40 protein-coding genes, 1 tRNA gene, 1 CRISPR repeat array and 1 riboswitch (2 of these 43 running past the window's edge) are annotated in these 42,405 nt (G+C 58.7%); of the genes, 29 read left to right on the top strand and 12 right to left on the bottom strand.

Annotation, left to right across the window (positions count from 1 at the left end; translation table 11 throughout):
- Positions 1–2,917: direct repeats of the CRISPR family, unit length 33 nt; unit sequence ATTTCTATCCACGCACCCCGTGAGGGGTGCGAC; it reaches 1,117 nt to the left of the window's first position.
- A 182-nt stretch (positions 2,918–3,099) separates the two neighbouring features.
- The 10 genes from cas2 to EDD78_RS11750 all read right to left on the bottom strand — a co-directional run bounded on the left by cas2 (position 3,100) and on the right by EDD78_RS11750 (position 13,276).
- Positions 3,100–3,390, bottom strand: coding sequence for a CRISPR-associated endonuclease Cas2 (gene cas2 / locus EDD78_RS11790; protein ID WP_079699055.1), 291 nt, complete (start codon positions 3,388–3,390; stop codon positions 3,100–3,102).
- A gap of 12 nt (positions 3,391–3,402) precedes the next feature.
- Entirely contained in the window at positions 3,403–4,434 is a 1,032-nt protein-coding gene (gene cas1c, locus EDD78_RS11785; RefSeq protein ID WP_079699056.1) for a type I-C CRISPR-associated endonuclease Cas1c, read from the bottom strand.
- On the bottom strand, positions 4,431–5,093 hold the full coding sequence (gene cas4 / locus EDD78_RS11780) for a CRISPR-associated protein Cas4 (RefSeq protein WP_132085061.1): 663 nt from the start codon (positions 5,091–5,093) through the stop codon (positions 4,431–4,433). The genes cas1c and cas4 overlap by 4 nt, the downstream gene beginning before the upstream one ends.
- A complete protein-coding gene (gene cas7c / locus EDD78_RS11775) occupies positions 5,083–5,928 on the bottom strand; it encodes a type I-C CRISPR-associated protein Cas7/Csd2 (RefSeq protein WP_079699058.1) in 846 nt (281 codons plus the stop codon). Before cas7c ends, cas4 begins: the two co-directional genes overlap by 11 nt.
- A complete protein-coding gene (gene cas8c / locus EDD78_RS11770; protein ID WP_132085060.1) occupies positions 5,912–7,735 on the bottom strand; it encodes a type I-C CRISPR-associated protein Cas8c/Csd1 in 1,824 nt (607 codons plus the stop codon). The genes cas7c and cas8c overlap by 17 nt, the downstream gene beginning before the upstream one ends.
- Positions 7,736–8,464 carry a type I-C CRISPR-associated protein Cas5c gene (cas5c, locus tag EDD78_RS11765; RefSeq protein ID WP_079699060.1) on the bottom strand — a complete coding sequence of 243 codons (729 nt, stop codon included), beginning with the start codon at positions 8,462–8,464 and terminating at the stop codon, positions 7,736–7,738. It abuts the gene before it with no gap.
- A 1-nt stretch (position 8,465) separates the two neighbouring features.
- Positions 8,466–10,751 (bottom strand): CRISPR-associated helicase Cas3', encoded by a 2,286-nt coding sequence (gene cas3, locus EDD78_RS11760; RefSeq protein WP_286170876.1) that lies wholly within the window; start codon positions 10,749–10,751, stop codon positions 8,466–8,468.
- A 310-nt stretch (positions 10,752–11,061) separates the two neighbouring features.
- The gene (locus tag EDD78_RS14045) at positions 11,062–11,211 is read right to left on the bottom strand and encodes a hypothetical protein (RefSeq protein WP_165873212.1); all 150 of its coding nucleotides are present in this window, start codon (positions 11,209–11,211) and stop codon (positions 11,062–11,064) included.
- Positions 11,212–11,339: 128 nt separating this feature from the next.
- The gene (locus EDD78_RS11755; protein WP_350308588.1) at positions 11,340–12,005 is read right to left on the bottom strand and encodes a recombinase family protein; all 666 of its coding nucleotides are present in this window, start codon (positions 12,003–12,005) and stop codon (positions 11,340–11,342) included.
- A 296-nt stretch (positions 12,006–12,301) separates the two neighbouring features.
- Positions 12,302–13,276, bottom strand: coding sequence for a LacI family DNA-binding transcriptional regulator (locus EDD78_RS11750; RefSeq protein ID WP_132085057.1), 975 nt, complete (start codon positions 13,274–13,276; stop codon positions 12,302–12,304).
- Positions 13,277–13,545: 269 nt separating this feature from the next.
- On the opposite strand from EDD78_RS11750, the gene alsK reads away from it, so the two are divergent.
- From alsK to EDD78_RS11700, 9 genes are all read left to right on the top strand, one after another.
- Complete coding sequence (alsK, locus tag EDD78_RS11745) at positions 13,546–14,514, top strand: allose kinase (RefSeq protein ID WP_079699064.1); 969 nt, start codon at positions 13,546–13,548, stop codon at positions 14,512–14,514.
- On the top strand, positions 14,511–14,972 hold the full coding sequence (gene rpiB / locus EDD78_RS11740) for a ribose 5-phosphate isomerase B (protein WP_079699065.1): 462 nt from the start codon (positions 14,511–14,513) through the stop codon (positions 14,970–14,972). Before alsK ends, rpiB begins: the two co-directional genes overlap by 4 nt.
- A 43-nt stretch (positions 14,973–15,015) precedes the next feature.
- Entirely contained in the window at positions 15,016–15,840 is an 825-nt protein-coding gene (locus EDD78_RS11735) for a carbohydrate ABC transporter permease (protein WP_286170875.1), read from the top strand.
- 5 nt (positions 15,841–15,845) lie between these two features.
- Positions 15,846–16,709, top strand: a complete 864-nt coding sequence (locus EDD78_RS11730) for a carbohydrate ABC transporter permease (RefSeq protein ID WP_132085055.1) — start codon at positions 15,846–15,848, stop codon at positions 16,707–16,709.
- Between the two features lie 31 nt (positions 16,710–16,740).
- Positions 16,741–18,300 (top strand): ABC transporter substrate-binding protein, encoded by a 1,560-nt coding sequence (locus EDD78_RS11725; RefSeq protein ID WP_132085054.1) that lies wholly within the window; start codon positions 16,741–16,743, stop codon positions 18,298–18,300.
- 3 nt (positions 18,301–18,303) lie between these two features.
- Positions 18,304–19,320 (top strand): nucleoside hydrolase, encoded by a 1,017-nt coding sequence (locus EDD78_RS11720; RefSeq protein WP_132085053.1) that lies wholly within the window; start codon positions 18,304–18,306, stop codon positions 19,318–19,320.
- Positions 19,314–19,979: a ribulose-phosphate 3-epimerase gene (locus tag EDD78_RS11715; protein WP_079699070.1), complete on the top strand. Its 666-nt coding sequence runs from the start codon at positions 19,314–19,316 to the stop codon at positions 19,977–19,979. The genes EDD78_RS11720 and EDD78_RS11715 overlap by 7 nt, the downstream gene beginning before the upstream one ends.
- A 493-nt stretch (positions 19,980–20,472) precedes the next feature.
- Positions 20,473–20,742, top strand: a complete 270-nt coding sequence (locus tag EDD78_RS11705; RefSeq protein WP_165873210.1) for an AbrB/MazE/SpoVT family DNA-binding domain-containing protein — start codon at positions 20,473–20,475, stop codon at positions 20,740–20,742.
- Between the two features lie 588 nt (positions 20,743–21,330).
- Positions 21,331–22,971, top strand: a complete 1,641-nt coding sequence (locus EDD78_RS11700; RefSeq protein WP_132085050.1) for a recombinase family protein — start codon at positions 21,331–21,333, stop codon at positions 22,969–22,971.
- A 301-nt stretch (positions 22,972–23,272) separates the two neighbouring features.
- On the opposite strand, the gene EDD78_RS11695 is transcribed toward EDD78_RS11700, so the two are convergent.
- Positions 23,273–23,348 (bottom strand) — tRNA-Ala (locus EDD78_RS11695).
- 305 nt (positions 23,349–23,653) lie between these two features.
- Positions 23,654–23,835, top strand: a riboswitch (cobalamin riboswitch).
- A 123-nt stretch (positions 23,836–23,958) separates the two neighbouring features.
- On the opposite strand from EDD78_RS11695, the gene cbiD reads away from it, so the two are divergent.
- From cbiD to EDD78_RS11595, 20 genes are read left to right on the top strand one after another with little or no spacing between them, the layout of a single operon-like run.
- The gene (cbiD, locus tag EDD78_RS11690) at positions 23,959–25,077 is read left to right on the top strand and encodes a cobalt-precorrin-5B (C(1))-methyltransferase CbiD (RefSeq protein WP_132085049.1); all 1,119 of its coding nucleotides are present in this window, start codon (positions 23,959–23,961) and stop codon (positions 25,075–25,077) included.
- A complete protein-coding gene (cobI, locus tag EDD78_RS11685; protein ID WP_286170872.1) occupies positions 25,074–25,769 on the top strand; it encodes a precorrin-2 C(20)-methyltransferase in 696 nt (231 codons plus the stop codon). The genes cbiD and cobI overlap by 4 nt, the downstream gene beginning before the upstream one ends.
- Positions 25,766–26,524 (top strand): precorrin-4 C(11)-methyltransferase, encoded by a 759-nt coding sequence (cobM, locus tag EDD78_RS11680; protein ID WP_132085048.1) that lies wholly within the window; start codon positions 25,766–25,768, stop codon positions 26,522–26,524. Before cobI ends, cobM begins: the two co-directional genes overlap by 4 nt.
- A 20-nt stretch (positions 26,525–26,544) precedes the next feature.
- Entirely contained in the window at positions 26,545–27,579 is a 1,035-nt protein-coding gene (locus EDD78_RS11675) for a cobalt-precorrin 5A hydrolase (protein ID WP_132085047.1), read from the top strand.
- 13 nt (positions 27,580–27,592) lie between these two features.
- A complete protein-coding gene (cobJ, locus tag EDD78_RS11670; protein WP_132085046.1) occupies positions 27,593–28,333 on the top strand; it encodes a precorrin-3B C(17)-methyltransferase in 741 nt (246 codons plus the stop codon).
- Positions 28,326–29,096, top strand: coding sequence for a precorrin-6A reductase (gene cobK, locus EDD78_RS11665; RefSeq protein ID WP_132085045.1), 771 nt, complete (start codon positions 28,326–28,328; stop codon positions 29,094–29,096). The genes cobJ and cobK overlap by 8 nt, the downstream gene beginning before the upstream one ends.
- Positions 29,093–30,289, top strand: coding sequence for a precorrin-6y C5,15-methyltransferase (decarboxylating) subunit CbiE (gene cbiE, locus EDD78_RS11660; RefSeq protein ID WP_132085044.1), 1,197 nt, complete (start codon positions 29,093–29,095; stop codon positions 30,287–30,289). The genes cobK and cbiE overlap by 4 nt, the downstream gene beginning before the upstream one ends.
- On the top strand, positions 30,279–31,649 hold the full coding sequence (locus tag EDD78_RS11655; RefSeq protein WP_286170871.1) for a cobyrinic acid a,c-diamide synthase CobB: 1,371 nt from the start codon (positions 30,279–30,281) through the stop codon (positions 31,647–31,649). Before cbiE ends, EDD78_RS11655 begins: the two co-directional genes overlap by 11 nt.
- Positions 31,649–32,707: a nicotinate-nucleotide--dimethylbenzimidazole phosphoribosyltransferase gene (cobT, locus tag EDD78_RS11650; protein ID WP_079699081.1), complete on the top strand. Its 1,059-nt coding sequence runs from the start codon at positions 31,649–31,651 to the stop codon at positions 32,705–32,707. The genes EDD78_RS11655 and cobT overlap by 1 nt, the downstream gene beginning before the upstream one ends.
- Positions 32,708–32,719: 12 nt before the next feature.
- On the top strand, positions 32,720–33,241 hold the full coding sequence (locus EDD78_RS11645; protein WP_132085043.1) for a bifunctional adenosylcobinamide kinase/adenosylcobinamide-phosphate guanylyltransferase: 522 nt from the start codon (positions 32,720–32,722) through the stop codon (positions 33,239–33,241).
- Positions 33,238–34,008, top strand: coding sequence for an adenosylcobinamide-GDP ribazoletransferase (locus tag EDD78_RS11640; RefSeq protein WP_286170870.1), 771 nt, complete (start codon positions 33,238–33,240; stop codon positions 34,006–34,008). The genes EDD78_RS11645 and EDD78_RS11640 overlap by 4 nt, the downstream gene beginning before the upstream one ends.
- A gap of 11 nt (positions 34,009–34,019) precedes the next feature.
- Complete coding sequence (locus EDD78_RS11635; RefSeq protein ID WP_132085042.1) at positions 34,020–34,406, top strand: bifunctional adenosylcobinamide kinase/adenosylcobinamide-phosphate guanylyltransferase; 387 nt, start codon at positions 34,020–34,022, stop codon at positions 34,404–34,406.
- Complete coding sequence (locus tag EDD78_RS11630) at positions 34,406–35,017, top strand: histidine phosphatase family protein (protein ID WP_132085041.1); 612 nt, start codon at positions 34,406–34,408, stop codon at positions 35,015–35,017. Before EDD78_RS11635 ends, EDD78_RS11630 begins: the two co-directional genes overlap by 1 nt.
- The gene (cbiB, locus tag EDD78_RS11625; RefSeq protein WP_207668682.1) at positions 35,014–35,967 is read left to right on the top strand and encodes an adenosylcobinamide-phosphate synthase CbiB; all 954 of its coding nucleotides are present in this window, start codon (positions 35,014–35,016) and stop codon (positions 35,965–35,967) included. The genes EDD78_RS11630 and cbiB overlap by 4 nt, the downstream gene beginning before the upstream one ends.
- A gap of 18 nt (positions 35,968–35,985) precedes the next feature.
- On the top strand, positions 35,986–37,041 hold the full coding sequence (gene cobD, locus EDD78_RS11620) for a threonine-phosphate decarboxylase CobD (protein ID WP_132085040.1): 1,056 nt from the start codon (positions 35,986–35,988) through the stop codon (positions 37,039–37,041).
- The gene (locus tag EDD78_RS11615; RefSeq protein ID WP_132085039.1) at positions 37,038–38,204 is read left to right on the top strand and encodes an alkaline phosphatase family protein; all 1,167 of its coding nucleotides are present in this window, start codon (positions 37,038–37,040) and stop codon (positions 38,202–38,204) included. Before cobD ends, EDD78_RS11615 begins: the two co-directional genes overlap by 4 nt.
- An 8-nt stretch (positions 38,205–38,212) precedes the next feature.
- Positions 38,213–39,715, top strand: coding sequence for a cobyric acid synthase (locus EDD78_RS11610; protein WP_132085038.1), 1,503 nt, complete (start codon positions 38,213–38,215; stop codon positions 39,713–39,715).
- Between the two features lie 52 nt (positions 39,716–39,767).
- Positions 39,768–39,971 carry a YdeI/OmpD-associated family protein gene (locus EDD78_RS11605; protein ID WP_079699087.1) on the top strand — a complete coding sequence of 68 codons (204 nt, stop codon included), beginning with the start codon at positions 39,768–39,770 and terminating at the stop codon, positions 39,969–39,971.
- Positions 39,972–40,028: 57 nt separating this feature from the next.
- Entirely contained in the window at positions 40,029–40,670 is a 642-nt protein-coding gene (locus EDD78_RS11600) for a precorrin-8X methylmutase (protein WP_350308589.1), read from the top strand.
- Entirely contained in the window at positions 40,667–40,876 is a 210-nt protein-coding gene (locus EDD78_RS11595) for a hypothetical protein (protein WP_132085036.1), read from the top strand. The genes EDD78_RS11600 and EDD78_RS11595 overlap by 4 nt, the downstream gene beginning before the upstream one ends.
- A 60-nt stretch (positions 40,877–40,936) precedes the next feature.
- On the opposite strand, the gene glpK is transcribed toward EDD78_RS11595, so the two are convergent.
- On the bottom strand, positions 40,937–42,405 hold the 3' portion of the coding sequence (gene glpK, locus EDD78_RS11590) for a glycerol kinase GlpK (RefSeq protein WP_132085035.1). 19 nt of this gene lie beyond the right edge of the window; only the last 1,469 of its 1,488 coding nucleotides appear in the window; its start codon lies beyond the right edge, outside the window; it ends in the stop codon at positions 40,937–40,939.

Raw genomic sequence — 42,405 nt, 5'->3', positions numbered from 1 at the left:
GCAGATTTCTATCCACGCACCCCGTGAGGGGTGCGACCTTATTATAATGGCCCCGTCCCTGCTAGCGACAGATTTCTATCCACGCACCCCGTGAGGGGTGCGACCTTATTATAATGGCCCCGTCCCTGCTAGCGACAGATTTCTATCCACGCACCCCGTGAGGGGTGCGACAATATACAGTATACGCCCGGAGGTCACATGTATGGAATTTCTATCCACGCACCCCGTGAGGGGTGCGACCGTGACGGTAACAAAACGCACATCGTCCGAATACTATTTCTATCCACGCACCCCGTGAGGGGTGCGACGTTATGCTCCGGTATCCCGCCGCGCCGAAAATATTTCTATCCACGCACCCCGTGAGGGGTGCGACGCTTGTACTGCCATTATACCATCGGCAATGATAATTTCTATCCACGCACCCCGTGAGGGGTGCGACCGTTTAACTTTTGCAGTGTAGCTTCAACGCCGATATTTCTATCCACGCACCCCGTGAGGGGTGCGACCACCTGGGAACTGCAGCAGGGCGACGGCGATATATTTCTATCCACGCACCCCGTGAGGGGTGCGACTACGCCCGAAGCGGCCAGAAACGAATTTATAGAATTTCTATCCACGCACCCCGTGAGGGGTGCGACAGGGCACCAAAATCCCTTATTACAATACACAGGCATTTCTATCCACGCACCCCGTGAGGGGTGCGACCTGTCGAATACAAGCGCGGCAAACCGAACCCGCGATTTCTATCCACGCACCCCGTGAGGGGTGCGACATCGCCCACGTAGTCCCTAACCTCGACGCGCCTATTTCTATCCACGCACCCCGTGAGGGGTGCGACGAGTGCCGCTGAAAAGGTGTCTGCTGCCCGTGCTATTTCTATCCACGCACCCCGTGAGGGGTGCGACGCCTGTTCATGTATGCCATCGCTGACGCGCTCTACATTTCTATCCACGCACCCCGTGAGGGGTGCGACCGGATTTTCGGCGCAATCTCTCCAAACTTGGTGATTTCTATCCACGCACCCCGTGAGGGGTGCGACACACCCATATAAACTGCACCAAATGGCTAACGCAATTTCTATCCACGCACCCCGTGAGGGGTGCGACGTAGCGGCAAGGCAGACGGGGCGGGAGCTTATCGATTTCTATCCACGCACCCCGTGAGGGGTGCGACGTATTCGGCCAGTGCCAAAGATAAGGTAATGACCATTTCTATCCACGCACCCCGTGAGGGGTGCGACGAGCTGGGTCAAGAAGTGGCAACCGACTGCGCCAAATTTCTATCCACGCACCCCGTGAGGGGTGCGACTCAACCTCTATATCCAGATATTCCGTTTTTTCGGGATTTCTATCCACGCACCCCGTGAGGGGTGCGACCCGTCCAATCTTAAAAAGGCACATACCACGGCCACGATTTCTATCCACGCACCCCGTGAGGGGTGCGACCATGCCTTTTGGCCTCTTCGGAGACCCGCGATATATTTCTATCCACGCACCCCGTGAGGGGTGCGACCTTGAAGTCAATGGTCTTGGCTTCACCATTATTATTTCTATCCACGCACCCCGTGAGGGGTGCGACTTACGGTCACTTGGTATAAAACATTACGTGGATATTTCTATCCACGCACCCCGTGAGGGGTGCGACGCGTCTCGGAGCTGCTCCATCTCTTCGGGTGTTAATTTCTATCCACGCACCCCGTGAGGGGTGCGACACCCTGACCTACGCCGGAGATCAACCATCTTTGGAAATTTCTATCCACGCACCCCGTGAGGGGTGCGACAACGCAGGGATTCAACAAGTGGATTCTCGAGGATATTTCTATCCACGCACCCCGTGAGGGGTGCGACACGAGTATGCGCTAAACTCCAACCAGATCACCCTGATTTCTATCCACGCACCCCGTGAGGGGTGCGACTTTACTACACTGTCCGGGGCTGGGGAGCCAATCGATTTCTATCCACGCACCCCGTGAGGGGTGCGACGCGTAGATTGCAGCGCGCATAAATTCACCCAATTATATTTCTATCCACGCACCCCGTGAGGGGTGCGACGTGCTGTAAAGAAATGCACCATAGCTTTTTCATATTTCTATCCACGCACCCCGTGAGGGGTGCGACCGACTTGTAGCAATCAATGCATTTTGTTCAGCATATTTCTATCCACGCACCCCGTGAGGGGTGCGACCTGATTGACCATCTTCCTTTTCCACCCAACCGATTTCTATCCACGCACCCCGTGAGGGGTGCGACTCCTGAAGTCCAGGCTCAGTGATTGAGTATGGCTATTTCTATCCACGCACCCCGTGAGGGGTGCGACGAAAATCTTCAATGCTATGTTTTACCTTGATAAATTTCTATCCACGCACCCCGTGAGGGGTGCGACACTCCTTGGGTATATTTATCATTTTCACTTCAAAATTTCTATCCACGCACCCCGTGAGGGGTGCGACCCGCAGGATTAACTTTTACAGATGGACGTTTCGATTTCTATCCACGCACCCCGTGAGGGGTGCGACCTGACTTCAAGTCTACCACGTACTCTTCATTTGGATTTCTATCCACGCACCCCGTGAGGGGTGCGACATAATCAACGGTGCGTTTTATTTATTGTATAGATATTTCTATCCACGCACCCCGTGAGGGGTGCGACATCTTGATTGAAAAGGGTATCTGTACTGGTGAAGATTTCTATCCACGCACCCCGTGAGGGGTGCGACTTCCCAGACAATAAGGCTTTATTGGTATTTCCAGAATTTCTATCCACGCACCCCGTGAGGGGTGCGACCTGACATGGGTGGGTACGATAATGCCTTAGATGAAATTTCTATCCACGCACCCCGTGAGGGGTGCGACGTGTGTGTGTGTGTGTGTGTGTGTGTGTGTGTATTTCTATCCACGCACCCCGTGAGGGGTGCGACAGCAAAAATGACAGATATAGCTTTAATCTTTTGCCACTTTTGTCAAATATCAATGGGAATATCAAATAAAATAGCCCATCTAAACGATTAAAACAGATAAAATTTTTTAAAATATAGCTTTTTAATAAAAAAGATAAGTGCGAAACATCAGTGAAAAGGTGTTTGCTTATGCTTCGCACAGCTCAGATGATCAGCGGGCCCTCGGGCTGATAGCTTTTGCCGGCGCCAAAATGCTCAATTTTAGTATCATACTTATTTCCGAGATAGTAAAACCTTAAACTGTCTCGTTCTGTATCTATAATAGAACAAAGTTTGGATTGGAGCAAGCGGCATTGCGCAGCATCCAATAGACATTCGAATACCGAATTCTGAACACGTTGGCCATAATTGACACATTGTTTGGCAATCTGACGCAGGCGTTTACGGCCTGCTGCGTCCTCGGTGCTGACATCATAGGTGATGAGAACCAACATCGTTAAACCCCTTTATTTCCATAAAAATGGCGGATACTCGTCCAAATCGCCGCGCAAATACCGAGACAGCAGCAAAGCCTGAATATATGGCACCAATCCCCAGGGGATTTTTTCTCCGAGAAAGGGATGTTTAATTGTTTCCTGCTTTTTCTGTTGCCAGTTTTTAAGCAATGTGCGTCGGGCTTCATCGCTCATCAGCACACAACCGCTCTCCCGCATTTCGAAGTCATTCCCGGAAATCATCCGGTTGTTAATCAGCGTCAACACAAAACGGTCTGCCATACAGGGACGAAGCTCCTCCATCAGATCCAATGCCAACGAGGCGCGCCCTGGCCGGTCCCGATGGAGAAAGCCAGCATAGGAATCCAGTCCCACCGCCTCCAATGCGCTGGCACAATCGTGCGCCAGCAAAGTATAAGTAAACGAGAGCAGGGCGTTCATCCGGTCGAGTGGAGGACGGCGGCTGCGGCCGTGGAAATAAAAATCTTCCTTCCGGCTCAGGATCATATCATCCAATACACTGAAATAAACGGTTGCTCCAGTACCTTCCAACCCCCGCAAGGACTCCATCGAGGTTTCGGCAGAGACTGCTGGCAGAAGACCTTTGAGCCTTTCAGAAGCCGCTTGGAGCTTTTCATCATCTACGCGCAGTTTGTGATCCCGCCGGGTGCGTTCGATACTCCAGCGCGCATTGTAGAGCTTTCCGAAAATGCTCCCACGTGCGGCACGGCAGCTCTGTGTGGGATCATCCGCGACGCGATATTGTGTGCGCCGCAACAGGATGTTCCCATTGCTCTCGCCGCATGCGCGTGCCAAAAATTTGCCGCGCGGGGTGCAGAAAGCGAGTGACACCTCCCGTTCGGCGCAGGCCCCCATCAGCGCGGGAGAAGCGCCTGCATAGGAAAATGAAATGATCCCGCTCAGCGTGTGGAGCGGAAAACGGCCGATAATCTGTTTATCACAGTTGACTACGACGTTTTCTCCGTCCAGCGACAGATAGGCGTTATCCGTCGTCACGAATAGGGTGTTGAGCAGATGCCTCATGGTTCTTCCTCCAAATGCTCGTGCAGGTAGGCACTGACCGGACGGCTGCGCAGCAGCTGCGGCAAGCACAATTCCTTGAGCGAGCAGGCGTTGCAGGACTTGGTGGGCTTTACCTTGGGCGTGTGCCCTCTGCGGTAGAGCTCGTGCATCTCCCGCAAGCAGTCCCGCACGCTTTGACGCAGCTCCTGCGTGAAATCAACCGGCTGTCGGTGACGGAGCTCCCCATAATAGAGAGCTCCCTGTGCAATCTCACAGCAGAGCATTTCCTCCAGGCAGAGCGCCTGTGCGCAGAGCTGGAGCGTGTCGCCGGCTTGCGGGTTCGGTTTGCCGCGCTTGTATTCGACAGGGAAGGGCTGCCAGAGTCCCTGTCGTCCCGGCAGCGGGATGCCACACGGGGCGCGATGGAACTCCAGCACGTCGCATTCGCCCGAAACCCCCAGCGTGCGGGAAAAGACGTTCATCCCGCGCGTGACGATTCGATCGCCCCGGCTCTCGGTGAGTTCCTTGTCATGGGCGCGCTCGTGCATGAGTGCGCCGTCCACCGTGCGAAAGTTTTCAGCCCACTGGTGCTCGATGTGGATCAGTGCCCATTGTCTGCGGCAAAAGTAAAAGTGCTGAAGCCCGGAGAGCTGCAGGAACTGCTCTTCCTCATATTCCATCGATGACCTCACAATGAAGTCCGGGCAGCTCCTTCAGCGTGATCTCATAATCCTCCACACTGGAAGGACTCTTGATTCCTTCCTTTAGATTCACCTTGACCAGGTTATGCACCTTGGAGGAGGAGTATTGCCCGCTGGAGCAGTCATGCTCCCACCAATAGAGCTTATAGACCTCCATCGAGCCCTCGGGCCGCGCGGAGGAGGCGTCGTTTTCAAACAGGGTGCGCAGGCACTCCTTGATGAGGAGGGCGTCGTCTTCGGTAAAGCCGGTCTTCTGCGCCAGCTGCACATTGATGGCGCCCTTAATTTTATAGAGTCCGAAGCGGACCATATGCTTCATGCCCATCGTGTCGGACGAGCGCTTCTCGGAGGGCTCGCCGTTGACACTCTTGGTGATCTGGAGGGAATCGATCTCCACCGGCGAGACGCTGACCGCCTGATGGACGGACACCGGGCCGCGCACCCCGACAGAGACCCCATTTTTATCGGTGGACTTGAAGGCGAACACCTGGCCGAAGCTGCGTACGTCCAGCCATTTTTCGCAGGCCAGCCGGGCGTACTCCTCTCGGTCCTTGATTTTACCAAGCGCAGCGGAGGCCCGTTCACTGAGGCTGCCGAACTCATCACTGCGCCGGTCGTCGGACTGTACAAAGATGTCGGCGCCCAGATCCTGCATCCGGTTGCGGATTTTGCGTTTGATACAGACGTCGGAAATTTCGCCGTAGCCGTTGTAATCGGTACGGGGACGGTTTCCATTGAGCGGATCTCCGTTGGAATTGGCCCGATCGACGCTTACCAAGGCTACAAAATCGATCTTTTTACTTAGCAGACTCATTGCTTTCATCCTCCGTTACGTTTTTGTCTTTCTTCTTCGTCATGGCAGAGCGTTGATGATAGTATCCCAGCAGATACACATCGTCCAACTTTTTGTCCAAATCGGAATCGCCGGCAAGCAGATTCTCTGTGATTTCCTGGGTGATATTTCTGTAATAATAGCGTAGCCCGGGGGCAAGACGCTGATAATAGGGATTCAGAGCCTCTTCTAGGATGCGCCAGGCGTACAGGGGCCGCTGCGAAAAGACCGATTGCATCCGAATGGCATTGGGTTCGCGCTTCTCATCCAGAGAATAGGTGCTGCGCTCGACCTGCTCAGCCACCGCCAACAGCCGGCCAAACAGATAGCTGCGGTCATGATTGTTTTCGTCTAAATTCAAGGTCCATACCTCCTTTTCAACCTCACCAAATTCATTTTCATATTTTCTTACAATGGCGCAGGCAGTCGTAAGCAGCAGCTCCCGGTTGCCGGGCTTATAGGCGAGTGGGCAACTCGCTTTGCTCACCAGCGCCTGCACCATGTCATGGGGAATTTTTTGACAGTCCAGAATGCAGTGCAGCAGCCGTTGGATGTGCTCGCGCAGTATCCGGTCGTCCACCTCAATGAAATTTTCCCGCTGGGTGCCATAGGCACAGCGCACAATCTGCTTGAGAGGCGGAGACCACAGCCCCTTGTACCGGGTATCCCAGCAGCAGCTGAGATACCATCGCTGCAGCCGCAGGAAAAAATCATTTGCCCGAAGTTCGTTGTAATAGGTCACCGAGAGCCGCCCGGTGGTGGCCGCGTCCAGGGCGGCAACGATCACGTCGTCCTGATCCTTTAGATTTAGCTGATAACCGCTCAAGGTATCAAGAAGCTGTTGCTTATACCCAACGAAGGTGGTCTGCTGCTCCAACTCGGATTCCATGTCTAGAAAATCCGGGGAGGGGAGGGGATTTCCGCCCGGGTTCCACCATAAAAACGTTCGGCCCCCCATCACGACCCCGTGGTTGGCCGCGACCCAGCGCAGGGCGCTGTGCGCCTTCTGCGAGGCGGTATAGCCGACCGAGCCGGTCTGGCTGGTATCGGCGAAGCGCCCGCGGTAGGTGAAGCCGCTGCCATCGTTGGCGGAGATGAGCTTGGCCCCAAAATTTGCGGAGACAACCCCTTTGGGATGACTCTGCGCGGGGATGTCCCGCTCCCCGCAGAGCACGCAGTATTCCAGTTCCTCCCCGCTTTGCAGGCTGTGATAAAAAGAGATATAGGCTTCAAAGAGGGACTGGTCCTCCCAGCAGGCGGAGGAGCCCCGCTCGGGCGGCGGCATGACCCGCCAGCGCACCAAGCACTTTTCGTACTCGCTTCCCTCGATCTTGCCGCCCGCGAGCGTCCCGTCTTCTTCGAGCGAAATGACGCCCGCGGCGCAAAGATCCTTTAGGATGGTGCCGCCCTGAATGTAGCGCAGGACCGCGCGCACCTTGGGATGGGAATATTCAGACTGGGCCCAGCGCCCCAGCAGCTCCAAATACGCCTTGTGCTTATCCCCGCCGATGGGCGAGAGATATTGCAGCTGATCGGACAGGGGATGGGAGCGTCCTTTTCCACTGGTGCGTCCGGCGGATTCCTCGGTCACGGGGATGATGGTGCGGGACTGGGCTTTGGGAACCGGTTTTGCTTCCCGAAAGCTGCCGTCCTCGTCAATGATGATTTCAATTTGTGCTTTTTGGATGGTATGAGAGATCGGGGTGAGGGTCTCTTTGCCCTCCACCGGGACCCCGGCCAGGTGCGCCTGGCTTTCGTAGGTGCGCAAGGCAGCCTGGAGCAGGCCCATTTACAACACCTCCTCTATGAATTCCGAGTGTCCGGTGAAGTTCTGCTGTTCTTGGCCGAAGGGCTTGATGGACATCGGTCGCGACACGCGGGTGATGGGGCAGTCCTGCGGGAGGATGAAATCGATTTGTCCCTGGCGCATCACCGGGTACCAGTAGCGCAGCGTCATATTTCCCTGCGTCTCGGGGGAATAGGCCTCATCCGCATAGGTGATGCCGTGCGGCATGAGGCCGAAGGCCAACTCGGGAATGTCCTGGTAGCAGCTTGTCCCCTCCTCGAATACGCAGGGCTCCACATAGCCCTGACATTCCCGGGCACCCAGGAAAATATCCCGCCGGCCGCCCCGCTCAATCATGCGCTTGGCGATGTTGTGATGCTTATTTTCGTTGCGGTCCCCCTCCAGCTCGGGCCGGTTTTCGTTCCAGACGAAGTGCGCGCGCACCCGGTAGCGGCAGTCCTTGAGATAGGTATAATAGGACAGATCGTTTCCGCCACCGTACTTGATGGGGCGGATCCCCTTGACCTCGGTTTGGATGGGATTCATCACCCGCACCGCATCGATCACCCAAATGAAGGTCGGCTTCCAATAGATCGAGGAAACAATCCCCTTGAGCGCCTCATAGGTGGGGATTTGCAGGGAACATTTTTCTCCGCCGATGCGCATGACCGGGTCGGAAAAGAGGGCATAATCGCCCCAAACTTCAAATTCCACGATATTTTTGTGTTCCATCTCACGCCTCCCAAAAAGATTGATTACCGCCACTAAAGTCGATTCCCGTGTGCGTGTTGTAAAATTCGGGCAGGACCGACAGGATCGCATCCCCGCAGAGCGGTTCCAGGCCGTGCCCCTCCTCGAGCTGTCGGAGCTGATACTGAAAGAGTGCGGCACAGTAGGGCTTCGACTGCTCCAGCAACTCTTTGCGGTAATAAAGATCATACCGGGCCCGCTCGGAGCCGAGCTCCTCGATCAGCGTTTTTCCCTCACCGTAGGGCACGAGGACGTCGGTATTCTCCTGATCGAAGACCTGGAAAGAATCGCCCGCGCTGCGAAAGGCCTGACAGATGGTGTGGAAAACCGCATTCTGCCCTTTGGCCCGAAAGACGCTGTTGTGTGAGAGCATCTCATAAAGAGAGCTCCCCAATTCAGAAACAGAGTAGTCCTGGGCCTGGCGGGGCATGGCGTCGAACAGGCGGCGGTAGTAATACCGGATCGAGCGTTCGGACTGCAGGCTGCCGTCAAAGGCTTCCCAGTCTTTCGCAAAGCTGGAAAGCAGTTCGGCGGTAGCGGTTTGGGACTCCCCAATTTCCCGCAGAAAGCCCAGCTTTTCGCCCTGGAAGTTGATGATATAAACGGGACAGATACATCCAACCTCCCCATGGCGGTTGCAGCGTCCGGCGGCCTGGATGATGTTGTCCATCCCGGCACAGGCCCTCATGACACAGCCGAATGAGAAGTCCACCCCCGCCTCCACCAGCTGGGTCGCGACGCAGATCACCCTGGCCTTGTCCGAAAGGAGAGCATTTATCTGTTTCATGGTGTCGATCCGGTGTGCCATGCACATGGCGGTGGACAGATGGAAAACCTTTGCGTCAGCGGTGTGTAGTTCCTGATAGAGAGCCCGGGCCTGCTCCTTCTTGTTGCAGATGATCAAAACGCTTCCAAAGCGGTCGAGTTCTTCGAGTGCGAAATCGGCCAGCTCCCCCACCGTATACCCGTCCGGTTTGCACCGGTCGATGATCTCGGTGCGCAAAAAGGGCTGCCAAAGCGCCGGATCATAGGGAACCAGGTCGGGGTTGGCGGCCAGGGAAACCGGATGGCGAACCTCTTCCAGGCAGGGCTGGGTGGCCGAGCAGAGGATCACCGTGGCACCGCAAACCTTGGAGAGAAAATTGAGTGCGAGGTTAAACAGGGAGAGCATGCGCCGCGGGACGGACTGGACCTCGTCCAGAATCATTACGCTGCCGGCCAGCGCGTTCATGCGGCGGATACTGGAGGTGCCGCCGTCAAACAGGGTGTTCAGGAACTGCACCAGGGTGGTGATGACCACCGGCGAGCGCCAGTTTTCACACAGCAGCTCATTTTCGTCCAGCTCGTCTCTATCATTTTTGATGCGCAATACATTGGAGTGGTGCTCCAAAATCAGGCTGTCGTCCTGCAGATACTCCCGGATGACCTTGGCGTTTTGTTCCAACACACTCAGAAGGGGAATGACGAAGAAAAGGCGGACGCTGTCGTGCCCGGCGGCAAAAGCAAGCGCGGCGCGCAGGCCGGCAAGCGTCTTTCCGCTGCCGGTGGGGACCCAGAGGCGGTAAACGCCGCCCTCCCGCTTTGCGAAGGCGCGGCACTGATCCGAGATAACGCGGCGTGCCTGATCGATCGGCTTTTCGTTGCCAAACTCCAGCAGCTTTTTCTCCACTCGCATAAGACTTTTCTGCCAAATCGGGCGCATATCGCGCGGGGGCTGAGGAAAATCCATTGCATGCATGAACTCTGCCGTGTCCTGCCGGTCGGCGTCGATGAGGGCCGAAAGAACTGAGCGGCTGAGCAGGGAAAGGACGAATAGCAGCTCCTCCGTGGATTTTGCGGCGGTCTTGCAGGCCGCGACCGCCTGCTTAATTTCTTTCACGGACTGCTCGAAGAGCTTGTCCAATTTCTGCGTATCGGCGCATAGGAAAAGAAAGTTTTCCTTTGACTCCGGGTAAGAAATCCCTTCCTTTTCTAGCCTATGTAGGAATCCGTCTTTTCCATCCGGATCGATGCAGTCGAACTGCCCGTGGTGGGAGCCCACGGCAAAGGCGAGAATTTCACAGGTCATATTGTGATAGGGATCGCCGGCCGGATCAAAGTACCTTTCAAGAAGCAGGCGCACCCCGGCAAACGTGTGGTTGACGCTTCCCCGGCGCACCGGTTCACCCCGGACGGCATGATAAATGTATTCGGAAAATGCCCGGCAGAATTTACCGGCATCGTGGATGAGGCCGGCGAGTTCGCCAGTAGAGGGAAGACCCAGCGGCATGAGGGTTTCACGCGTGTACCGGGCGACGTTGCGGCAATGCTCGCCCACGGTCTGGATATGTTCGCTTTTCCTTTCATCAATCAGAATATGAGCGGGAAATACTTCCGTTATAATCACCTCCCGATCTTCTGTGCTTTTTTCGACAATTTCCGCCATGGTTTTCTTGTTTTGGTTAATTTTGCATAGTTATTACCTTAATGATATTACAATTTTCATTAAAAGTCAACAGCTTGGCCGCTTGGCTGCGGGAGGCAAGCAAGATGCAACTTTACAGCCTCGGTACCTTTCGTGGAGGCAAAATTGCCGCAAATCAATCCGATTGGCCGAAGGAGTAGCACAGGCTCTGGGACAGCTGCATAAGGGAAATTTCGAGGGTGTTGTCAGGGTGTATGGTGATTCGCTCAAGGATATGCCGGTAAAAGGTGTCGTCCCACTCGGTCCCATCGATGAGCGCTTCCACCTGCCTAAGCCGCACTTCTGGTTAATCAGATTGTGCGGTTTGATCCCTTTGCGCTTCCTGTATCCGGGCCATCTCGCCGTCGCATTTGGCGGCTGTGTGTTGGAATTCGGCCTTGGTGATGCTGTGCTCTAGGTAAAGCTCCAATAATTCCTGCCGCTTTTTCTCCAGGCGCAGCAGCCCCTCCTCATTTTTTTGGCGGCATGATTCTTTTCGTCTAGCTGCAGCGCAGACCGGACAATTTCGGCGGCGGATTCGTTGATCAGGAGTTTCCCACCTTGCACATCGTAGCCCAGAAGGTCCCGCCCGAAAACTACGCCCTGTTCCATCCTGCGTTTTTGCCCCCATTTTACTCGTTCGGAGGTCTTGCGGCTCTCCTCCTGCGCAATGGAGAAGAGAATGGTCAATCGAAGCTCTGCGTCCGGGACAAGGGTGTTAACGCCGTCGTTGAGAAAGATCACGCCGATTCCCAACTCCTTGAGCTTCCGGGTGTAGAAAATGCTGTCCAGCGTGTTGCAGGCAAAACGGCTGATCTCCTTGGTGACGATCAGCTCAAAGCAGTGATTTTGGGCATCCGCAATCATACAGTTGAAAGCGGCGCGTTTCTTGGTGGAGGTACCGGTGATGCCCTCATCGACATAGATTTCGCTGAGTTCCCACAAAAGGTTGCTTTCAATATACTGAGTAAAATAACGTTTTTGACTTTCCAGAGAATTTGCCTGATCGTCCCGGTCGGTAGAAACCCGACAATAGGCGGCTACCCTCTGCTTTTTGACGTTTTTCTTGAATGCGCTCACCTGCGTTAACTGGATGATATGGGAGGCTGCATACCAGTTTTGTTTATCTCATCGAGAGAAAAATCAAACTGCCCTTTTGCCCAAAGTCCCTTTTCGACGACTAAAGGGGAAAAATACCGTTGAAAAACAGTCGCACCCCGTGAGGGGTGCGACCAAAAGTTCTTTTTTACATAATAGACTATTAAAATGAGCTTAAATTTAAAAATTTTTATTTACAACTTTTCATGACACTAAATCACTCATGAGATGAAAATTTCTGCCGAAGATAATGCATCTCTCTAAAAAGAAAGTATAATTTATGCCGACTCCCGGACAACAAGGGCAGGATCCAAAACAATGTGTCGGGGTTGGTTCGACTTTTCTGTGATTTTTTCGATCAGAATTTTTGCCGCTAAGTGCCCCATTTCTTTTTGTGGCTGCCGGATGGTGGTAAGGGAGGGGGAGGTAAATTCCGCTGCGGGAATGTCGTCGTACCCTACAACCGCAATGTCGGTGGGGACGCGTAGTCCCTTAAGCAGGAGGGCTTTGATCGCACCAAGCGCAATCAGGTCGTTGGCGGCGAATACACTACCGAAAGAAAGACCCTTCCCCAGCGCGGCTCCCACAGCGTCCATGCCGCCCGCATAACTAACGGGGCAGTGCAGGATGAGCTTCTCCCGAAATGGCAGGCTCCGTTTCTGGAGGGCTTGACGGTAGCCCTCAAAGCGTTCCTGATAGGTATTGGTCAGTAGATCGGAAGTGAGCATCAACACCTCGCCCGAATATTTCTGCAAAAGATAATCCGTGGCTATAAAGCCACCCTTGACATTATCCACCGTCACCGAACCATATTGGGTGTCGAGGTTGCGGTCTACCGTGATGGTGGGTACGGCGATAGACTGGTAGGTAAGTTTCTTTCCAGTTCCTAGGATGATCAATCCGTCCACCTCGCGGCTAAGCAGAGTTTGCAGGCAGCGCTCCTCTTTTTCCTGGCTTTCGCTGGAAGAGCAGAGGATGAGGCTGTATTCTTCCCGGCTCGCGGTCTCCTCGATTCCTTGTACGATTTCGGTAAAAAAGGCGTTGGCAATGTCCGGCACGATAATCCCGATGGTGTGGGAACGCCTCGTTTTAAGGCTGCGGGCCAGCTGATTGGGATGATAGTCAAAATGCCTGGCAGCTCTAAGAACCCTCTCTCGAGTCTCGGGGGTAACATTCTTGGTATTGTTCAGCACATAGGAAACGGTGCTGGGCGCGACATTGGCATATTGCGCAATGTCCTTGATTGTGGCCATTCACAGTCCACCTTTCTGTCACAGCACGGCCCTCGAATGGCCGGGGAGATGTTGATATTAGTATAAACGGTTCTTCTGAGAGAAGCAACTTGTTTTTCCTTGAGAAAGATGAAAACAAAATAATCGACAAATTTTTTAAATATTCTATTGACTTTCTGGTAAAGAAGAAGTATTCTGTATGTAGAAAAACGATTCACCGCCACTGCGGTTCTTTTTTAATCTATTTGGTGAAACGATTCTCCTAATGATAATTTTCGGGAGGTGGCGCTGTGCGCACACAAGAGAGCGGCTTTGACATGAGGGAGAGCTACGTGATCGGGATCGACATCGGCGGCACCAATTTTCGGATCGGCGCTGTAGATGACGGAGGTAAGCTCCTACATCACCATACCGACCGGAGCTTTAAAATTTCCCATCGGGAAAATTCGGTTGATTTGCTCGTGCAATACATCTCGGACTACCTGATACAGGAGCATTTCCAGTTTCCGCGCGCGGTTTCGATCGGGTTTCCTTCCGCGATCAGCCGGGACAGGCAGACCCTTTATTCGACGCCGAATCTGGAAGGCTTCGATGGGCTACCGATCGTCTCTATCCTACGGAAAAGGCTGGGAGTCCCGGTGTTCATTGATAAGGATGTCAATCACCTGCTGCTTTACGAAATTGTAGCGCGGGGGATCGGGAGAGAAAAGTCCGTGGTCGGAATTTTTGTCGGCAGCGGGATAGGGAATTCTATTCGCTTGGGGGGCTCGTTTTGGAGAGGGAAGCACGGGGCGGCCGGAGAGCTTGGACACTTTCAGCTTCCCGGAAGGAAGGCGCTGTGCAACTGTGGAAATGTCGGATGTGTGGAGCGGTATGCGGCGGGGCGCAGGCTGGAGGAGATCGCAAGGGTAAACTTTCCTCAAACCGAGATCGACGAGCTGTTCCTTCGTTACGGTGAACAGCCGATACTGGAAGAATTCGTACGGGACCTGTCTATCCCGGTGGTAGCGGAGATCAACATTTTCGACCCCGATTATGTGATTTTGGGCGGGGGAGTGCTGAGCATGAAGGGATTTCCTCTGGAGCAATTTCTTGAGGATATCCGGTCCCATACCCGTAAGCCCTATCCCGGGGAGGACGTGGAAATTCTGCTTTCGGACGCCGACCCACGGAACGGGATTTTGGGGGCCGCCTATTCAGCGCTCGAAGGGCTCAAAACCGGTGTATGCATTAAGGAGGAAAGGAGGATGAGCATATGATTGTACTGGGAAGCGACCACGTCGGTTATCCACTCAAAGAGCAGATGAAGCAGCATCTTCAGGATAAGGGAATACCCTATGTGGACCTTGGCTGCGATACGACCGACCGAGTGGATTATCCCGTTTACGCGGCCCGGGTGGCCCGTGCGGTCAGCCAGGGAGAATATGCGCGAGGTATGCTTTTTTGCGGAACCGGGATCGGGGTTTCGATCTGTGCGAACCGCTTTCAGGGCATACGCTGCGTGGTCTGTTCGGAGCCTTATTCGGCCAAGCTTTCCCGCTGCCACAACGACAGTAACATTCTGGCATTGGGCGCACGGGTGGTGGGGAGCGAGTTGGCGTTTATGATCGCAGATGTTTGGCTGAGTACTCCCTTCGAGGGAGGGCGGCATGCGGCAAGACTTGAGATGATGGATCTCTTGGAAAGGGGGAAGCGTGATGAGCCGAACCAAAGATAGGAAAAGCAAGCTCCTGTTTTTGTTGCCGGGGCTTGGATATTTGGTGTTACTGAGCATCTTTCCGCTCTTCTTTTCCCTCTACTTGGTGTTTTGCCGCTGGCAGGCGGGCTCGGGAGGAATCCAGTGGGTCGGGCTGCAAAACCTGATCCAGCTCGTCAAAGACGAGCGGTTCCACCACGCACTGCTCATGACCCTGTGCTACATTCTGCTCTCGGTCTTTTTTCAGATGGTTTTGGGCACCATACTCGCGCTACTGCTGCACGGTTTGCGGGGGCGGTTCTCGATGGTCAGTCGGGTGTTGGTGAGCATTCCCATCTTGCTCACCCCAATTGGGATGGCCCACATCTGGCGTATTATGCTCGATTTCAACAGCGGTCCAGTCAATTATTTTCTCGAGGCGCTCGGTCTGCCCAGGGTAATGTGGCTGGGCAGTCCCCTGACGGCGGTCTTCTCCATCGTCATGGTGGATGTCTGGCAGTGGATGCCCTTTGTGGCGCTTTATCTTTACACTGCCCTGGAGTCGCAGGAAATGAGCGTCCGAGAGGCGGCGCGTGTAGACGGTGCAGGCGGATGGCAAATGCTGCATTACATCGTTCTGCCGTTATTGAGCCCTTATCTGTCCTCCATCCTCCTGCTGCGGCTGATCGATGCGATCAAAATCTTTGACACCATCTACATCCTCACCAGTGGCGGGCCCGGCAGTGCAACGGAAAACATCACAATTTACGCCTATAACGCCCATTTCAGGACCTTCAACATCGGCTATATGACAGCGATGGGCTGGGTGCTCGTGTTGCTGACCAACATGGTTTTTATGCTCGTGATGAGGCTCATGCGCCGCAAGGGGCAGTCGGGAAAGGGGGAGTGAGCGGTATGAAAAGACGGCTGAAAAATCTTCTGCTGATGGGACTGATCCTTATCTTCGTGGTGGTCGCCATCTTTCCAGTGTACTACATGATCGTGACCTCCTTCAAGACCCAGTCCGAGGTCTATTCCATCCGGCCAAGTCTGATTCCGTTTGTCGATTATCAGCCGACGCTGGAGGCCTGGCGAATGGCCTTCGGGTTTAACAAACAGGCATCGGGCGTCTCCGGCCAGATTTTTTCCGCGACCAGGAACAGCCTGACCGATGCCTTGTTTGGTGCTCTGCTCTCGGTACTGATGGGGAGCGCCGTGGCCTATGGGCTCACCCGCTTTTCCTATGGACGGATCAAAAACGAGAACATCAGCTTTTTTATCCTGGCCCAGCGGATGTTCCCGCCGGTGGCCCTGGCCATGCCCTATTATGTTCTCTTTTTGCGGGCCGGGATGACGGATAAGAACTTGACGATGGTCCTGGTGTACGCCGCTATGAACATCCCGTTGGTCACCTGGATGCTGAGCGACTTCTTTAAGGATGTTCCGGTGGAGATTGAAGAGGCGGCCATGGTGGATGGGATGTCCCGAATCGGGATTTTCTTTCAAATCGTGGTGCCGATGGTGGTGCCGGGAATCTTTGTGGCGTTTCTTTTCAGCTTTGCCTTTTCTTGGAACGAGTTTCTCTACGCCCTGACGCTCACCTTCAATAAGGCCAAGACTCTTCCGTTTCAGATTGCGGGGATGGTATCCCACTCGGGGCCACGGTATGCAGAAATTGCGGCGCAGGCGACTTATGTGATGATTCCCATGCTGGTCATTGAAATTGCAGCCAACAAATACATCGTACGCGGGCTCTCTGCAGGGGCGCTTAAAAGCTGAGAGGCCGTCAAACTAAAAGAGGAGGATTTTTATGAAGACAATCAAAACACGCTTACCAGCGCTGCTGCTTTCCCTCTCCCTGCTCGCAGGGTGCGCGGGCTCTTCGTCGAAATCGCAGACGGAAGGCTCCCAATCTCAGGAGATTCCCACCTCTGGCGTTCAGAGTACACAGGAAGAAAAGGGCGGGGTCGAACTCAACATCATGACTACCGTTGGTCCCTCGGTGGTGGCGGCCATCGCCAAGAACGCCCAGCTTTACGAGGAACAGACGGGAAATCGGGTAACCATTTCGGAGATTCCACAGGAGGACATGTTTTCCAAACTCGCACAGGCGGCTGCGACCAAAAGCACCGATTTTGACATGTTCTTGGCGCCGAGTTCCTGGAAGGCGAGTTTGAGCGAACTGGGCTATGTGCAGGTACTTGACGACTATATCGAGCGAGACAAGGACGATCCGGACTTTGACTGGAACGATGTTCCGCACGGTATGAAGATCCGCAACATGTGGAACGGAGAAAATTACTGTATTACAGTGGACGGCGACGTGCTGATCATGATCTACCGCCGGGACGTGTTTGAGGACGAGCAGTGGAAACAGGCTTTCCGGCAGGAGACAGATAAGGAGCTGCGCGTTCCACAGACGATGGACGAGCTTATCGAGGTCTGTCAATTTTTTAAGGGCAAGGACTGGGCCGGGGACGGCAAGCCCGAGGAGCACTTCCCGTTTCTGACGGCGGTGACCAAGGGGGGGCACAGCAACTACTACGCCAATGCCTTCTTCGCAGACTATGCGGTCTGTCCAACCGATGCAGACCACCCTCAGGGCGCGATGTATTTTGACACTGATATGAATGTCATCATTAACAATCCCGGCTATGTCAAAGGGCTGGAGACGATGAAGTACATGGTCGACAATTTTATGAAGCCGGGACTGGATACCGCACGCGGGGACGTTATCAGCCAGATCGTCAACGGCACCTCGCTGATTTCTTTCGACTGGGATGACACCGCGACCTCCGCTTATGAGGAGGGATCGGTGGTCGAGGGCAAGCTCGGCTATGCGCTGGTTCCGGGCGTACAGGAATGGTACGACTGGAAGAGCGGGGAGTGGAAAAAGAGCGACGAGATCAAATTCACCCCCTATCAGGCCTATGGAGGCTGGGCGCTCTACATCACCACCACCTCCGAGCACAAAGACGAGGCCTGGGGATTCATCAAGCTGATTGCAGGAAAAAAGGAGAGCAGCCTGGACATCTACAATCCATTGAGCTACTTCACCCCTTGGCGCAACTCACACGCAGAGGATATTTCACGCTGTTCCGAGTTCGGCTGGAACCCGGACGACGCCCAGCGTCGGGTAGACGTGAATATTCAGGCACAGAACCATCCGAATGCTGTGCCAGAACTCAGCCTTCCGGGAGTAGAGCGGATCCAGGAGATCGTGGATCTGCGGGCATCCGAGGCCCTGTCCGGACAGTCCACAGTTCAGCAGGCGCTTGATCTTGCGGCGCAGGATATCCAAAGTGTTGTGGATGAGTATGGAAGGGACAACATGATGGCTTCTTATAAGGCGTTCCTGGGAATTTCCTGAGCGATGAAGGAAAGAGAGGAAAAGACTATGAAACCAAGAAAAATTATAATCGACTGTGATCCTGGAATTGGAATTGCGGGGGTGGATGCGGACGATCCGTTGGCGCTCTGTCTGGCAATTGCGAGCGAGGAGGTGGATCTTATTGGAGTCACCACTGTTTTTGGAAATGTCTCGGCAAAGATCGCGACACAAGGGGCGCTTAAGGTTCTGATGGAGGCCTCGCGTACTGATATTCCGGTCGCGATGGGAATGGAGCTTCCCCTCGGTGGAAAACATGTGCCCGAAGTGGCGAGAGCCTATCAAAATGGGCGGGGCCGGCCGGGAAAGATCGAACTCCCCGGAGTGGAAGGAAAAATTTCGCCGTTGCATGCCGCTGATTTTATCATCGAACAGGTGCATCGATATCCGAAGGAAGTGGATATTCTCCTCATCGGGCCACAGACCAACCTGGCGCTGGCTTTGCTCAAGGACCCCACCATTGCGGAAGAGATTGGGGAGATCGTCTTCATGGGCGGTGCAATGGGCCGAGAACCGATTTATGGGAGGGGAAATGTGACGTCGGTGGCCGAACTCAATATCTGGCATGATCCGCTCGCTGCACAGATCGTTTTCGAGAGCGGAATTCCCATTACCATGGTGGGACTGGATATCACCAATCCGAACAAGGGAACGGTGATGTATGAGGACGTCATCGAGCGGATGAAACGCAGCTCCACCAGGACCGGAAAGTTTCTATACGAAGTCTGCAGCGTCTATCTTGAGGCACCGATGTTCCACGGTACCGGCCGCCGGAAAGGGTGCATCCTCTATGATCCGATGGCGGTTGCCGCCTACATCGACCGCTCGCTGGTCACCACCGAGCGCATGAGGATAGCGGTGGAACATAACGGTGTCTACACCGCTGGGCAGACCCTGGAACTCTTTGCCGCAGACGAGGAGAAGCAGATGGAGGTCTGTGTGGAGGTAGACGGCCGGCGAGCGGCAGATTTTATATGTGAAAGGCTTCTTTCCTTATGTTAGAGAAGGAGAGAGGAAATCTACTCTGTCCATCAATGATGTGCGCGCCCTGCGACTCCTTGGCTCGGGAGGTACGCGCCCTTGATGAGGCGGGAGCAGATGTCTTTCACTGTGATGTCATGGACGGGCGGTTCGTTCCAAATTTTGCGCTGGGGATGGGAGATATCCGCTGTATTAGAGAAAACACTCAAAAGCTGGTGGATGTCCATCTGATGGTGGAAGACCCGGGAAGATATGTCGGGCTTTTCTCAGAACTAGGCGTAGATATTCTGTATGTCCATCCCGAGGCGGACCGGGAGGTGGTACGCACCCTGATGAAAATCCGATTATCGGGGAGTAGGGCGGGGATCGCGCTGAACCCCGGCACTTCGCTGGATACGGTAAAGGAGCTCTTGAGTCTTGTGGATTATCTAATGATAATGACGGTGATGCCCGGATTTTCCGGGCAGAAGTACCTGCCGTTTGTCGATGAGAAGCTCCTTGAGGCGGCGAGATATAAGTCTCGTTACCCCTTTCGTCTGATGGTGGATGGGGCGATCTCTCCAGAGACCGTCCAGCGGCTTTCCGGAATGGGAGTAGATGGCTTTGTATTGGGCACTTCGGCACTTTTTGGAAAGCAGGAGGGGTATGCAACCCTGATTGAGAAACTGAGAAATGGATAGGAAAGGGCCATGTGTAGAGTATGACTTTGCACATGGCCCTTTTCCTTAGTGTGAAAGAGCAATTTTGCTTTTATCAGCTGTTCAAAAGGCAGTATTCGGTGACGATGCAAAAAAGCGAAGCGGACAGCCTTTATCATTCGATGTTATCACAGTTGGATCAACCTTCGCGGGCGGTCTTAAGAGCCTATTATCGGGCGAGTTTGGCTTATTCGTTAGTTTATTTTCGCTGGGCGCTTTATTGCGGCTATAAGGATTGTAATGCTCTGATCTCTGTAGTGGATTCTAACCTAGCCGACAATGACCGCTTACAAAGGATAAAATACATCTTACTTGAAGAACCAATTCCATATTTCAAACATCTTTTTAATGATATTCAAAATGAACTGCACTAGACGGAACGAAGTTCCCTTTTATGCTAACGGGGCAAAATGTGTCCCATAGTGGGACACATTTTGCCCCTGTCTCTTTCACCATACCAAAGGAGGACCATCCTATGAAAACACAAGGAAATTCTCGCCCGGTCGATAAGCTCGGCCGTGTGTGTCTGCCGAAAGATATTCGGGAGAAATATAATATCTGCGAAAAAGATGAACTGGACATTCAAGCAAAAATCGATGATAACGGGGACGAGATTTTAATTTTGAAGAAATGCGCCCCGACCTGTGTGTTTTGTCATAGCTCAAAGGAGCTGCAAATAGTGGGCGGGAAACCGGTCTGCCAAAGATGTTCCGGTAAGCTGCGCAAGGAGCTGTCATTAGTCTGAACCAATATAGATATGCAGGTAAGTGCGATGGCAAGCAATGCAAGCGTGTACACACTTGCCATTTTTGCCCCGGCCCTCCTGCGGGGCCGGGGCAAAAATTTACTTGTTGGGGAGTTCCCCAACCCCCCCGCACATGCAAATGTGTCCCACTGTGGGACACATTTTTTTGAATTCGGATATCCGAATTCAAGGGAGAGAAAAAAGATTCCCAATTATTTGACAATATAGGCTAAACTGTTATATTATGGAAATGGAAATAAATTACAGTACGATTTACTTTCCATGTAGCCCAATTGGGCATGGCTTTTAAGCCTTTAACAAAAGTACTGAAAAAAGTAAAAGGAGGAACGGAGATGATAAGATCAAGTAATAATCGAAAAAATGTTCCTATAGTCAGACGAGAATAAAGAGGGGGATTTTTATTAACGAAGCAACTGAAGCGATGACACTCCATGCCGAGCATATTGAGACGATCACAATAGAAGGGATGGAAGTGACCCTGCATTTCCCGGCAAAGGGCAAAGAGCCGGTTTTGTCCTCTATAGAAGACATCCTAATGAACGCCGATGTCGGACTATAGGGGAATAGATGGAAAACAAAAAGAAAAGGGTTTACTGCCTGTACCGGGTCTCTACGAAGGGACAGGTAGAAAAGAACGATATTCCCATGCAGAAGGAGTGCTGCCGGGCATTTGCCCAGCAAAACGACTGGGAGATCGTGCGCGAGTTTTCTGAAAAGGGCGTCTCGGGGTTTAAGGTGTCCGCCAAAAACCGGGACGCGATCATAGAGATACAACAGGACGCAATCAAGAAAAAGTTTGATATACTGCTGGTCTTTATGTTCGACCGACTAGGAAGGAAGGACGACGAGACGCCCTTTGTCGTCGAATGGTTTGACCATAACGGAATTGAGGTGTGGAGCACACAGGAGGGCCGGCAAAGGTTCGACAATCATGTGGACAAGCTCATTAACTACATACGATTCTGGCAAGCTTCCGGGGAGAGTATCAAAACAGGGATTCGGACCAAAACCCGATTGGACCAGATTGTCAAGGAGGGAAGATGGAGGGGCGGCACGCCGCCCTATGGATACAAGCTGGTGAAGAAAGGAAAGTACAACAAAAAAGGGCATGAGGTCTACGATATTGCCATAGAACCCGGCGAGGCTAAAGTGGTCAAGCTGATCTTTGAGAAATACGTCAACGAAGGGTACGGCGCACAGCGGTTGGAAAAGTTTCTGCTCCAACAGAGAATCTTTAACCGAAAGGGGGAGAATTTCACGAACACGACCCTAATCAAGATGATCCAGAATCCAGCCTATACCGGAATCTTGAGGAATGGCGAATCAAAGAGTGAAATCTTCCCTGATCTACAGATCATTCGTTCCGAACTGTTTCGGCAGGCACAGGCGATCAGAAAGGACCGTGCCATGAAACACAGCGACATACCGTTTAATTCAAAAGGAAAGTCTCTCCTTCCGGGTAAGGTATACTGCGGGCATTGCGGTTCCAAGCTGGTGCTGACCACCAGTGGAGGACGAGCAGTACAGGAAGGAGAAAGACCAGAGCCAAGACTTCGTTATCAGTGCCACTACAAGGTTCGTCATCCACAGTCCTGCGACGGACAATCCGGCTATGAGGCCAAAAAGCTGGATTCCATGGTGGACGAAGCGGTAAGGCTCCTCTTTGCGAGAATCAAGGCAGTACCGGCAAAGAGCTTTATCTCGCGACAATTGGATAGACAATTGAGCCAAAATGAAGAGCGGCTCAAACGGGTGCGAAAAGAAAATGCGAAAGCCTCTGTAGAACTCGAATCCTACAAATCCGAGGTTTTGAAGGTCATTCAGGGAACAAGCTCCTTCAGCCGGGAACTGCTGGGAGAACTGATCGAGAAGTCTGAAAAGCAAGTTCAAGAAACAAGGACGAAGATCGAAGAGATCGAAAAGACGGCGGCTGATCTGGCTGGTGCCATGGCTAAAGCGGACGAGCAGTATCATCAAGTGCTTGACTGGTCGGAACTCTACGACAAGAGCACGACAGAAGCTAAGAAGATGATCCTTGCCCAACTGATCGACCGGGTGACGATCAAGAAGGGGTATCAGCTGGATATCGCGTTCAGCGTGAGCTATGAGCAATTTATGGAGGTGTGTAAAACAAGGGAGAAAAAGGCGCAAATAGAGCAGGAGCAGCCCACTCCCAAAAAGAAAAAGAATCTTGAAATGGTTCGGTAAAAGGAACCCCCCGAGGAAGTATCTGCTTCCTCGGGGGTTCTCCTCCATAGTGAAAATGTGTCCCATTGTGGGACACATTTTGGAGTGGTACACAGTGTTGGCATAGGAGTTCTCAATTTAGGGGTTCAGACCCCAAAAACAAGGATAGAAAAGCCTTCAAGGTATCCCGATACCTTGAAGGCGGCTCAGAGGTCCAAATTTGGGGTCTAGACCCCATTTGCGGGAGCGCAAAATGCGTTTTTTGATCCCAGTTTAGGGAAAAGGAAAACACCTGCGAAACTATTAAGATTTCACAGGTGCTTGGTGGAGACGAAGAGGATCGAACTCTCGACCTTACGGATGCGAACCGTACGCTCTCCCAGCTGAGCTACGCCCCCAGATTTGATGTGATTCAGTTTTTGTGAGGCGTGGCATAGAACTGCCGCCTTCGCTCTCCCAGCTGAGCTACGCCCCCAGATTTGATGTGATTCGGTTTTTGCAGGGCGTGGCATAGAACTGCCGCCTTCGCTCTCCCAGCTGAGCTACGCCCCCACAGCAAAAATTATTATATCATAATGAGTCGGAGTATGCAAGAGGTTCAAAGGAAAAAATATTTAAAATTCTTTCTATATCGTTAAAAGAGCAATCCGGTACGATACATATTGTTTTTGCGTCGAATCATGCTTGACAACCCTTCGGGATTAGACTAAAATTTTAAATGGTTCAGTCCGGATATGGATTGGGGGAAGACGGGTGAAATTCCCGCGCAGGTCCGCTGCTGTGATTGCCCAGCCTCGTTCCAAAATGCCACTGGGATTTCCCGGGAAGGCGGGAGGAGGCGCGAAAGGCTAAGCCAGAATATCCCGCCCATATTTTATGCATACCTCTCTGCGGGAATCCGGAGTGTGTGGCGAAAGGCTGGTTAAGGCCTTTTTTTGGTGTTTCGCCGTCCGATTGCCCAAGGTATTTGGGCCGGGCGGCTTTACTATTTGTCGGAAGGGGTAGCTTATGCCCGTCAAGGAGTTGCGCCATGGATACACCACCGGCACCTGTGCGGCCGCAGCGGCAAAGGCGGCGGCCCTTCTTCTGCTTACGGGGGAGGCGTCCGCCGAAATTTGTCTGCCGCTCCCGGGCGGCGGACAGGTCATCCTTCCGGTCTGCAGTGCCGTGTTGGAGGACCAATCGGCCGGTTGTGCGGTGCGCAAGGACAGCGGCGACGACCCCGATGTGACCGACGGCGTCCTGGTTTTCGCGGAGGTTTCGAGGATCCCCACCGGCTTTACAGTCGACGGGGGAGAAGGAATCGGACGGGTAACGAAAGCCGGGCTGTCCTGCCCGGTCGGCAGTGCGGCGATCAACCCGGTGCCCCGCCAAATGATCACGCGCTCCCTCGAGGAAGCCGCTGGGAAGGCCGGCTACAGAGGCGGTCTTGCGGCAATCATTTCAATCCCGGGCGGGGAGGCGCTCGCGCACAGGACCTATAACCCCCGCCTCGGGATCGAGGGCGGCCTCTCAATACTGGGCACGAGCGGGATTGTGGAGCCAATGAGCGAACGCGCCCTGATCGACACCATCCATGTGGAGATGGACGTGCTGCGCGCGGCGGGCGTGAGGACCCTGATCCTTACACCGGGAAATTATGGGGAAACCTTCCTGCGTGAGAAGCTGGGATTTGATCTTGGCCGGGCGGTCAAGTGCTCAAACTTTGTCGGTGAGGCGCTGGATTATGCTGTCCAGCTCGGCTTTGCCGGAATTCTGCTCGTCGGGCATATGGGGAAGCTGTGCAAGCTCGCGGGCGGGATCATGAACACCCATTCCCACGTCGCGGACGCCCGCATGGAGCTGATTGGGGTTCATGCCGCCCTTTGCGGGGCCGGCCGGGAAGCAGTGGCAAAGATTATGGACTGCCTCACCACCGACGAGGCTGTGCGGATACTGGAGGAGGCGGGCTTTAAGGATGAGGCGCTGCGCTCGCTGACCGGCCGGGTCGAATACCATTTGAAAGCGAGGGTGGGGAAGGATATTCCGGCGGGAGCGATCCTTTTTTCCAACCGGTACGGCATTCTTGGCCGGACGGCGCTGGCGGACGCCCTTTGCAGGCAGATCAGACGGGAGGAGAGAGCATGATGAAGGGAACGGGAACACTCTATGGCGTGGGGGTCGGCCCGGGGGATCCGCGGCTGCTCACCTTGCGCGCGGCGGACGTCATTTGCGGCAGCCCCGTGTTGGCGGTGCCCGGCTCGGGCTCGGATTCCCGGGCCGCCTATGAGATCGCGAAGGCCGCCCTGCCGCAGGTCGGGAGGAAAGAACTTTTGACCCTCTCCATGCCGATGGTTAAGGATGCGGACGAATTGGAACGCAGCCACAACCGCGCGGCCCTACAGCTTGCAGAGCGCCTGCAAGCCGGACAGGATGTCGCCTTCCTAACCCTGGGGGACCCGAGCATCTATTCCACCTACGCCTACCTGCACCGGCGGGTGCAAAAGATGGGCTTTGCGGTAGAGATGATCCCCGGGGTGCCCTCGTTTTGTGCGGCGGCGGCAAAGCTGGGAGAGGCGCTGGTTTCGGGCGAGGAGGCGCTGCACCTGCTCCCCGCCTCCTACGGTGTCGAAGAGGGCCTTCGCCTCGGCGGCACCCGTGTGCTGATGAAGGCGGGACGCGAGCTGCCCGAGGTGCTGTGCCAGCTGCACGAGCGGGGAGAGAGAGCCATGCTGGTACAAAATTGTGGGATGGAAAACGAGCGGGTTTGCCGCCGGTTGGAGGGAGAGGTCTCTCCGGACTACTTCACCATCCTGATCGTGAAGGAGGAAGGGGAATGATCCATTTTGTCGGCGCCGGGCCCGGCGCGCCGGACCTGATCACGGTGCGCGGGCAGAGGCTGGTGCGGCAGGCGGATGTGATCGTCTATGCGGGTTCGCTGGTCAACGAGGAAATCCTCAAAGAGGCGAAGGCGGGGTGCGCAATCTACAACAGCGCCTCGATGACTCTCGAGGAGGTGCTCGAGGTGCTGCTAAAGGCTGAGCGCACCGGGCGAAGCGCCGTGCGCCTGCACACCGGCGACCCCTGCCTTTATGGGGCCATCCGCGAGCAGATGGACGCCCTCGAAAGAGAGGGAATCGAATATGACTATACGCCAGGGGTCAGTTCGTTCTGTGCCGCGGCCGCGGCGCTGGAGGCGGAATATACCCTGCCCGGGGTCTCCCAGACGGTGATCATTACCCGCCTGGCGGGGCGCACCCCGGTGCCGCAGGCGGAAAATTTGGAGAGCCTTGCCGCGCACCGCGCGAGCATGGTGATCTTTCTCAGCGCCAAGGAGACGGGGGAGGTCTGCCGCCAGCTGATCGAGGGCGGATATCCGCCCGACACCCCGGCGGCGATCGTCTATAAGGCGAGCTGGCCGCAGGAGAAGACGGTGCGCGGGACCCTCGATACCCTGCCCGCGCTCGCTGCACAGGAGGGGATCGAAAAGACCGCGCTGATCACGGTGGGCGGTTTTTTAGGGGGAGAATACGAGCGCTCGAAGCTCTACGACCCCTCCTTTTCACATGGCTGCCGGCAGGCGCAAAAAGATTGATCGCGGGGGAGGGAGAGCGGATGAAGCTGCGCATGCTCGCCTTTACCGGCCGGGGGGCGCGGCTTTGCCGCGCCCTCGCTACAGCGCTGGCCGGGACCGGATATGACTGCGAAGCCTTTGCGGGCGGCCGCGCCGCCCGCGAGGCGGGGATGCCGCCGCTGCCCGGAAGCCTGCAGGACTTCGCGGGACAAGCCTTCCGGGAGTGCGGGGGACTGATCTTCGTCGGCGCGTGCGGGATCGCGGTGCGCGCCATCGCACCCCATCTGCGGGATAAGTTTACCGACCCGGCGGTGCTGGTAATAGATGACAGGGGACGGTATGTCATCCCTCTCCTCAGCGGACACGTTGGAGGAGCCAACGAGTTGGCGAAGACCGTGGCCGGAGCGCTCGGCGCCACCCCGGTGATCACCACCGCCACCGACGTGAACGATCTCTTTTCGGTGGATGCTTGGGCGAAGCGCGAGGGTCTCCATCTTGCCGGGCGGCAGGCCGCAAAGGAAGTATCCGCGCGGCTTTTAGGCTGCAAAGAGGTTTGCCTTTACAGCGATTTTGCAATCGATGGCCCGCTTCCCGGCGGTGTCGTTCTCTCGGATAAGGGGGAGTGCGGGATCTGCCTCTCCTTGGATGAAAACAAGGAGCCCTTTTCCTGTACGCTGAACCTGGTTCCGCGCCTGGTCACGGCCGGGATCGGCTGCCGCAAGGGGACTTCGGGCCGGCAGATCGAAGAGCAGGTATGCGCGGCATTGGCGCAGTCGGGGATTTCTTCCCACGCGCTTTGCGCCGCCGCCTCGATCGATTGCAAACGGGAGGAGCCGGGGCTGCTGGATTTTTGCGAAAGGTACCGACTGCCGCTGCGCACCTTCACGGCGGCGCAGCTGCAAAAGGCGCCGGGGGAATATACCCCCTCGCGCTTTGTGGAGGAGACGGTCGGGGTGGACAACGTCTGCGAGCGGGCCGCCGTGCTTGCCGGCGGGCGGCTGATCGCGCGAAAGCGCGCGCGTGACGGCGTGACGGTGGCGCTGGCTGTGCGGGAATGGAGGGCGTGTTTTGAATGAGGAGAAGCGTTTGATGGGAAAGGTTTTTGTTGTGGGGCTCGGGCCGGGTGGGCCGGGGGAAATTACCCCCCGCGCGCGGCAGGCGCTGACGGAGTGCGACCTGCTCGCCGGGTACACCACCTATATTCAGTTGGTTGAGGGGTTGTTCCCGGATAAGGAGCAGCTCGCCACCGGGATGTTCGGCGAAGCCGAGCGCTGCGCCAAAGCGGTGCAGGCGGCGCAGTCGGGGCGCAGGGTGGCGATGGTCTGCAGCGGGGACGCCGGGATTTACGGCATGGCGGGGCTGATCTTCGAGACGGCCGAACGGCAGGCGGCGCTTGGGAAGATCGAAATCGAGGTGATCCCCGGCATCACCGCCGCCTGCAGCGGGGCGGCGCTGCTCGGCGCGCCGCTGACCGACGACTTTGCGGTGATCAGCCTGAGCGACCTGCTGACCGGGTGGCCGCAAATCGAGCGGCGGCTCGCCGCCGCGGCGCAGGCGGACTTTGCCATCTGTCTGTATAACCCTTCGAGCAGAAAAAGAAAGGATCATCTGTGGCGCGCCTGCGAAATCCTGCTGCAATATAAGGATGAAAACACCGTGGCCGGGCTCGCCCAAAATGTCGGGCGGCCGGGGGAGAGCATGCGGCTGCTGACGCTTCGCGAGCTGAAAGAATGTGAAACGGATATGTTCACTACCGTCTTTGTCGGCAGTAGCAAGACCCGGGTGATCGGCGGGAGGATGGTCACCCCGCGGGGATACCGGGATGTGTGAGTTTCTGGTCTTTGCCGGGACGAGCGAGGGGCGCGCGCTCTGCGAGGCGCTGCTGGGCTACCGGTTGCGGCTCACGGCCTGCGCCGCAACCGAATACGGCGGCAGCCTGCTGCCAAACGATGAGCGGCTGACCGTCCTGTCCGGGAAACTGGAGCAGGCGGGGATGCGCGCGCTGATGAAGGAGGGGCGTTTTGCCTGCGTGTGTGACGCGACCCACCCCTTCGCACGGCAGGCGAGCGAGAACATCAAGGCGGCCTGCGGGGAGAGCGGCACGCCCTACCTTCGCATCCTGCGCCCACGCTCGGAGGAACGGGACGGGATATGGGTGCAGAGCCACCGTGAGGCGGCGGACTGCCTTGCCGCGCGGGAGGGGAACATCCTGCTGACCACCGGGAGCCGCAATTTGAGGGACTATACCGTCATTCCCGGCTGGAAGCGGCGGCTCTATATCCGGATATTGCCGGCGCCCGGGCCGATAAGGCAGGCGATGGAGCTCGACTTTTCGCCGGGGAAAATCATCGCCATGCAGGGCCCGTTTTCGCAGGAGCTCAATCTGGCGCTGCTGCGGCAGACCGGGGCGCGTTTTTTGGTGACCAAGGACTCGGGCGAGGCGGGAGGCCTGCCGCAAAAGCTCGCGGCGGTGCGGGAGGCGGGCGCGCAGGCGATTGTCGTCGGCCGGCCGCCGCAGGAGCCGGGTAAAACGCTGGAACAGGCGATATGCTATCTCGTCGAAAACTGGTCCTTAAAAGAGGAGAAACTATGATTGATCTCATTGGAATCGGGATGGGCAGCCGGGAGTGCCTGACGCTCGAGGCGCTGCACGCGATCGCACGCGCCGACTGCCTGATCGGGGCCGGGCGGCTGGTGGACTGCTTTTCGGACCTTCCCGTGCAGAAGGAGCGCTGCCTGCCCTCGCAAATCGTACCCTTTATCAAAGAGCACCCCGAATTTGAGAATGTCGCGGTGCTCCTGTCCGGGGACGCAGGCTTTTACAGCGCGGCCACCAAGCTGCGCGGGGAGCTTTTGGAGCGGGAGAGCCGGACCATCTGCGGGATCAGCTCGCTGCAATATTTCTGCGCCCGGTTGGGGATCCCCTGGCAGGATGTGGCGGTGCTCAGCCTGCATGGGCGGGAGGGCCATCTGCTCGGGACGGTGGCCAAAAACCGGCGCACCTTCCTGCTCGCCGGGGGGGAGCTTACGGCGGAAAAAATTTGCCGCACCCTGGTTTGCCAGGGTGTGGGGGAGCTGCGCGTCCATATCGGGGAGCGGCTCTCCTATCCCGACGAGCGGATCAGCTCGGGGAGCGCGCGGGAGCTGGCGGCGGGGGAGTACGCCCCGCTTAGCGTGCTGCTGGTGGAGAACGGGAATCCGGCGCGAAGCCGCCTGCCGGGCATCCCGGACGGGGAGTTCCTGCGCGGCCCGGTCCCGATGACCAAGAGCGAGGTGCGCGCGGTGATCCTCTCGAAGCTCGCCCCCGGTGCGGAGGAAACCGTCTACGACGTGGGGAGCGGGACCGGCTCGGTCGCTATCGAGCTGGCACTATCCACCACCGGTTGCGTCTACGCCATTGAACGGGAGCCCGACGCGCTCGGGCTGATGGAACAGAACCGCCGCTGCTTCGGGGTCTATCATATGCAGTGCGTCCCCGGTACGGCGCCCGCCGCCTTCTCGGGGCTCCCCGCGCCGGACTGCGCCTTTGTCGGCGGCTCGGGCGGGAACCTGCGGGAGATCATCCTGGCGCTGTATGAAAAGAATCCGGCGGCGCGCCTGGTGATCAGCGCCGTGACACTCGAGACGCTGGGCGAAGCAACTCGGGTTTTGGCGGACCTTCGGCGGGAGGCCGAGGTCGTCGGGCTTTCGGTGACCCGCACCCGGCGCGCGGGAGGCTATCATCTCCTGGACGCGCAAAATCCCGTCTTTTTGATCCGCGCGGGAGGGGTACAAAATGAAAGTTAACCGCCCCCGCCTCATGCTGGCGGCCCCGCGCAGCGGCAGCGGCAAGACCACAATCACCTGCGCGCTGCTCGGCGCGCTGCACATGCGGGGCGGGCGTGTCGCTTCCTTCAAATGCGGGCCGGACTATATCGACCCGATGTTCCACCGCTCAGCGCTGGGGGTCCCCTCCTTCAACCTCGACCCCTTCCTTCTGGAGCCTCCCGAGCTGCGGCGCACCCTCGCCTCCCACGGCGAAGAGGACGGCGTCTCTGTACTGGAAGGGGCGATGGGCTACTACGACGGGATCGCCATGACCACCGAGGCCAGCGGCTACGAGCTGGCGGGCAGGCTTGGCGTGCCGGTGGTGCTGGTGATCGACTGCAAGGGGGCGGCGGCTTCCGTCCCGGCGCAGATCCGGGGGTTTCTTTGCCACCGGGCGGACAGCAACATCCGGGGCGTGCTCCTCAATCGACTGCCCGAGCGGCTCTATCCGGGGATGAAGGCGCTCATCGAGCGCGAGCTGCCGCTGCGTGTCTGCGGCTATCTGCCCGAGCTGCCCGAATGCTCCTTCGAGAGCCGGCATCTGGGGCTGATCCCCGCGCAGGAGCTGCATGATCTTGGCGCGCGGCTGGAGCGGCTCGCACAGCAGGCGGCGCGTTCCTTCGAGCTGGAAGCGCTGCTCGCGCTCGCCAAAGGCGCCCCCGCGCTGGAGGCGCCCGCTTTGGCGGCCGCACCTTCGGGCGGCGTCCCGGTGCAAATCGCGCTGGCGAGGGACGAGGCTTTCTGTTTTTATTATGAAGAGGCCCTGCAGCGGCTGCAGGGGCTGGGGGCGCGGCTCGTCCCCTTCAGCCCCCTGCACGATGAGCGGCTTCCGGATCATATTGACGGGCTGCTCCTCGGCGGAGGGTACCCCGAGCTGTACGCGCATGAGCTCAGCGAAAACCGGCCGCTGCTGGGCCAGCTGCGCGCCCTTGTGCGCGGCGGGCTGCCCACCATCGCCGAGTGCGGCGGCTTCATGCTGCTGCAGGAGAGCCTGGAGGGGACGGACGGGAACCGCTATCCGATGGCGGGCGCTTTGCCCGGGGAGTGCAGGCGGCAGCAGCGGCTCTGCCGCTTCGGCTACGCCCGGTATACCGCCCTTTCGGACGGGCTGCTCTGTGGGAGGGGGGAGAGCCTGCCCATCCATTCCTTTCACTATTGGGACAGCACCGCGCCGGGGGACGGCTTCTTGGCGCAGAAGCCGGGGCGGGACGGCTCCTGGCGCGAGGGCGTGATGACCGGAAGCCTCTACGCGGGGTTCGGACATCTGCACCTTTGTCATGGCGAGCTGGCAAAGCGGTTTGTCGCGCGCTGCCGTGGCGCGCAGAAGGAGAGAAGATAATGAAGCTGCAACAAGCGATTGAAAGTATCCATCCGTTGCATGACAGGGCCATGGCCGCGGCGCGCGCGCGCTGGGACAGCGTGGCAAAGCCCCTGCACAGTCTGGGGCTGCTGGAGGACGCGATTGTAAAAATCGCCGGGATCACCGGCAGCGAGGCGGTGGATTTACATAAGCGGGGCGTGGTTGTGATGTGCGCGGACAACGGCGTCGTCGAGGAAGGGGTGACCCAGACCGGCAGCGAGGTCACGGCCATCGTGACCGAGAACTTCACCCGCGGGATGGCCAGTGTCAACAAGATGGCAAAGGTCGCCGGGGCAGATGTGATCCCGGTGGACATCGGGGTCGCGTGCCCGGTGGCGGGCGAGGGGCTTTTGATCCATAAGGTCGCGCCCGGCACGGCGAACATGACCAAGGGCCCCGCCATGACCCGCGCGCAGGCGCTCGATGCGCTCGAATACGGGATCGGCCTCGTCTTTTCGCTCAGAGAGAGCGGCTACCGGATTCTCGCCACCGGCGAGATGGGGATTGGGAACACCACCACCAGCAGCGCGCTGGCCGCGGTCTTTTTGGGAGCGGAGCCCGCCGCGGTCACCGGGCGGGGGGCCGGCCTCTCGAGCGAGGGAATGCGGCGCAAGGTTTCGGCCATCGAACGGGCGATCGAGAAAAACCGGCCCGACCCGGCCGACCCGATCGGGGTGCTGCAAAAGGTCGGCGGGCTCGACCTCGCGGGTCTTTGCGGCGTGTTCATTGGCGGCGCGGCGGCGGGGGTGCCGGTGCTGATCGACGGGTTCATCTCGGCGGTGGCGGCCCTGACGGCGGCAAGGATCGCCCCGGCGGTGGGGGATTACCTGCTGGCCTCGCACGCCTCGAACGAACCGGGCGGGCGGATGGTTTTGGAAGCGCTCGGGCTCGAGCCCTTCCTTACCTGCAGGATGTGCCTGGGCGAGGGGACCGGCGCGGTGGCGGCGCTGCCGCTGCTGGACATGGCGCTGGCGGTCTACCGCGAGATGGGCACCTTCGGGGACATCCAGGTGGAGGAATATAAGCCGCTTGACTGAGGAGGGGACAGGATGACGGCACTGATCACCGGGGGCGCTGCCAGCGGCAAGTCGGAGTATGCCGAGGGGCTGCTCTGCTCGCTTTGTGAAGGGGAAAAGCTGTATCTGGCGACCATGCTCGCCCAGGACGGCGAGTGCCGCGCGCGGGTGTTGCGCCACCGTCGCCAGCGCGCGGGGAAGGGTTTTTCCACCCTCGAGTGCCCGGTGGGGCTGCAGAGCCTTATAATCCCCGCCGGAAGCAGCGTGCTGCTCGAGTGCCTGGGAAACCTGGCCGCCAACGAGCTCTACGCCCCCGGGGGCTCCGGGGATGGGGCCCTGGAGGCGGTCTGCACGGGGCTGCGAAGGCTCTCGGGGACGGCGAACAATCTCGTCATCGTCTCGAACGAGGTGTTCGGCGCCGGCGAGCAGGACCCTGAGACAAGGCGCTACCAGCATCTTCTGGGAGAAATCAACCGCTATGCGGCTTCACTCTGCGATTTTGTGGCCGAGGTCGTCTGCGGGATTGTGCTGATCCACAAGGGGGCGGGAATTTGAAGGCATTTTTTGAAACCATTGCGGTGGCCTTTTCGATGTACAGCGCCCTGCCCATGCCGCATGTGGAGTGGAAGGAGCGCAACCTGCGCTATGTGATGTGCGCCTTCCCGCTGGTCGGCGTACTGCTCGGCGGGCTGGAATACGGCTGGTTCCTGCTCGCCCGATCCATCGATGCGGGAGTTCTGCTCTACGCCGCCGTCGCCGCCGCGCTGCCGGTGCTGGTAACGGGAGGGATCCATCTCGACGGTTTTTGCGACACGGTGGACGCGCTCTCCTCCCATGGGGAGCGGGAGAAAAAGCTCTCGATCCTCAAGGACCCGCACATCGGCGCCTTCGGGGTGATGGGGTGCGCGCTCTGGCTGCTCGTCTGTTTCGGCCTGTATGGCGAATTGTACCGCCATACGGCGGGCCTGGTGGAGCTATGCTTTCTCTTTTTGCTTTCGCGAATTTTGAGCGGGCTGTCAGTGGTCGCCTTTCGCTGCGCCAAGGACAGCGGGCTGGTGCACGCCTTCCAAAGCGGCGCCGCGCGGCGAAACGCGGGGGCCATTCTCTCGGCGATGCTCATTCTGACCGCGGCGGGGATGCTTTGGTGCAGCCCCCTTTACGGCGCCATCTGCCTGCTGGCGGCGCTGGCCATCTTTCTTTGCTACCGCCGCATGTCCTACCGCCAATTCGGCGGGATCACCGGGGACCTGGCGGGCTGGTTTTTGCAGATGTGCGAGCTGATGGAGCTCGCGGCTTTGGTATTACTAAATCTAATTGTTTAAAAGGAGAGCCTATGAAGCTGATCATCGGCGGCGCGGCACAGGGGAAACGCGCCTATGTCAAGACCGCCTACCGGATCGCCGGGAGCGAGCTGCTCGACGGGGAGCGCTGCCCGCTGCTCCCTTCCCGGGCGGCGGCGCTGGACCGGCTGCACCTGCTGGTGCGCCGGGCGCTGCTGGCGGGGCTGGACCCCGCCGTGCTGGTCCTTCGCCTGGTTGAGGGAAACCCGGATATTGTCTTAATCTGTGACGAGATCGGCTGCGGGATTGTGCCTATAGACCCCTTCGAGCGGCGCTGGCGTGAGGAGACCGGGCGGCTCTGCCGCACGCTGGCCGCGCGCGCCGGACGGGTGGAACGGGTCTTCTGCGGGATCGCGCAAACCATCAAGGGGGAGGCGTGATGAGCAGCCTGATCCTGATCCGGCACGGCCGCACGGCGGGCAACCTGCGCGGCGCCTACGTCGGGCGCAGCGACGAGCCGCTCTGCGCGCAGGGCCGCCAGGAGATTCTCTCCCGCTGCCGGGAAGGGTGTTATCCGCCCGCCGCCAGGGTCTACTGCACCCCGCTGCGGCGCACCGCCGAGACGGCGGGGCTGATCTATCCGGGGCTTCGGTCGCTCGTGGTGGACGGGCTGCGCGAATGCGACTTCGGGGAGTACGAAGGGAAGACCTATGAGGAGCTAAAGGACCTGCCCGCTTACCATCGATGGCTACAAAGCGGCGGGCACGCCGCCTTTCCCGGCGGCGAGGGGCGCGCGGCGTTTTGTGAGCGCTGCCGAGAGGCCTTCGTCCGCCTGGTGGAGCGTGAACCGCTGCAAGAGGATGTGGCACTGGTGCTGCACGGCGGGGTCATCATGGCGCTGATGGAAGCCTTCGCGCTGCCGCAAAAGGACTTCTATGATTGGCAGCCCCGAAACGGGGAGGGATACCTTTTGCGCTTTGAGCCGCGGCTCTGGCGGGAAGCGCGCAAGTTGGAGCTGATCGGAAAACTACAGGGGAGGGACGCGGTTTGAATATCCTGCTGCCGGTGCTCATCGGCTTTCTGCTCGACCTCTTGCTGGGCGACCCGCGCGGGATGCCCCATGTGGTGCGCGGGTTGGGGAGGATGATCGCATGGGGCGAGGGCGCGCTGCGCCGCCTCTTTCCGAAGACCTCGCGCGGGGAATACGGCGCGGGGCTCGTGCTGACGCTCTGCGTGACGCTGCTGCCCTCCATCTGTGCCGGCGGGGCGCTCTGGCTCTGCCTTTGGATCAATCGGTACCTTTACCTGGCCGTGGCGGGTGTACTTTGCTTCCAGCTGCTCGCGGCGCGTTCGCTCTGTGAGGAGAGCATGCGCGTCTGCCGGCGGCTGCGGGAGGGCGACCTGCCGGGCGCGCGCGCGGCGGTTTCGATGATCGTCGGGCGGGAGACCGAAACCCTCGATGAGGCGGGGGTTACCCGCGCGGCGGTCGAAACGGTGGCGGAAAACGCGTCGGACGGCGTCGTCGCGCCGCTCTTCTTTTTGTTGCTGGGCGGCGCGCCGCTCGGCCTTTTCTACAAGGCGGTCAACACCCTGGACTCGATGATCGGCTACAAAAATGAGCGTTACCTCTATTTCGGGCGCTTCGCGGCGCATCTCGACGACCTGTGCAATTTCATTCCATCGCGGCTTTGCGCGCTGCTGATGGTCGCGGCGGCCTTTTTACTGGGGCTCGACGGACGCGGTGCTTATCGTATCTGGCGGCGGGACCGCCGAAAGCACCCCAGCCCCAACAGCGCCCAGACCGAGGCCGCCTGTGCCGGGGCGCTGGGGGTGCGCCTGGGCGGGGATGCCACCTACTTCGGAGTGGTGCACCACAAGTCCTCTCTGGGGGACGATACCCGCCCCATCGACCCTCAAGACATCGCGGCGGCCAACCGGCTGATGTGGGTGGCTTCGGCCCTCGCGCTAATTCTGCTGGGCCTTTGGCGGCTGGCATTATAAAAGGAGGCGGCGATCCCAATGGAGCTGATACACGGAGGGGATATTTACTCGGCGCGCGCGCGCATGCAAGGGGAAATCCTCGATTTTTCCGCCAACCTCAATCCCCTGGGGCTGCCCGAAGGGGTCAGGCGGGTGCTGGCCGAATCGGCGGACGCATGCGCGTGCTACCCCGACCCGCTCTGCCGGGAGCTTTGCGCCGCCATCGCGGCGCACGAGGGCGTGCCGAAAGAAATAGTGCTCTGCGGCAACGGGGCGGCGGACCTTATTTTCCGCCTCTGCCAGGCGCTGCGTCCCCATCGGGCACTGATCCTGGCGCCCACCTTCGCCGAGTATGAGCAAGCCCTGCGCGCCGTTGGCTGCGAGGTGGAGCGCCACTACCTCAAAGAGGCGGACGAGTTTTGCCTGACCGAAACGATTTTGGAGCGGCTGACGCCGGGACTTGACCTCGTATTCCTCTGCAACCCCAACAACCCCACCGGGCAGGTGGCGGACCCCGGGCTGATGGAGGAAATCCTTCTGCGCTGCGGGCAAAACGGGATTCTGCTCGCGGCCGACGAATGCTTCGTTGATTTCCTCGACGAGCCCGGACGGCACACCCTGCGCGCGCAGCTCGGGGAAAGCCGGCATCTGTTGATCCTGCGCGCCTTCACCAAAATCTATGCCATGGCCGGGCTGCGGCTGGGCTACTGCCTGTGCTCCGACGGCGCGCTGCTGGAGCGCATGGCCGAATGCGGCCAGCCCTGGAGCGTTTCGGTACCCGCCCAGCTGGCAGGGGTCCAGGCGCTGCGGGAGCACGAATATTTAAAGGAGAGCGCCGCGTTGATCCGGAGCGAGCGGGAATATTTGCGCCGGGGGCTCCTTGCGTTGGGGTTCGGGGTGATGGGTTCGCGGGCGAACTATATCTTCTTTCGCTCGCCGGTTGCCGGCCTGCGCGGGAAGCTGGAGCGGGAAAACATCCTGATCCGCAGCTGCAAAAACTATCCCGGGCTGGATGGGCGTTACTACCGGGTCGCGGTGCGCACGAGAAGGGAAAACAGCTTGCTGCTGGCGGCGCTGCGGGACTGCGTGCGATGAAAGTTTTACTGATCCTCGACGGGCTCTGCGACGTGCCGGCCCCGCAGCTCGGCTATAAAACGCCGCTGCAGGTGGCCGGGAGCGCAACCCTTCGCGACATGCGGGCCCACGGAGCCCACGGCTTCTTTGACACCTGTCCTCCGGGGCGGGAACCGGACAGCATGGGGTGCATCCTTACGTTGTTGGGCGTGGAAGCGCAGCGGATTCCCGATGGGCGCGCCTGCCTTGAAGCGATGGCGCTCGGGTTGCCGGTGCGGGAGGGGGACCTCTGGCTGCGCGTGAGCCTCGCGGCCGTGTCAGCGAGCGGCGAGCTTCTTTCTGCGGTGGGCGCGGGCCTGAGCGCCGAAGAGCTCTGCGAGGCCGCACGGCTGCTGCGCGCGCTCGAAGCAGGCGGCTGCTCCTACTTCCCCGCCGGGGACTACCGGGGGCTGGTCTGCCTGCCGGGGCGCGCCGGATGGATGGGGCGGCTGAGCCTTCCGCTGCCGCATCAGAATCTCGGGAAGCCGCTGGCGGCGCTGCTGCCAAGGGGAAGGGAAGAGGCGGCGCTCCTGCGCGGCCTGATCCGAAAAAGCGGCGAGCTCCTCGCACCTCTCGCGCGGGAGGACAGGCGTTACCTCCTGCTACCCTGGGGCGGGGCTGTGAAGGGGCGGCTGCCGGCGTTTATGGAACTGCACGGGCTGCGGGCGGGCGGCGTCTGCGCGGCGGGGATTGTGCGGGGAATTTGTGCGGCGATGGAGATCGATTGCCCCTCCCTCCCCGGCGCCACGGCCGACTGGGACACCGACCTTGCGGGAAAGCTGCGCGCCGCGCGAAATATGTGGGATCATGACTTCCTGCTGCTCCATCTCAACGGTGCCGACGAGTGCGCGCACCGCCGCGACCCGGTGGGAAAGGCGCGGTTTTTGTCCCGGGTGGAGCGGGAGCTCCTCGCCCCGCTGTACGCCGCGTTGGGAGCGGAGGACAGCCTGCTGGTCTGTGGGGATCACGGAACCAATTCCCAGACCGGCCGCCATGAGCGGGGGGCGCAGCCCTTCTGGCTTCGCTCGCCCCACCGCCGCGGGGATCTCGGCACTCTGCCGGGGACGGCGGCGGTCGGCCTGCTGAGAGGAGAAACTTTGCCGCCGGCGTCAATCGCGCACGACGAAACGTCCAGAGAGGAATGATGATCCAAATGGCAAAAGCGATTATGATCCAGGGCACGGCCAGCAACGCGGGCAAGAGCCTGATTGCAGCGGGGCTCTGCCGGATTTTGCGGCAGGACGGCTACCGCGTCGCCCCCTTCAAGTCCCAGAACATGGCGCTCAACTCCTTTATCACCCGCGAGGGCCTGGAGATGGGCCGCGCCCAGGTGGTGCAGGCCGAGGCGGCCGGGATCGAGCCGGACGTTGCGATGAACCCGATCCTGTTAAAGCCTCAGAGCGACACCGGCTCACAGGTGATTGTGGACGGCGAGGTGTGGGGCGTCATGCCGGCGCAGGAGTACTACCGCCGCAAGACAGAGCTCGTGCCGCACATCAAGCGCGCCTATGAAAAGCTCGAGGCCGAGTACGATGTCATCGTCCTCGAAGGGGCGGGCAGCCCGGCGGAAATCAACCTGCGCGAGCACGACATCGTCAACATGGGGATGGCCAAAATGGCCGGAGCCCCGGTGCTGCTCTGCGGAGACATCGACCGCGGCGGGGTGTTCGCCTCGCTCTACGGGACGCTGCTCCTGCTAAAGGAGGATGAGCGCAGCCTTGTCAAGGGGTTGCTGATCAACAAATTCCGGGGCGACCGGGCGATCCTGGAGCCGGGGCTGCGCATGCTCGAAGCGCGCGCCGGGGTGCCGGTACAGGGGGTGATCCCCTATTTGCAGGTGGACATCGACGACGAGGACAGCCTCTCCGAGCGTTTTTCGCGGGGGAAAGCCGGTGCGATCGACATCGCCGTAATTAGGCTGCCGCGCATCTCGAACTTCACCGATTTTAACCTCCTGTCCAGCCTGCCCGGGGTTTCAGTGCGCTACCTTTCCTCGCCGCGGGAGTTCGGGAGCCCGGACATTCTCTTTTTGCCGGGAAGCAAGAACACTATGGACGACCTGCTCTGGCTGCGCCAGTGCGGGCTGGAGGCACAAATCAAGAAGTACGCGGCAGCGGGCGGGATCGTCTTCGGCATCTGCGGCGGGTACCAGATGCTCGGCCAAACACTGCGCGACCCGCAGGGGATCGAGCACGGCGGTGCCCTCGCGGGGATGGGCCTGCTTCCGGTGGAAACCGTCTTCACTGGGGAGAAGACCCGCACCCGCGTGTGTGGACGGTTCTTGCCGCCGAGCGGCGCGCTGGCTGATCTCGGCGGCAAGGAAGTCGAGGGCTATGAAATCCACATGGGGGAGACCACTCTCCTTGCGGACGGGGCGCTCTGCGAGATTTCCCTGCTGGGGCAGGAGCAGAAAAAGCCGGACGGCTGCTGCCGGGGAAACGTCTACGGCAGCTACCTGCACGGGATTTTTGACAGCGCCCAGGCGATCGAGGCGCTGATCGGCTGCCTGTGTGCGCGTAAGGGATTGCAGGCGGGGGACTTTGCGGACTTCGACCCGCAGCGCTACCGCCAACGGCAGTACGACCTGCTTGCACAGGGGATCCGGGAAAATGTAAGGATGGACGAAATCTACCGGATCATCGAGGCGGGGATCTGACTAAACGCTTCCTTCGGCGGCAAGAATACCACCGAAAGGAAGGATGATACCTATGGAGAAAAACTTTACCAACGCCCCCGAAATCCCGATGGGACTGGGCATGGCCCTGGCACAGAACATCGAGGCGATGAACTTCTTCGCCTCGCTGACCCCCGCGCAAAAGCAGGCGGTTATCAACTATACCCACACCATTTCCTCCAAGGAGGAGATGCAGGCCTATGTCGATTCCCTGCCCAAGGGCGGCATGTTGAGCTGAAAAATTTCTATACACGGCCCCGGGCAGGGCCGTGTGCATAGACAGGAGTGCTGACGGATTGTGGACATCAAACTGGAGCATGTAGCCCCCGGCGACATCGAGCGGCGCAGCTTTGAAATCATTGAGCGGGAGGCCGGGCCCCGGCTGCCGCAGGGGATCGAGCGTTCGGTGGTACAGCGCGTCATCCACACCACGGCGGACTTCGACTACGCCGAAAACCTCGTCTTTTCGCGGGAAGCCGTCGAGCGGGGGATCGCCGCGCTGCGAAGCGGCGCGTCCATCGTGACCGATACCCAGATGGCAAAGGCGGGGGTCAATAAGCAGTCCCTCGCGCGCTGCGGGGGGGAGGTCTTCTGCTTCATGAGCGACCCGGACATCCGGGAGGCGGCGGGGCGGGCGGGCACCACCCGCGCGAGCGCCTGCATGGACAAGGCGGCGGGGCTTTGCCGCCCGCTGATCTTTGCCATCGGCAATGCCCCCACCGCCCTGGTCAGGCTCTGCGAGCTGATCGGGGAGGGTAAGGTGCGCCCCGAGCTGGTCATTGGGGTGCCGGTCGGGTTTGTCAACGTGGTCCAGTCCAAGGAGCTGCTGCTCTCGCTCCCGGTGCCGCAGATCGTCGCGCGCGGGCGCAAGGGGGGCAGCAACGTGGCGGCCGCCATCTGCAACGCGCTGCTCTATCAGGCAAGGGAGCGCCCATGACCCGGGTCAGAGCCATCCGCTGCGGGACGGTGAACTGCTGCCTGCTCCTGGGCGGGCGGGGCTCGGTGCCGGTGGACACCGGCCTGCCGGGGAGTCTGCACAAGCTGGAAAGGCTGCTGGCCGGGGACGCGCTCATGAGCTTTCTGTCGCCGGTGAGGATATACCCCGGGCACGGGGCTCCCTTTTCGGTGGATGCACTTAAATAAAAAGGACCGGGAGGGGGTTATCCCCCTCCCGGCCCTTTTACGACCAAGCGTTCAGCGAAGCTATTCTTCCTCCCAGTCCTTTGCCCGGCTGACCGCCTTGCTCCAGCCGCGCATGAGCCGCTGCCGGGTTTCGGCGGGCATGCCGGGGGTGTAGACCCGCTCGGGAGCCCATTGGGCGCGGATTTCTTCGAGGTCCTTCCAGAAGCCGACCGCCAGCCCGGCGAGATATGAGGCCCCCAGGGCAGTGGTCTCCCGCACCTTCGGGCGGCAGACGGGCCTGTCCAGAATGTCGGATTGGAACTGCATGAGCAGGTTGTTGACGCTCGCCCCGCCGTCGACGCGCAGCTCGCGCACCGCGATCCCGGTGTCCGCCTCGATGGCGTCGAGCACGTCCTTGGATTGATAGGCGATCGACTCGAGCGCCGCGCGCACAATGTGGTCCCGCCCGGTCCCGCGGGTCAGCCCGAAGATTGCCCCGCGCGCGTACATATCCCAGTGCGGCGCGCCCAGCCCCGTGAAGGCCGGGACGATGTAGACCCCGCCGTTGTCCCTGACCTTGCCGCCGAAGTATTCCGAATCGGCCGAATCAGTGATCAGCCTCAGCTCGTCGCGCAGCCACTGGATCACCGCGCCCCCGACGAAGACGCTGCCCTCCACCGCGTACTGCACCCCGCCCGAGACGCTGGCGGCGATGGTGGAAACCAGCCCGTGCCGGCTTTGGCAGGGCTTATGCCCCGTGTTCATCAATAGGAAGCAGCCGGTGCCGTAGGTGTTTTTACATTCCCCTTCCTCGAAGCAGGTCTGGCCGAACAGGGCGGCCTGCTGGTCCCCGGCGATCCCGGCGATGGGGATTTCCACACCCGAGATGTTCACCGTGCCGTAGACCTCGCTCGAGGGGCGCACCTCGGGCAAGATACAGGCGGGGATGTCCAAAACGTCGAGCAGCCGCCGGTCCCAGCAGAGCTTGTTGATGTCGTAGAGCATGGTGCGCGAAGCGTTGGTGTAGTCGGTGATATGTACCTTGCCGCCGGTGAGCTTGTAGATCAGCCAGCTGTCCACCGTGCCGAAGAGCAGCTCGCCCTGGCGCGCCTTTTCCCGCGCGCCGGGGACGTTGTCGAGAATCCATTTGATCTTGGTGGCGGAGAAATAGGCGTCGATCACCAGGCCGGTGGTCTCCTGCACATAGCCGCCGAGGCCCTGTGCTTTCAGCTCCTCGCAGATCGCCGCGGTGCGCCGGCACTGCCAGACGATGGCGTTGTAGACCGGGCGCCCGGTTTTGCGGTCCCACAGGATGGTGGTCTCGCGCTGGTTGGTGATCCCGATGGCGGCAATCTCCTGCGGCTCGATCCCGCTGCCGGCGAGCACCTCCATGAGCACCCCGTATTGGGAGGCATAGATCTCCATCGGGTCGTGCTCGACGTATCCGGCCTTGGGATAGAGCTGCATGAATTCCTTCTGGGCGACCCCGACGATATGCTGCTGCTTATCGAAGACGATTGCCCGCGAGCTGGTAGTGCCCTGGTCCAGGG

This window comes from Harryflintia acetispora (assembly GCA_004340125.1).
Lineage (GTDB): Bacteria > Bacillota > Clostridia > Oscillospirales > Ruminococcaceae > Harryflintia > Harryflintia acetispora.
The sequence above is the reverse complement of the archived record's forward strand: the minus strand, read 5'-3'. Positions and strand labels throughout refer to the sequence as shown.

Excerpts from the sequence above, each read along its gene's own strand:
- cas8c (WP_132085060.1), bottom strand. The coding sequence starts at position 7,735 with ATGGGCCTGCTCCAGGCTGCCTTGCGCACCTACGAAAGCCAGGCGCAC.
- EDD78_RS11635 (WP_132085042.1), top strand. The coding sequence starts at position 34,020 with ATGAAGCTGATCATCGGCGGCGCGGCACAGGGGAAACGCGCCTATGTC.
- EDD78_RS11615 (WP_132085039.1), top strand. The coding sequence starts at position 37,038 with ATGAAAGTTTTACTGATCCTCGACGGGCTCTGCGACGTGCCGGCCCCG.
- EDD78_RS11610 (WP_132085038.1), top strand. The coding sequence starts at position 38,213 with ATGGCAAAAGCGATTATGATCCAGGGCACGGCCAGCAACGCGGGCAAG.
- cas2 (WP_079699055.1), bottom strand. The coding sequence starts at position 3,390 with ATGTTGGTTCTCATCACCTATGATGTCAGCACCGAGGACGCAGCAGGC.
- cobJ (WP_132085046.1), top strand. The coding sequence starts at position 27,593 with ATGGGAAAGGTTTTTGTTGTGGGGCTCGGGCCGGGTGGGCCGGGGGAA.
- EDD78_RS11715 (WP_079699070.1), top strand. The coding sequence starts at position 19,314 with ATGTTAGAGAAGGAGAGAGGAAATCTACTCTGTCCATCAATGATGTGC.
- EDD78_RS11605 (WP_079699087.1), top strand. The coding sequence starts at position 39,768 with ATGGAGAAAAACTTTACCAACGCCCCCGAAATCCCGATGGGACTGGGC.
- cas7c (WP_079699058.1), bottom strand. The coding sequence starts at position 5,928 with ATGAGTCTGCTAAGTAAAAAGATCGATTTTGTAGCCTTGGTAAGCGTC.
- cobI (WP_286170872.1), top strand. The coding sequence starts at position 25,074 with ATGATGAAGGGAACGGGAACACTCTATGGCGTGGGGGTCGGCCCGGGG.
- EDD78_RS11630 (WP_132085041.1), top strand. The coding sequence starts at position 34,406 with ATGAGCAGCCTGATCCTGATCCGGCACGGCCGCACGGCGGGCAACCTG.
- rpiB (WP_079699065.1), top strand. The coding sequence starts at position 14,511 with ATGATTGTACTGGGAAGCGACCACGTCGGTTATCCACTCAAAGAGCAG.
- EDD78_RS11645 (WP_132085043.1), top strand. The coding sequence starts at position 32,720 with ATGACGGCACTGATCACCGGGGGCGCTGCCAGCGGCAAGTCGGAGTAT.
- EDD78_RS11700 (WP_132085050.1), top strand. The coding sequence starts at position 21,331 with ATGGAAAACAAAAAGAAAAGGGTTTACTGCCTGTACCGGGTCTCTACG.
- cas3 (WP_286170876.1), bottom strand. The coding sequence starts at position 10,751 with ATGCCGCTGGGTCTTCCCTCTACTGGCGAACTCGCCGGCCTCATCCAC.
- EDD78_RS11720 (WP_132085053.1), top strand. The coding sequence starts at position 18,304 with ATGAAGGAAAGAGAGGAAAAGACTATGAAACCAAGAAAAATTATAATC.
- EDD78_RS11655 (WP_286170871.1), top strand. The coding sequence starts at position 30,279 with ATGAAAGTTAACCGCCCCCGCCTCATGCTGGCGGCCCCGCGCAGCGGC.
- EDD78_RS11725 (WP_132085054.1), top strand. The coding sequence starts at position 16,741 with ATGAAGACAATCAAAACACGCTTACCAGCGCTGCTGCTTTCCCTCTCC.
- cas1c (WP_079699056.1), bottom strand. The coding sequence starts at position 4,434 with ATGAGGCATCTGCTCAACACCCTATTCGTGACGACGGATAACGCCTAT.
- EDD78_RS11750 (WP_132085057.1), bottom strand. The coding sequence starts at position 13,276 with ATGGCCACAATCAAGGACATTGCGCAATATGCCAATGTCGCGCCCAGC.
- cobK (WP_132085045.1), top strand. The coding sequence starts at position 28,326 with ATGTGTGAGTTTCTGGTCTTTGCCGGGACGAGCGAGGGGCGCGCGCTC.
- cas5c (WP_079699060.1), bottom strand. The coding sequence starts at position 8,464 with ATGGAACACAAAAATATCGTGGAATTTGAAGTTTGGGGCGATTATGCC.
- cobM (WP_132085048.1), top strand. The coding sequence starts at position 25,766 with ATGATCCATTTTGTCGGCGCCGGGCCCGGCGCGCCGGACCTGATCACG.
- EDD78_RS11595 (WP_132085036.1), top strand. The coding sequence starts at position 40,667 with ATGACCCGGGTCAGAGCCATCCGCTGCGGGACGGTGAACTGCTGCCTG.
- cas4 (WP_132085061.1), bottom strand. The coding sequence starts at position 5,093 with ATGGAATATGAGGAAGAGCAGTTCCTGCAGCTCTCCGGGCTTCAGCAC.
- EDD78_RS11730 (WP_132085055.1), top strand. The coding sequence starts at position 15,846 with ATGAAAAGACGGCTGAAAAATCTTCTGCTGATGGGACTGATCCTTATC.
- cobD (WP_132085040.1), top strand. The coding sequence starts at position 35,986 with ATGGAGCTGATACACGGAGGGGATATTTACTCGGCGCGCGCGCGCATG.
- cobT (WP_079699081.1), top strand. The coding sequence starts at position 31,649 with ATGAAGCTGCAACAAGCGATTGAAAGTATCCATCCGTTGCATGACAGG.
- EDD78_RS11675 (WP_132085047.1), top strand. The coding sequence starts at position 26,545 with ATGAAGCTGCGCATGCTCGCCTTTACCGGCCGGGGGGCGCGGCTTTGC.
- cbiD (WP_132085049.1), top strand. The coding sequence starts at position 23,959 with ATGCCCGTCAAGGAGTTGCGCCATGGATACACCACCGGCACCTGTGCG.
- cbiE (WP_132085044.1), top strand. The coding sequence starts at position 29,093 with ATGATTGATCTCATTGGAATCGGGATGGGCAGCCGGGAGTGCCTGACG.
- EDD78_RS11705 (WP_165873210.1), top strand. The coding sequence starts at position 20,473 with ATGAAAACACAAGGAAATTCTCGCCCGGTCGATAAGCTCGGCCGTGTG.